Source organism: Bacillus sp. EA-CB0995, from assembly GCF_055814245.1.
Map to the genome: position 1 here is coordinate 4,120,172 of NZ_CP169269.1, position 57,671 is coordinate 4,177,842.

41 protein-coding genes and 10 pseudogenes (2 of these 51 running past the window's edge) are annotated in these 57,671 nt (G+C 36.1%); 15 read left to right on the forward strand and 36 right to left on the reverse strand.

Annotated features, from left to right (window positions below; all coding sequences use genetic code 11):
* The 5 genes and pseudogenes from ACEWFJ_RS21210 to ACEWFJ_RS21230 form a co-directional block, all read left to right on the forward strand.
* Nucleotides 1-206, forward strand: the 3' end of a protein-coding gene (locus tag ACEWFJ_RS21210) for an amino acid permease (protein WP_473689822.1). 1,219 nt of this gene lie to the left of the window's left edge; only the last 206 of its 1,425 coding nucleotides appear in the window; its start codon lies beyond the left edge, outside the window; its stop codon occupies nucleotides 204-206.
* A gap of 387 nt (nucleotides 207-593) precedes the next feature.
* Nucleotides 594-1,451, forward strand: a complete 858-nt coding sequence (locus tag ACEWFJ_RS21215; RefSeq protein WP_473689823.1) for an endonuclease/exonuclease/phosphatase family protein — start codon at nucleotides 594-596, stop codon at nucleotides 1,449-1,451.
* Between the two features lie 510 nt (nucleotides 1,452-1,961).
* Nucleotides 1,962-3,486: pseudogene (locus ACEWFJ_RS21220) on the forward strand (cardiolipin synthase).
* Nucleotides 3,487-3,595: 109 nt separating this feature from the next.
* On the forward strand, nucleotides 3,596-4,489 hold the full coding sequence (locus ACEWFJ_RS21225) for an ATP-binding protein (RefSeq protein ID WP_429720935.1): 894 nt from the start codon (nucleotides 3,596-3,598) through the stop codon (nucleotides 4,487-4,489).
* A gap of 3 nt (nucleotides 4,490-4,492) precedes the next feature.
* Nucleotides 4,493-6,378, forward strand: a pseudogene (locus ACEWFJ_RS21230) (vWA domain-containing protein).
* Nucleotides 6,379-7,305: 927 nt separating this feature from the next.
* Here ACEWFJ_RS21230 and ACEWFJ_RS21235 read toward each other — a convergent pair.
* Nucleotides 7,306-8,267, reverse strand: a pseudogene (locus tag ACEWFJ_RS21235) (L-threonine 3-dehydrogenase).
* Nucleotides 8,268-8,310: 43 nt separating this feature from the next.
* Complete coding sequence (locus ACEWFJ_RS21240) at nucleotides 8,311-9,501, reverse strand: glycine C-acetyltransferase (protein ID WP_473689824.1); 1,191 nt, start codon at nucleotides 9,499-9,501, stop codon at nucleotides 8,311-8,313.
* A 215-nt stretch (nucleotides 9,502-9,716) separates the two neighbouring features.
* Here ACEWFJ_RS21240 and ACEWFJ_RS21245 point away from each other — a divergent pair, with 215 nt between their 5' ends.
* Nucleotides 9,717-10,448, forward strand: coding sequence for a class I SAM-dependent DNA methyltransferase (locus ACEWFJ_RS21245; RefSeq protein ID WP_473689825.1), 732 nt, complete (start codon nucleotides 9,717-9,719; stop codon nucleotides 10,446-10,448).
* 195 nt (nucleotides 10,449-10,643) lie between these two features.
* Here ACEWFJ_RS21245 and ACEWFJ_RS21250 read toward each other — a convergent pair whose 3' ends face one another.
* The 3 genes and pseudogenes from ACEWFJ_RS21250 to ACEWFJ_RS21260 form a co-directional block, all read right to left on the reverse strand.
* Entirely contained in the window at nucleotides 10,644-11,456 is an 813-nt protein-coding gene (locus ACEWFJ_RS21250; RefSeq protein WP_440604341.1) for an ABC transporter ATP-binding protein, read from the reverse strand.
* Between the two features lie 64 nt (nucleotides 11,457-11,520).
* Entirely contained in the window at nucleotides 11,521-12,579 is a 1,059-nt protein-coding gene (locus ACEWFJ_RS21255) for a FecCD family ABC transporter permease (RefSeq protein ID WP_429717361.1), read from the reverse strand.
* Nucleotides 12,576-13,510 (reverse strand): annotated as a pseudogene (locus ACEWFJ_RS21260) (FecCD family ABC transporter permease). The gene ACEWFJ_RS21255 and the pseudogene ACEWFJ_RS21260 overlap by 4 nt, the downstream one beginning before the upstream one ends.
* 242 nt (nucleotides 13,511-13,752) lie before the next feature.
* On the opposite strand from ACEWFJ_RS21260, the gene ACEWFJ_RS21265 reads away from it, so the two are divergent.
* Entirely contained in the window at nucleotides 13,753-14,718 is a 966-nt protein-coding gene (locus ACEWFJ_RS21265) for an ABC transporter substrate-binding protein (RefSeq protein WP_473689826.1), read from the forward strand.
* A gap of 360 nt (nucleotides 14,719-15,078) precedes the next feature.
* Nucleotides 15,079-16,469 (forward strand): annotated as a pseudogene (locus tag ACEWFJ_RS21270) (peptide MFS transporter).
* A gap of 32 nt (nucleotides 16,470-16,501) precedes the next feature.
* On the opposite strand, the gene ACEWFJ_RS21275 reads toward ACEWFJ_RS21270, so the two are convergent.
* The 4 genes and pseudogenes from ACEWFJ_RS21275 to ACEWFJ_RS21290 form a co-directional block, all read right to left on the reverse strand.
* The gene (locus ACEWFJ_RS21275; protein WP_473689827.1) at nucleotides 16,502-16,681 is read right to left on the reverse strand and encodes an acid-soluble spore protein H; all 180 of its coding nucleotides are present in this window, start codon (nucleotides 16,679-16,681) and stop codon (nucleotides 16,502-16,504) included.
* A gap of 268 nt (nucleotides 16,682-16,949) precedes the next feature.
* Nucleotides 16,950-18,074 carry an RNA-guided endonuclease InsQ/TnpB family protein gene (locus ACEWFJ_RS21280; RefSeq protein WP_473689828.1) on the reverse strand — a complete coding sequence of 375 codons (1,125 nt, stop codon included), beginning with the start codon at nucleotides 18,072-18,074 and terminating at the stop codon, nucleotides 16,950-16,952.
* Nucleotides 18,046-18,219, reverse strand: a pseudogene (locus ACEWFJ_RS21285) (transposase); the annotation flags it as partial. The gene ACEWFJ_RS21280 and the pseudogene ACEWFJ_RS21285, both read right to left, overlap by 29 nt.
* A gap of 166 nt (nucleotides 18,220-18,385) precedes the next feature.
* Complete coding sequence (locus ACEWFJ_RS21290; protein WP_098309033.1) at nucleotides 18,386-18,673, reverse strand: ArsR/SmtB family transcription factor; 288 nt, start codon at nucleotides 18,671-18,673, stop codon at nucleotides 18,386-18,388.
* A gap of 759 nt (nucleotides 18,674-19,432) precedes the next feature.
* Here ACEWFJ_RS21290 and ACEWFJ_RS21295 point away from each other — a divergent pair.
* Nucleotides 19,433-21,061, forward strand: a complete 1,629-nt coding sequence (locus ACEWFJ_RS21295) for an L-lactate permease (RefSeq protein ID WP_473689829.1) — start codon at nucleotides 19,433-19,435, stop codon at nucleotides 21,059-21,061.
* A gap of 114 nt (nucleotides 21,062-21,175) precedes the next feature.
* Here the strand turns inward: ACEWFJ_RS21295 and ACEWFJ_RS21300 are convergent, their stop codons facing one another.
* From ACEWFJ_RS21300 to gloA2, 3 genes are all read right to left on the reverse strand, one after another.
* Nucleotides 21,176-21,301, reverse strand: coding sequence for a hypothetical protein (locus ACEWFJ_RS21300; RefSeq protein ID WP_301287641.1), 126 nt, complete (start codon nucleotides 21,299-21,301; stop codon nucleotides 21,176-21,178).
* Nucleotides 21,302-21,500: 199 nt separating this feature from the next.
* Complete coding sequence (locus tag ACEWFJ_RS21305; RefSeq protein ID WP_473689830.1) at nucleotides 21,501-22,820, reverse strand: hemolysin family protein; 1,320 nt, start codon at nucleotides 22,818-22,820, stop codon at nucleotides 21,501-21,503.
* A gap of 113 nt (nucleotides 22,821-22,933) precedes the next feature.
* On the reverse strand, nucleotides 22,934-23,320 hold the full coding sequence (gene gloA2 / locus ACEWFJ_RS21310) for an SMU1112c/YaeR family gloxylase I-like metalloprotein (RefSeq protein ID WP_098309030.1): 387 nt from the start codon (nucleotides 23,318-23,320) through the stop codon (nucleotides 22,934-22,936).
* Nucleotides 23,321-23,484: 164 nt separating this feature from the next.
* On the opposite strand from gloA2, the pseudogene ACEWFJ_RS21315 reads away from it, so the two are divergent.
* From ACEWFJ_RS21315 to ACEWFJ_RS21325, 3 genes and pseudogenes are all read left to right on the forward strand, one after another.
* Nucleotides 23,485-24,662: pseudogene (locus tag ACEWFJ_RS21315) on the forward strand (NupC/NupG family nucleoside CNT transporter).
* Between the two features lie 282 nt (nucleotides 24,663-24,944).
* Nucleotides 24,945-25,957: pseudogene (locus ACEWFJ_RS21320) on the forward strand (LCP family protein).
* A 287-nt stretch (nucleotides 25,958-26,244) separates the two neighbouring features.
* On the forward strand, nucleotides 26,245-27,498 hold the full coding sequence (locus ACEWFJ_RS21325; RefSeq protein ID WP_473689831.1) for a VanW family protein: 1,254 nt from the start codon (nucleotides 26,245-26,247) through the stop codon (nucleotides 27,496-27,498).
* A gap of 4 nt (nucleotides 27,499-27,502) precedes the next feature.
* Here the strand turns inward: ACEWFJ_RS21325 and ACEWFJ_RS21330 are convergent, their stop codons facing one another.
* Both ACEWFJ_RS21330 and ACEWFJ_RS21335 read right to left on the reverse strand, forming a co-directional pair.
* Nucleotides 27,503-27,775 carry a hypothetical protein gene (locus tag ACEWFJ_RS21330; protein ID WP_473689832.1) on the reverse strand — a complete coding sequence of 91 codons (273 nt, stop codon included), beginning with the start codon at nucleotides 27,773-27,775 and terminating at the stop codon, nucleotides 27,503-27,505.
* A 20-nt stretch (nucleotides 27,776-27,795) separates the two neighbouring features.
* Nucleotides 27,796-28,308, reverse strand: a complete 513-nt coding sequence (locus tag ACEWFJ_RS21335; RefSeq protein WP_098309025.1) for an RNase A-like domain-containing lipoprotein — start codon at nucleotides 28,306-28,308, stop codon at nucleotides 27,796-27,798.
* Between the two features lie 208 nt (nucleotides 28,309-28,516).
* Here ACEWFJ_RS21335 and ACEWFJ_RS21340 point away from each other — a divergent pair, with 208 nt between their 5' ends.
* A complete protein-coding gene (locus ACEWFJ_RS21340; protein ID WP_440604345.1) occupies nucleotides 28,517-29,065 on the forward strand; it encodes a TVP38/TMEM64 family protein in 549 nt (182 codons plus the stop codon).
* Nucleotides 29,066-29,113: 48 nt separating this feature from the next.
* On the opposite strand, the gene ACEWFJ_RS21345 is transcribed toward ACEWFJ_RS21340, so the two are convergent.
* The 3 genes and pseudogenes from ACEWFJ_RS21345 to ACEWFJ_RS21355 form a co-directional block, all read right to left on the reverse strand.
* Nucleotides 29,114-30,799, reverse strand: coding sequence for a M4 family metallopeptidase (locus tag ACEWFJ_RS21345; RefSeq protein WP_473689833.1), 1,686 nt, complete (start codon nucleotides 30,797-30,799; stop codon nucleotides 29,114-29,116).
* 313 nt (nucleotides 30,800-31,112) lie between these two features.
* Nucleotides 31,113-31,241 (reverse strand): NprX family peptide pheromone, encoded by a 129-nt coding sequence (locus ACEWFJ_RS21350; RefSeq protein WP_473689834.1) that lies wholly within the window; start codon nucleotides 31,239-31,241, stop codon nucleotides 31,113-31,115.
* Between the two features lie 2 nt (nucleotides 31,242-31,243).
* Nucleotides 31,244-32,514, reverse strand: a pseudogene (locus ACEWFJ_RS21355) (helix-turn-helix domain-containing protein).
* 190 nt (nucleotides 32,515-32,704) lie between these two features.
* Here ACEWFJ_RS21355 and ACEWFJ_RS21360 point away from each other — a divergent pair.
* Nucleotides 32,705-34,168, forward strand: coding sequence for a nicotinate phosphoribosyltransferase (locus ACEWFJ_RS21360; RefSeq protein ID WP_253628577.1), 1,464 nt, complete (start codon nucleotides 32,705-32,707; stop codon nucleotides 34,166-34,168).
* A 52-nt stretch (nucleotides 34,169-34,220) separates the two neighbouring features.
* Here ACEWFJ_RS21360 and ACEWFJ_RS21365 read toward each other — a convergent pair whose 3' ends face one another.
* Entirely contained in the window at nucleotides 34,221-36,581 is a 2,361-nt protein-coding gene (locus ACEWFJ_RS21365; RefSeq protein WP_473689836.1) for a heavy metal translocating P-type ATPase, read from the reverse strand.
* Between the two features lie 20 nt (nucleotides 36,582-36,601).
* A complete protein-coding gene (locus ACEWFJ_RS21370; protein ID WP_473689837.1) occupies nucleotides 36,602-36,982 on the reverse strand; it encodes an ArsR/SmtB family transcription factor in 381 nt (126 codons plus the stop codon).
* Nucleotides 36,983-37,129: 147 nt separating this feature from the next.
* On the opposite strand from ACEWFJ_RS21370, the gene ACEWFJ_RS21375 reads away from it, so the two are divergent.
* Complete coding sequence (locus tag ACEWFJ_RS21375) at nucleotides 37,130-37,750, forward strand: class I SAM-dependent methyltransferase (RefSeq protein WP_473689838.1); 621 nt, start codon at nucleotides 37,130-37,132, stop codon at nucleotides 37,748-37,750.
* 22 nt (nucleotides 37,751-37,772) lie between these two features.
* Here the strand turns inward: ACEWFJ_RS21375 and ACEWFJ_RS21380 are convergent, their stop codons facing one another.
* The 17 genes and pseudogenes from ACEWFJ_RS21380 to fdhF form a co-directional block, all read right to left on the reverse strand.
* A complete protein-coding gene (locus ACEWFJ_RS21380) occupies nucleotides 37,773-38,333 on the reverse strand; it encodes a class I SAM-dependent methyltransferase (RefSeq protein ID WP_473689839.1) in 561 nt (186 codons plus the stop codon).
* 113 nt (nucleotides 38,334-38,446) lie between these two features.
* Entirely contained in the window at nucleotides 38,447-39,862 is a 1,416-nt protein-coding gene (locus ACEWFJ_RS21385) for an amino acid permease (RefSeq protein WP_473689840.1), read from the reverse strand.
* A gap of 88 nt (nucleotides 39,863-39,950) precedes the next feature.
* Nucleotides 39,951-41,084 (reverse strand): alanine dehydrogenase, encoded by a 1,134-nt coding sequence (gene ald / locus ACEWFJ_RS21390; protein WP_473689841.1) that lies wholly within the window; start codon nucleotides 41,082-41,084, stop codon nucleotides 39,951-39,953.
* Between the two features lie 749 nt (nucleotides 41,085-41,833).
* The gene (locus ACEWFJ_RS21395; protein WP_429710363.1) at nucleotides 41,834-42,934 is read right to left on the reverse strand and encodes an ABC transporter ATP-binding protein; all 1,101 of its coding nucleotides are present in this window, start codon (nucleotides 42,932-42,934) and stop codon (nucleotides 41,834-41,836) included.
* A gap of 68 nt (nucleotides 42,935-43,002) precedes the next feature.
* The gene (locus ACEWFJ_RS21400; protein ID WP_473689842.1) at nucleotides 43,003-43,710 is read right to left on the reverse strand and encodes an HAD family hydrolase; all 708 of its coding nucleotides are present in this window, start codon (nucleotides 43,708-43,710) and stop codon (nucleotides 43,003-43,005) included.
* Nucleotides 43,703-45,121, reverse strand: a complete 1,419-nt coding sequence (locus ACEWFJ_RS21405; protein ID WP_473692637.1) for a CehA/McbA family metallohydrolase — start codon at nucleotides 45,119-45,121, stop codon at nucleotides 43,703-43,705. Before ACEWFJ_RS21405 ends, ACEWFJ_RS21400 begins: the two co-directional genes overlap by 8 nt.
* 115 nt (nucleotides 45,122-45,236) lie before the next feature.
* A complete protein-coding gene (locus tag ACEWFJ_RS21410) occupies nucleotides 45,237-46,598 on the reverse strand; it encodes an ABC transporter substrate-binding protein (RefSeq protein WP_473689843.1) in 1,362 nt (453 codons plus the stop codon).
* A 25-nt stretch (nucleotides 46,599-46,623) separates the two neighbouring features.
* A complete protein-coding gene (locus tag ACEWFJ_RS21415) occupies nucleotides 46,624-47,451 on the reverse strand; it encodes a carbohydrate ABC transporter permease (protein ID WP_429720861.1) in 828 nt (275 codons plus the stop codon).
* 1 nt (nucleotide 47,452) lies between these two features.
* Nucleotides 47,453-48,319, reverse strand: coding sequence for a carbohydrate ABC transporter permease (locus tag ACEWFJ_RS21420; protein ID WP_473689844.1), 867 nt, complete (start codon nucleotides 48,317-48,319; stop codon nucleotides 47,453-47,455).
* A 171-nt stretch (nucleotides 48,320-48,490) separates the two neighbouring features.
* Nucleotides 48,491-49,278, reverse strand: a pseudogene (locus ACEWFJ_RS21425) (DeoR/GlpR family DNA-binding transcription regulator).
* 424 nt (nucleotides 49,279-49,702) lie between these two features.
* Nucleotides 49,703-50,293, reverse strand: coding sequence for a nucleotidyltransferase family protein (locus tag ACEWFJ_RS21430; protein WP_473689845.1), 591 nt, complete (start codon nucleotides 50,291-50,293; stop codon nucleotides 49,703-49,705).
* Between the two features lies 1 nt (nucleotide 50,294).
* Entirely contained in the window at nucleotides 50,295-51,251 is a 957-nt protein-coding gene (locus ACEWFJ_RS21435) for an XdhC family protein (RefSeq protein WP_473689846.1), read from the reverse strand.
* The gene (locus tag ACEWFJ_RS21440; protein ID WP_473689847.1) at nucleotides 51,251-51,718 is read right to left on the reverse strand and encodes a (2Fe-2S)-binding protein; all 468 of its coding nucleotides are present in this window, start codon (nucleotides 51,716-51,718) and stop codon (nucleotides 51,251-51,253) included. The genes ACEWFJ_RS21435 and ACEWFJ_RS21440 overlap by 1 nt, the downstream gene beginning before the upstream one ends.
* Nucleotides 51,715-52,557 (reverse strand): FAD binding domain-containing protein, encoded by an 843-nt coding sequence (locus ACEWFJ_RS21445; protein WP_473689848.1) that lies wholly within the window; start codon nucleotides 52,555-52,557, stop codon nucleotides 51,715-51,717. Before ACEWFJ_RS21445 ends, ACEWFJ_RS21440 begins: the two co-directional genes overlap by 4 nt.
* The gene (locus ACEWFJ_RS21450; RefSeq protein ID WP_473689849.1) at nucleotides 52,554-54,893 is read right to left on the reverse strand and encodes a xanthine dehydrogenase family protein molybdopterin-binding subunit; all 2,340 of its coding nucleotides are present in this window, start codon (nucleotides 54,891-54,893) and stop codon (nucleotides 52,554-52,556) included. The genes ACEWFJ_RS21445 and ACEWFJ_RS21450 overlap by 4 nt, the downstream gene beginning before the upstream one ends.
* Before the next feature lie 119 nt (nucleotides 54,894-55,012).
* A complete protein-coding gene (locus tag ACEWFJ_RS21455; protein ID WP_253628559.1) occupies nucleotides 55,013-55,498 on the reverse strand; it encodes a helical membrane plugin domain-containing protein in 486 nt (161 codons plus the stop codon).
* Nucleotides 55,499-55,509: 11 nt separating this feature from the next.
* A protein-coding gene (fdhF, locus tag ACEWFJ_RS21460) for a formate dehydrogenase subunit alpha (protein WP_473689850.1) crosses the window boundary here: on the reverse strand, nucleotides 55,510-57,671 show its 3' portion. Its footprint extends 781 nt past the window's final position; the window shows 2,162 of its 2,943 coding nt (coding positions 782-2,943); the start codon falls outside the window, past its right edge — the gene reads right to left on this strand; it ends in the stop codon at nucleotides 55,510-55,512.

The following is a 57,671-nucleotide window of genomic DNA, read 5'->3' on the forward strand; positions in this document are numbered from 1 at the left end:
TCATGCAAGGCTCTCGCAAAGTTGACGGAGTAATTACAGTACTTGCTCTTATATATTCAATTTGGGTTATCAAAACAGGGACAGCTGATATAAAAACTTTCTTACTAGGAATAGGATTATTCGTAATCGGATTAGTTCTTTATCCATTTATCATGAAAAATACTACTGAAAAGAATACAGAAACACTTGATACAAAAATTAGTTAAACTCGAAAACACTAGCTCCCTAAAGAGCTAGTGTTTTTGAGTTTAACTTCATCTAAATACTCCTCTAACGTAAGTCCACTCTCATAGATTACTTTCGCAACCTCAAAACCAACGCAACAAAAATGCCCTGGCGCATATATGTATTTAATCTTCCTATCAAAAAATAGTTTTACATAATCGGAGCATTTTTTTATGTTTCTATGCTCCATAACCAACAGCAAAAGGGACCTTCAAACTTCCATCAGTGGGGGTTTTCTTCATCCCCCACCGAATAATGAAATGTAAATGTTTTATTAAGTTATAAAAAAACTATAGACGGAATATTGTATTTTCTCTTAAAATTCACAGTGAAATGGTAGATAATATCTAACTTCAGGGGGAAAAATGATGTTGAAAAAAGTCTGTATGATGATTACTGCATTTTTGTTAGTTTTTTCATGCTTCCAGTCGCTCTCATTCGCAGACAGCGATGAACAAAAGGAAAAAGGCGTACACTTACGTGTCATGAGTTACAACATCCATTATGGTAACAACTTCTACAATCAATATGACATTGAATCTATTACCAATGTTATAAAGGATTCAGGAGCAGATATTATTGGTCTACAGGAAGTGGATGTACATTGGGGAGATCGCAGCAATTTTGACAATGAAATAGCAAAGATTGCGCAATCACTTAATATGTACTATTTCTTTGCCCCTATTTATAATCTTTCACCATTACAAGCAGGACAGCCTAACCGTCAGTTTGGTGTGGCGATTTTAAGTAAATATCCCATTCTTAAAGCTGAAAATCGTGAAATAACTAGACTTTCTACACAAGTGCCAAACCCAAAACCCGAATTGTCTCCTGGATTTGCCGAAACGCTGATTAATGTAAAAGGAATAAAATTGAATGTATACGCTACTCACTTGGATTACCGGACAGATCCAAATGTACGGAGCATGCAAGTTCACGATATGTTAAATATTATGTCCGAAAGCCATAGGGAAAAAATCTTATTTGGTGATATGAATGCAGTACCGACAGCCCCAGAGTTACAACCTTTGCTTAAATCATATCAGGATTCTTGGAACGAAGAGCGTGATGGCACTAGCTATACCTTCCCGGCAAAACAGCCTGACAGAAAAATCGACTATATATTAACAACTTCTGGCGTTAAAATTCAATCTTCCCGTACACTCGACACTTTAGCGTCAGATCATAGACCGATTATATCGGATATCTTCATTAAGAAAGACTGATTTTTATCAATTTAAGCTGCAGATCCTGATGTGAAAAATAAAGTGAAACTTCCATCAGTGGGGGTTTTCTTCATCTCCCACTGATGGTTAGTTGAACCAATCGGGCTTTAACGGTCTCATGTGTTTTTATGAGACCGTCTCTTTTTATTGGACGATGAATGTATGCTTATCAAGCTAAAGATAGCTGAGGAGTTGTTTATTGAAATTTGGCTTATTAATGCCTCCACTTGAATTCTGCAGGTTTTTCCATATTGATACACGTCCTTTTATAAACTGAAAGTATCAGTATGTCCAAGTTTACTAGATTTCTTGCACCGAAACCTCCACCAATAGGACGACTTACATCATTCATCAAATTCCCTCCTTTTTAAAATAAAAAGTTCCGATAATTAAAATATACACAGGACAAACTTAAGAGGCGTGAGCTATAATATTTCATGTTGGTTTAGTAAATATAAAATATCTTATAATAAGGATATAATTAATCGGAAAAAGGTGACATTCATACCAATGAAAAATCGTGTTCTGCAATTATTATTCGTTAGTGCAATTACAGTCTTTGTACTAAAGGTACTAAACAATTCTCCCATAACATTGAATACCTTTGTTGGATCGCTATTTCTTATTACAGCTATTGGCATTGCTTTCATCATCTTTATTGAAAATCGCTCCCCCAAAGTACGTTAGCTTGGTTTTGGGTATTAGCAGTTCTTCCTGTTATTGGCGTATTCTTTTATGTACTATTTGGCCGCAGCAGATGGCGCCGAAATAAACATTTACATCGTGCTGAAGAGCAAAGAAAGTTGTTCCGTGAAATTTTAGAAGGAAGACAATTGAAACAAGAAATACCACCATCTCTAGATGAACGCTCTGCCCATTTGGCCACTGTCGTTCACAAGTTTGGCGGAGGGCCCATTGCTAATGAAACTGCAACAAAATTATTAACAAACGGAGAGGAAACATTTACAGAAATTTTTTCCTCTATTCAAGAGGCAAAACATCACATTCATATTCAATATTACATTTATCGACCTGATGAAATTGGGACAAAGCTCCGTGATGCTTTAATTGAAAAAGCAAAAGCTGGTGTAACTGTCCGTTTTTTATTTGATGGACTTGGAAGTTATACGTTGCGAAGCACCTTTTTGCAACCGATGAAGGACGCAGGAATTGAAGTAGTAGAATTTGATCCTGCTCTTTCCCCATGGCTAATAGAAACCGTTAACTATCGTAATCATCGTAAAATCATTATTATTGACGGAAAAATTGGATTTACAGGCGGATTAAATGTTGGAGATGAATATCTTGGCCGTTCTAAGAAGTTTCCAATTTGGCGAGATAGCCATTTAAAACTTGAAGGGAAAGCACTATATAAACTACAAGCTATCTTTCTAGAAGATTGGTTATACGCATGTAGTGGATTAAATAACTACTCTTGGGAACCTTTCATGAATAAAGAGTATTTTCCGATGTGGACTGTTGATACAGACGGTGCTGTCCAAATTGTCGCAAGTGGCCCGAGTGCAAGTGACAAAACGATTCGAAATGCCTTATTAGCGGCCATGACATCAGCAAAACGTTCCATTTGGATTGCGACGCCATACTTCATTCCAGATCCAGAAACATTAACATTACTACGTTTAAGTGCAATTGCTGGAATTGATGTACGTATTTTATATCCTGGCATAAGCGATAGCATCATAAGCGATCAAGCTTCTCAGTCTTACTTTGCGCCATTATTAGAAGCAGGTGTTTCTATTTATCGTTATAAAGATGGATTTATGCATGCAAAAATTGTATTAATTGATGATGAAATTGCAACAATTGGAACAGCGAATATGGACATTCGTAGCTTTGAACTGAATTATGAATTAATCGCTATCTTATATGACTCTCCGACTGTCCTTGATATTAAACATGATTTCGAACAAGATTTTAAGGATTCTACAGAACTTCGCTGGGAAGCCTTTAAAAGAGAAGCATTCGAAAAAGAACGCTTGAATCACTCATGCGTCTTATTTCACCACTTTTATAAGGGAACATCTTCCAAATTGGAAGATGTTTTTTCTTTGCTTCACCTATAAAAACGCGTTATCATAAGAAGGATTGTTTACTTTATGAAAATAATGTTAGGTGGGAAATAAATGTTAGAGCAATTTCATATACATGAAGGATTAAAGCAACAACTTGTAAATATTCACGAAACAAATAAACATGCAGCTGGCAATGCTGCTACTTTAATTGGAACAAAAATGTATAAAGCATCTGATAACAGTATTATTGAAGATGCAATTACTGCATTACTTCTTGGAAAAAACGTTCTATTAAAAGGGCCTACTGGAAGCGGGAAAACCGTTCTTGCTGAAACGCTGTCTTATTTATTCCAAAAGCCAATGCATAGCATTAACTGTTCTGTTGATTTAGATGTAGAAGGTATTTTAGGATACAACACATTAACAACAACAGACGGTGCATCTGAAGTTACTTTCGTTGATGGTCCATTAATGAAAGCAATGAAAAGTGGTCACTTCCTTTATATCGACGAAATTAACATGGCAAAACCAGAAACACTTCCTCTTCTTCACGGTGCACTAGACTATCGTAAAATGATTACAAATCCTTTCACACAAGAAGTTGTGTACGGTAGTGATGAATATCGTGTAATTGCCGCGATTAACGAAGGCTATGTTGGAACGAGCGAACTAAATGAAGCATTAAAAAATCGCTTTGTTATTATCGAAGTTCCTTATATTCAAGGTGAAACATTAAAAGAACTCTTATTAGCGGAATCGAAATTAAAGGAAACAGCAACAATCGAAAAGTTTGTAGCATTCGCAAGTGACCTGATGCCCCTTGCTCGCGATGGTCGTGTAAGTGAAGAAGCAGCAAGTATTCGCGGTATTATTGATGCATGTGATTTAAGTGTGTACATTCCAGTGATGCGTGCAATTGAACGAAGCATTATCGCAAAATTAAGCGATGAAACGGAACAAATGACGGTGCGTGAATTAGCAGAAAGTTATTTCTTTGAGGGATAATTCATGAGACAAATTTTTAGCGACAAAAAAATCGATGCGTCTCTGTTCCTGCAAATGGAAAATTTAATGTATGCCCTTCTAAAAGAAGAAAATATGCATATTTAGAATATGGATATAAAGCATATTATGATGAAATCGAAAATAAAATTGTCATCAGTCATTTTTGGGATGATCGAAGCGAAACCGATAAAGTCGTTGGTTTAAAAAGTGAAGTATATTTAAAAGCTCTCGGCTACAAACATCATTCCGATATGCAGCTTATTCGTAACTATGCAAAAGAATTGCAGCAATCACCACTTAAAAATTTTTTAACGCAATTATTTGTTCTATTAGAAGATTTACGAGTTGAAGAAATTGTTAAACGAGAGCGTCCTGGTACAAAACCAATTTTCGCACGCCGAAAAGAAATGTATCGGAGCTATTTCAGCTCACAATACGAAATTAACCGTATTCGTAACTATCATGCTGATATGCTCATTTGTTTATGTTACTTAACATTAACAAGCGATAAATACGAAATGTTTAACAACGACTACTTTGAGCACATTGAAGCAATCTTACACGAAACATTCCAAACACGTACTACAGAAGATACGATGTATGTTGTAGAAAAAATTCGCTATCGGTTAGAAGAACTATTAGAAAATGATATGATTAATAACTACTTTGGACTTGCACCGCTCAATACTTCTGTCGTTTTTGACAAGATAGAGGAACGAGTAGATGAACTAGCAAATGATGATGTTCAAATTGTTGACGATGACGATAATAAAAGTAAAATAAACGAAAGCTTTTCAACATGGCATCGTGAAAATAAAAACAATGAAAACGAAAACTTCTTACGCTTTGAATTAGAGAGCGGTACAAAAACAAATATGATGGGTGATACCGCCCGAGAATCTGATAATAGCGATCAAGCGCTTGCTTCTGTGCAAGGTACTTCACAAAAAAGTACACAGTCGAATTTCGACGGAGCGGATACTGAAGATACGAGAGCATCTCATGCTTCTAGCCAAAGTGAAGGTGTATACGGTAAGTATAACGCCGGCGCATCACATACTTTTAAAGAAGCTCGCAAACCAAACCATGATGAAAAGAAAGACTATCAAGCTATAAAATCTGTCGTAAATAAAGATGTAAAAGAACTAAAGAAAATCATTGAAAAAACGATTGAAAATAAAACAAACGCAAATGCTGATAAATACTACGGAAGACTTCGTAAAAAGTTCTTACGTATTTATACAGAAAAACAACCACGTATGTTTTATAAAAAAGGACAAGAATCACAAGAACTTGATGTTGTGTTTCACCTGTTAGTCGACTGCTCTGGGTCGATGTATAACAAAATGGAAGAAACGAAAAAAAGCGTTGTTCTTTTCCATGAGGCTTTAAAATCGTTAAAAATTCCACACGCCATTAGCGGATTTTGGGAAGATGCTTCTAGCGCTACACCCGAAAACAAACCAAACGTCATTCATGAAGTCGTAACATATCAAAACTCAACGCTTCCAAGCATTGGTCCGGAAGTCATGCAACTTCGTGAAGAAGAAGATAACCGTGATGGATACATTATTCGTATCGTGTCGGAAAAACTTGCAAAACGTCCGGAAAAACATAAATTCCTACTCGTCTTTACAGATGGCGAACCGTCTGCATTAGACTATCAACAAGATGGTATTTTAGATACACACGAAGCTGTAAAACTTGCTCGTAAAAGCGGCATAGAAGTCATCGGAATCTTTATCGAAGAAGGCGAAGCAAAAGAAGCGACCTATCAGTTAATGAAAAATATTTATAACCACCACTTCTTAGTGGCGAACCATGCTGAAGATTTACGCTTGAAGATTAAGCCGTTATTAAAGAAATTATTACTGAAGACGATTGAATAGAAACAGGAGCTGGGTGCAGCTCCTGTTTTTTAGTCGTTTTTTGTCGTCTGATCTTTATTCCGTGCCGAACCGCCGATATATTTTAATTTGCGTCGATATATTTGAAAAAGCGCCGATAAAGTGAAACTTCCATCAGTGGAGAGTCTTTTCATCTCCCACTGATGGTTAGTTGAACCAATCGGGCTTTTACGGGCAGTTATCCCCCACCTCTTCTTTGACTTCTCAGGATCTTAAGGTTGGAGTTTTACTCCCCGTTAGTGCGGGATAAAGTGAAACTTCCGTCAGTGGGAGGTTCATCCCCACTGATGGTTAGTTGAACCAATCGGGCTTTTACGGGCAGTTATCCCCCACCTACCTTCTTTGCCTCTCTCTGAATCTTGAGGTGGGGGTCTTACCGCCCGCAAATAGCGGGATAAAAGGAAATAATCTTTTTGGGTATATTAAGGAAGAAGTCTACTATCAACTATATTTGAAAGGGTGTTTCATTTGTCCCCAAAAAAGATGAGCAATATACAGATGTTACAGCTGCTGAAGCAAGACATCAATATGTTATTCCCGAAGAGTTTCCTGAAGGTCCTTACGGTTCTTCGACTAACAGAAAGTTAGGAAAATCGACACCTTGGGATGAGGATCAAAAAACACATAAAGCATTTAGCTACGAATATGAAAAACAATACGAAGAAACGGAATACCAATACCCAGAAGCGGAAAATATAGACACGCATGAAGTGAAGTCTAGATAAAGTGAAATTCCCATCAGAGCGGGGATTTTCTTCCCCCACAAATAGCGGGATAACGCCTTTAATCGCTACTAGGCGACTTGTTTCTTACCTAGACTGAACCTTCACCAGCAAATATCGCTCAGCTTAAATGCGCATACTGACAAAAAAAGCCGATTCAATCAATTATTGAATCGGCTTTTCTCAATTAGCCAAGTACTAACTCAGCTTCTAATTTTTTTAATTTCGCAAGCATATCAGCTGTCATTTTGTCTAAATCATAGTCTGCTTTAAAGCCCCACTCTTCTTTCGCTGCTGTTGCATCAATTGAGTTTGGCCAGCTATCTGCAATCTTTTGACGAGCTGGATCAACTGCGTAATCCATCGTGAATGTTGGGATGTGCTTACGAATAGATGCTGCAATTTGTTCTGGCTCGAAGCTCATTGCTGTAATGTTAAATGCATTGCGATGTTTTAGCTTACTTGAATCTGCTTCCATTAAAGAAATAATCGCTTGCAGTGCATCTGGCATATACATCATATCCATGTATGTTCCTTCTGCAATGTAAGAAGTGTACGTACCCTTTTTAATTGCTTCATAATAAATTTCAACTGCATAGTCAGTTGTTCCTCCTCCAGGAGGAGCAACGTAAGAAATTAAACCAGGGAAGCGTACGCCGCGCGTATCTACACCAAACTTTTGATAGTAATAATCACATAAAAGTTCTCCAGCCACTTTGTTTACTCCATACATCGTAGTTGGACGCTGGATAGTGTCTTGTGGTGTATTATCTTTCGGTGTTGTCGGACCAAATGCGCCGATTGAGCTTGGTGTGAAGAACTTACAGTTTAATTCACGAGCTGCTTCTAACGCATTTACAAGACCGCCCATATTTAAATTCCAAGCAAATAATGGATTTTTTCTGCTGTTGCTGAAAGCAGTGCTGCTAAATGAATGATTGTATCAACTTCATTACGCTTTGCAATCTCATGTAATTTTTGGCCATCTGTTACATCTAGTATTTCAAATGGACCAGACTTTACAACTTCACTATCTGTTTCACGAATATCTGTTGCGATAACGTTTGATGCACCATATACATCACGAAGTTTCGTTACAAGTTCAGAACCAATTTGGCCTAAAGAACCGGTTACTAGAATTTTTTCCATTTTCCCCACTCCTCATTTGCAAGCTTTCATAGATGCGAATGTGTTAAATAATTCCCATTTCTTTCCCAACTTTTTCATACGTACGAATTGCTTCATCAAGCATTTCTTTCGTATGTGCTGCTGTTGGCATATTACGAACACGGCCTGTTCCTTTTGCTACAGTTGGGAACACAATTGATTTTGCATATACGCCCTCTTCATTTAGACGTTTACTAAATTGTTGTGTTAATACTTCATCACCAATAATACAAGGTGTGATTGGTGTTTCACTTTCCCCAATGTTAAAGCCAAGCTCTTTTAAGCCTTGTTTTAAATAACGACCATTTTCCCATAAACGGTCATGAAGCTCTGTGCTTTCCATTAAAATTTCAATTGATCTCATACATGCTGCTGCATCAGCTGGTGTTAACGCTGTCGAGAATAAGAACGGACGTGAACGAACTTTTAACCAATCGATTAAGTTTTTCTTACCAGCAACATATCCACCAATTACACCAATTGCTTTAGATAATGTACCGATTTGGAAATCTACTCTATCAGATAGTCCAAAATGTTTAACCGTACCAGCACCTTTTCCAAGTACGCCAGAACCGTGTGCATCGTCAACATAAGTCATTAAATCTAGTTCTTCTGCAATTTCAACGATTTCTGGTAGTTTTGCTACATCGCCATCCATTGAGAATACACCGTCTGTAATAACCATTAATTTATTGTATAAGCCAGATTCTTTTGCTTCGATTGCTTTTTTACGTAAATCTTCCATATCGGAATGTTTATATACAATAATTTTTGCTCTTGATAAACGGCTACCATCAATAATAGATGCATGATTTAATTCATCAGAAAGAATTGCGTCATTTTTATCCATAACAGCTGAAATCGCTGCCATATTACAGTTGAAACCAGATTGATATGCGATTGCTGCTTCTGTATGTTTAAACTTTGCAATTGTTTCTTCTAATTTCACATGTAAATCAAGCGTACCGTTAATTGTACGAACAGCACCTGCACCAACGCCATATTTATGAATTGCGCCAATTGCTGCTTCTTTTAAACGCTCATCCGTTGCTAAACCAAGGTAGTTGTTTGAAGATAAATTAATATATTCTTTTCCGCCAATTGTAATAACTGGTCCATTAGAACTTTCAAGCGGATCAATAACGTTATAAAGCCCCTTTGATTTCAAATCATCTAGGTTTTCTACTAAAAATTTGTCAAGTGTTTTGCTAGACATCGCGAAACCTCCCTATCATTCATATAAAGAAAGCATTATCATAATATAGACAATACTCCCTTTAATAGCTTAACACGTTTCGAAAAATTATTATAGGAAAATAGCTAAAAGTAAACGCTTACAACTAACGATTATATCTTATATAATTACAGAAATCTATTATTATTATTTGGATTTTTTTATAATAGAAAAAATGTTTTCAAGGAGATGGTTGAATGTCATATACAGAATCTGACGTTTACAATGAGAATTTATTTTTTGACCAATATATGAAACGTAGACATCGAACCGATAACCCAAACGACACAATTGAAAAACCTGCTCTCTTACAGTTACTTGGTCATATAAAAGATAAAAGTATACTTGATCTTGGCTGCGGTGATGCACAATTTGGACTAGAGTTACTACAAAAAGGCTGCCAATCTTATACCGGAATCGAAGGCTCTCATCGTATGTACGAAGAAGCTCAAAAACAATTAAAGAATACAAATGGAATTGTCCATCTTCTAAACCTCAAAGACTATACATACCCCAATTCTACTTTTGATATCGTTACATCTAGACTTGTCTTTCACTATATTGAACATATTGATGATACTTTCAGACAGATTTTTCAAACGTTAAAAACTGGAGGCACTTTCGCCTTTAGTGTTCAACACCCGGTTATTACTTCCGCATTTGAAAGCTTACAACTAAGTGGAAAACGAACTAGCTGGCTTGTTGATGATTATTTTAAAACTGGCAAACGCGTCGAGCCATGGATTAATGAGGAAGTTGTTAAATATCATCGTACAATTGAGCAATACTTCTTCTCCTTACAAAAAGCTGGTTTTACAATTAATAGTTTACGCGAAGCAGCACCAGAACCTCAGTATTTTCAAAGTGGAGAAGAATATGAACGTAGACTGCGTATCCCTTTGTTTCTATTATTTTCATGTACAAAGTAAAAAGGCGATGATGATTCATCGCCCTTTCCTATCCCGCATTAACGGGCAGTAAGCCCCCCACCTCAAGATTGAAAGAAAATCGAAGAAGATAGGCGGGGGGATAACTGCCCATAAAAGCTCGATTGGTTCAACTAACCCTCGGTGGGTGATGAAGCCCTCCCACTGAGGGAAGTTTCACTTTATGTTTTTTCTCTTTTAATTAACCGCTTGCGGGAGTATGCGTCTTCCCTTTCCTTGCGGTATACAAAGCGGTGTACCAAATAACGGATCTCTTATAATTTCACAATTCATACGAAAAACATCACGTACAAGCTTATCATTAATAATATCTTCTGGTTTGCCTTGTGCATAAATTTGTTTATCACGAATTGCTACAATATGATCTGCATAACGACAAGCTAAATTTAAATCATGCAGCACCATTACGATTGTCCGTTGCTCATTCTCATTTAACTCAAATAATAAATCAAGCACTTCAATTTGATGTGTCATATCTAAATATGTTGTTGGCTCATCTAATAAAATGATATCTGTATCCTGTGCAAGCGTCATTGCAATCCATGCACGCTGACGTTGTCCACCAGAAAGGGCGTAAACATCTCGTTCTGCAAATTCGGTCATTCCCGTTGCAGCTAGTGCTTTCCACACCATTTCTTCATCCTGCTCCGACCATTGCTTTAGCCATGTTTGGTATGGATAACGCCCTTGTTTAACAAGCTGAAGAACAGTTACTCCTTCTGGTGCTTGTGGACCTTGTGGTAAAATCGCAAGCTGGCGGGCAATTTGCTTCGTTTGCATATTTTGAATAACTTGATCCCCTAATAAAATATCCCCGGATGTAGGTTTTAATAAACGGGCAAGTGAACGTAATAAAGTAGATTTCCCACAGCCATTTGAACCTATAAAAATCGAAATTTTTCCTTTTGGAATTTCTAAATCTAATTCATCAATAATAATTGTTTCACCATAAGACAATGTTAACGATTTAGTCTCTAATGCTTTTTGCATGTTTCTCTTCCTTTACTCCGTTTTTTAATAGATAGTAAATCATCTATGTATTTTTTCTTTACCTTTATGAATTTCGACTTTTATAAAGTAAATAAATAAAATACGGAGCACCGATTGCTGATGTAAATACACCTGCTGGAACTTCAAGCGGAGCAAAGACTGTGCGTCCAATTAAATCTGCAGCAAGTACTAAAATTGCCCCGACAACAGCTGCTACTGGAAGTAATGCACCGTATAAAGAACCAACTAATCTTCTTGAAATATGCGGCGCCATTAAACCAACAAACCCAATTCCACCCGCAAAAGCAACTGCTCCTCCAATTAACGCCGTACTAAGGAGTAGCAGGAAAAAACGTGATTTGGTTAAGGGGATGCCAAGTCCGGTAGCAATATCATCACCAAGTTCTTGTGCATTTAAATGTCTGGCAGCTACAAATGCTACCGCTGTTAAAATAAGAACCCAAGGTGCTAATATCGCCACATTTTCCCATGAGGATCCGTAAACAGTACCAGTAATCCAAATATTTGCTTGACTCGTTTGATATATAGGGGCTAACAGCATAAATAAAGTTGTCGCTGCTTTCGTTAACGCCCAAAATCCAACGCCAATTAAAACAAGGCTAATCGCTGATAATCCATTATTTCTCCATGCAAATAAATATACAAAAAACGCAACAACGGTCGCTCCAATAAAGGCCGCCAGCGGCATATACTGAATACTTACTGTTAATGCATTATTTTTATCACTAAATAAAGCAAGGAATAGTACAACTGCTACACTTGCACCACCTGTAATTCCAATAATATCAGGAGAAGCAAGGGGATTTCGAACAAGGCCCTGTAAAATACAGCCCGCTACAGCAAGAGCTATCCCTACGAGAATTGCAATTAAAATACGTGGCATCCGAAATTGGTTTACAACCATATTTGACATCGCATCGCCATTTCCGGTAATTGCTTGCCATACATCATATGGAGCTACTTTCATCTCTCCCATACCAGCGCTTGCAAAGAATAACCCAATTAAAACAACTAGTAAACCCAATAGGACGAGACAAGCTCGTTTATACATTAAAAACGAGAGGCCGTCTTTTCCTACACGAAACGGAATATACTTCTTCATTTGCTAAGCCCTCTCTTACGTGCAATATAAATAAAGAATGGTGCCCCAATAAATGCTGTCATGACTCCAACTGGAACTTCTTGTGGCATAATAATATATCTTGCAGCAATATCTGCAAGTAACAATAATATTGCGCCTAATAGCCCACTATAGGGCACGATCCAACGATGGTCTACACCAACAAGTGCTCTTGCGAAATGAGGTATAATAATCCCAACAAATCCAATTGGACCTGCAACTGCAACAGAGCCACCTGATAGTAGTACAATAATGAAGAATACTAACGATTTCATCAGTACGGTTCGTTGTCCCAATCCTTTCGCTACATCTTCTCCCATCATGAGTGTATTCACTTTCCCAGCCATTATAAGAGCAGCAATCCATCCAACTAATAAATATGGAAATACAGATTGCAATACTTCTAACTTTCTACCTTGTACAGAACCAGCAAGCCAAAATAAAACTTCTTCTAGTGCACTTTCATTTAACACAAGTAATCCTTGTGTTAAAGAAGAAAATAAAGCACTGATTGCTACCCCGGCTAATGTTAACTTAAGCGGAGTTGCTCCTTCTTTTCCTAAAGAACTAGAAGCAAATACGAATACCGCGGCAACTGCCGCTCCTAAAAAGGCAATCCACGTAAACGCTGATAAAGATGTCACGGAAAAAACAACAGTCGCAACCACAATAAAAAAGAAGCACCTGAGTTTAATCCGATAAAGTCTGGAGCAGCAAGCGGATTTTTGGTTAAAGTTTGCATAAGGCAACCAGCGATAGCTAAACTAGCACCAACACTAGCTGCGATAAGCGCACGAGGAAGACGTACGTTTTGAATAATAATATGTTCATTTGAACCATTAAAATGGAAAAAAGCATCCAGTGCTAGTTTCGAACTTGTATTTGTATATCCAAAAATAATACTCCCCCAAATACAAGTAATAACTGCAACGATTCCAACAAATAGCCCAATCCATTTTGCTTGATTTGTTTTTAATAACATGCAGCGTTTCTCCTTTAATGCATACTAATACATTTTTAGTGTATTGTAGCTGAATTCGCCTTGTCAATGATAATAATAATTATTTTCAATTAGTATTGACAATCTATTCATAACACCTTAATATCAACCTTGTAATTGAAAAGGATTCTCAATAAATACAAGGGGGATACATAATGAATTTCATCAAGCAAAAATCATTTGTATTATTTGCACTTATACTATCGTTCTCACTTCTTTTAGGGGCATGTGGTAAAACCACTGACAAAGCTGAGCCTAAAAAAGAAGATAAACAAGATACGATTACAATTGAACACGCAATGGGAAAAACTGAAGTTCCTGCAAATCCGAAACGTGTTGTTGTTTTAACAAATGAGGGAGCAGAAGCTTTACTTTCTCTTGGTGTAACACCAGTGGGAGCTGCACAACCACCAACTGGTGACCCATGGTATCCGCATACGAAAGATAAATTGAAAAATACAAAGCCTGTCGGTGACGAACTCCAAGTCAATCTCGAAGCAATCGCTGCTTTAAAACCCGACTTAATTATCGGTAACAAAATGCGTCAGGAGAAAGTGTACGAGCAGCTAAATAGCATTGCTCCTACTGTTTTCTCAGAAACACTGCGCGGTGAGTGGAAAGAAAACTTTAAATTTTATGCAAAAGCAGTGAATAAAGAAAAAGAAGGTCAAAAAGTCCTAGCTGATTATGACAAGCGCATAAAAGACCTACAAGGAAAAATTGGTGATCAAGTAAATCAAGAAATTTCTATGGTACGCTTTATGCCTGGTGATGTTCGTATTTATCATCAAGATACATTCTCTGGGGTTATCTTAAAAGAACTTGGTTTCAAACGTCCTGGTGATCAAAATAAAAATGATTTTGCAGAACGTAACGTATCAAAAGAGCGAATCCCTGCAATGGATGGCGATATACTATTCTACTTCACATACAATAAAGGAAATGAAAACAAAGGTTCTGAATTAGAAAAAGAATATACGAGCGATCCTCTATTCCAAAACTTAAATGCAGTGAAAAACGGTAAAGCATATAAAGTTGACGATGTGATTTGGAATACAGCTGGTGGTGTAATAGCTGCTAATTTAATGTTAGATGACATTGAAAAGCGCTTTGTAAAATAAAATATCTCGTAAAAAAATAACTCCTATACACAGGAGTTATTTTTAATTTTGTATTCTTATTCAAAATATGTTATATTTCAAAAGTATACCAAAAAAATATTCTGTATATCAGAAAAGTTATTTTAATTTGAATTTTCTGATTAGTGTTTCTTTTTCGTTCTTTCAGATGAAAAAGAATGCACTTGAAAACGCTTATTTTAAGGTTTTCAGGGGAAAATACAAAAAACAAAGACGTTTTTATAGAATTGGCGAAATTTTTTTATTATATTTCCATATAATTCTATTGACTTCTAAATATTTTGTAAATTAAAATGATTACATAAATATCCGTTATACAGGACAGGATTAGGAGGAAGAAATATGGATGCAGCTTTAAAGTTAAACAAAGCTGAAGAACAACAATCACCAAAGAAACATCCTCCGGGATTATATTTGTTGTTCTTTACAGAAATGTGGGAAAGATTTAGCTACTACGGAATGCGTAGTCTTTTAGTTCTTTATTTAACAACTGCAGTTGTTAGCGGGGGCTAGGATTTGACAAAGCAGCCGCTGTACAACTTTATGGTACATTTACAATGCTCGTATATTTCACACCAATTATTGGCGGTTGGCTAACTGACCACTTCATAACAAAACGCCATGCGATTACTATTGGCGGTATTATTATGGCAGCTGGTAACTTTACTCTTTTCTCAATGAATACAAAAACTGGACTCTTCTTAGGATTAGGATTATTAATTATCGGTAATGGATTCTTCAAACCAAACATTTCAACTCTTGTAGGTTCACTTTACGGTGAAAATGATAAACGCCGTGACTCTGCTTTCACAATCTTCTACATGGGTATTAACTTAGGCGCTTTAATTGCACCGTTACTTTGTGGTTTCTTAGCAGAAGATTTCTTTGCATCAACTGTTAACGGCGTTATGGTAAAAGGATACAAATACGGCTTCTTAGCTGCTTGTATTGGTATGATTGTTGGTCAAATTCTCTTTAACTTACTAGCTAAACGTTATCTTGGTGATATCGGAACAACAGTTGTTGGTAAAAAATCAGCAGATAGCGCTGCAAAAGTTATCGAGAAAAAACCTTTAACAAAACAAGAGAAAAACCGTACTTGGGCAATTATCATTTTAACTTGCTTCGTTGTCTTCTTCTGGGCGGGCTTCGAACAAGCAGGTAGTTCTTTAACTCTTTATACAGATAAATTCGTTGATCGTACTATTTTCGGATGGGAAGTTCCAACTTCTTGGTTCCAATCTGTTAACCCATTGTTTATCGTTTTATTAGCACCAGTTGTTTCTGCATTATGGGTAAAACTTTCTAAAACAAAAAATGGCGATTTAAAAATCCCAACAAAAATGGCATTTGGTATGATTCTGTTAGGAATCGGTTACCTTGTATTAACATTAGCAGTTCTAAAAACAGGTAGCGATGAAGCTCATATTGCTGTACAAGCAAACTTACTATTTATTGTTATCACATATGTATTCCATACAATTGGTGAGCTATTCTTATCACCTATCGGTTTATCTATGGTAAGTGCAATCGCTCCTGTAAAGTTAGCTTCTTTATTAATGGGTGTATGGATGGCTGGTACTGGTTGTGCAAACTGGCTAGCTGGTAAATTAGCAGCTTATACACAATCTTTAGGTTATTTAGAAGTATTCTCAAGCATCGGTATTATCGTAATTGTATTAGGTTTAGTACTTCTTATGTTCTCTAAAAAAATTGCACGTATGATGGAATAAATGTAAAAAGCGGAGAAATTTCTCCGCTTTTTTTAATGCTCTTCTAATGCAGTAATATCTACTTGTACTGTTTCATTTGGTGTTTTTATATCGTGTACATTAGCAAGTCCACTTGCCTCATCACAGCTTTCAATCCAGATAGGCACACCGTGATATGTAACGTCAATTCTACTTGATGATGATAAAATTTGTTTTGCTCGCTTTATATCCACTATTGGTCCCTCCTTATTCTTTATTACATTCTTTTTTATATTGCCATGTCTGGATGAATTTTATCCCATTTATCCTCCTTCACTTCTATGACCTAAAGTCACAGTCTCACTGTGAATAACCCCCTTATCCACCTTCCGGTCTGATTGAAGAAGGGGCTTCCTGTTTCATAGACTGTTGCATAGTGGGGTGTCCCACTGCGTCTTACACAGTCTCCACAGGCGTAGATTATACTGTTCGGACATAACCTTGCCCTACAGTTTGTAGACTTTAGTTTGTGGCAATCAATTCTTCTAATCCCTTTTGTAAGATGTTCCGGCTCGCGTTATAGTCTCTATCCAATACCGTTCCACACTTTGTACAAATGTGAGTACGAATAGAAAGAGACTTCTTCACACGATTTCCACAAAAAGAACAGTCTTGTGAAGTATACTTTGGTTCTACTTTGATGAGTACACCGCCATGATTTTCACATTTGTAAGTAAGCATGTTTCGAAACATTCCCCACCCTGCATCAGAAATAGATTTCGATAATTTTCTGTTTCTAACCATGTTACGAATGTTCAGATTTTCTACAACGATAACGGAATAATCTTTTGCTAGATTGTAACTGAGTTTATGAAGAAAATCTCTGCGCTGGTTCGCTACTTTTTCATGTAGCTTGCGAACACGCTCGACTTGTTTTATGAAGTTAGCAGAACCTTTTTTCTTCTTAGAAAGTTTTCGCTGTGCTCTCTTTAGTTGTTTTTCTTTTTCACGGAGAAATCTAGGGTTTTCAAACTCTGAACCATTAGAAAGAACGGCATACTTATGTAATCCCACGTCAATTCCTATCGCACGATTGGTATCGATACCAGATGGTGCCACTTGTCTTTCGACACAGAAAATAGCGTACCATCTTTTCCCTTGACGTTTGAGAATCAGTTGATTAATTGTTCCTTCGAGTGGTCTGTGGAGTAGGATATCTATTTCTCCCAATTTTTTATTGTATAACTTACCGTTATCAGAAAAAGACATGGCATAGCGATGCTTTCCGTTCGGTTTGAATCCAAATTGCGGAAATGTCATACTCGTGTAGTCTTTATACTTTTTCTGTTTTGGATACTTTGCATCTTTACGAAAGAAATTATCAAACGCTTTTTTCAGACGTGCAAAAACTTCTTGTAGCGGCTGAGAAGGCATTTCTTTTAGAAAAGGATACGTATCCTTTTCCAATGTAAGTTGTCTTTGCATATCATAACGATTGTAATTTTCTTTATTTTGCTTATATTTCCGTTCTTTGTCTAACAAGGCAGAATTGTAGGTTTGACGACAATATTGTAACCAACGGTCTAGCACTTCTTTTTGCGCTTCTGTTGGAAAGATTTCATATTTTTGATTCAACAACATTGTCATCACCTCCCATTAGTTTTGTCCTTGTGTTTCTGTATTGCTTTAGAATTTCTAATGGTGCACCGCCTACAGTCAGCAAACAATAACTTTGAGATCAAAAGTATTCTTTCTATAATTTCTGTCTTATTTGAGGAAATTCCTTTTTCATTCCTTTGGCTTACGCCAACCAAAATTCATCCCCTCCCTACTCATTGGGCTTCACCCTTCTCATTCCTTGAGGAAGGGGAATTCTTTTGGAAGTATGTTAAATTTTTGTTCAATTCACAAAAAAAGGTATGTACAAATACATACCTTTTTTCCATAATATCCAAATTTTAAGAAAATAATGTTTTTACAACTTCACTTACTTTATCGCTGTACACTTGATAATATACTTCCAAACCACGTCTTTCAAAACGTACGACTTTATTTTGCTTTAACTTCGTTAAATGTTGTGATACTGTAGATTGCGGAATTTCTAATACTTTCTGTAGCTGTGTTACGTTACAAGTTCCACGCTGCATAAGCTCCATTACAAGACGCAGACGAAGCGGATGAGCTAGCGCTCGCAACATTTGTACATCCTCTTCTGAAATACGACACTCAAATTGATTTTGATACATAATTTCCCCTCATTTTTTCTTTTTATTTTTCTATTTGTACATGTTTATTTTTATATTTCTTCCTATTATTACATTTTATACTGAATAATTTACAACAATAAAAATTACCTTCCCCCTTTATATTAAAGAGAAAACTCTCTTTTGATGTTTGAATATTATACTATATGGCTCAGAAAAAAAGCAAAGTATCTCTAATGACATTCATTGCCTTCCAAAGTAATTTTCTCAATATTTTTGTTATATTTTTTACAGGTCATATCCTCTATCCATTTTCTTTGTTCCTACGGCAGAGGTCTTACTGTCCGTTTGTTCAGGATAAAACATATAAAGTGAAACTTTAATCAGTGGGGGTTTTCTTCATCCCCCACTGATTATTAGTTGAACCAATCGGGCTTTTACGGGTAGTTTATCTCCCGCCTAACTTCTTTACTTTCACCGAATTTTGAGGTAGGAATATTACTGCCCGCAAATAGCGGGATAAAATCAATAATAATAAAAATTATGAAAGAATAGATAAACAATTTATAACGTATCCTATCTATGTACACTCTTTCCTGTACACAGATTCTTTTAGTTCTTTCCAATTTATTCATAAAATGTAGCAGAATTTTTACAGTTGAGTGTTCTATGGAATAATTATACTTTTCCACGTTGACAATAGTGCCGAGGGAGACTATACTAACAATGTAAGTTGATTGTGAATGGTTTCACAAATAATGTGAATAACTTCACAAATTATATATAGGAGATGTCGCAATTATGAGTACATGGACACAGGTTTACGACCCATTACACAACATTTGGCTATCAGCACTTGTAGCCGCTCTACCAATTTTATTTTTTATACTATGTTTAACAGTGTTTAAAATTAAAGGATACTTATCTGGACTCTATAGCGTTATTTTAGCTATTATTCTTTCTATATTTGTCTATAAGATGCCAGCAACTATGGTTGTATCATCCGCTGCCTTTGGTGTAGCAGCCGGGTTTTATCCAATTTGTACAATTGTTATCGCAGCAATTTTCCTTTACAAACTAACTGTAAAAACTGAGCAATTTAACGTCATTCGTGATAGCATTTCTAGCATTACAAGCGATCCTCGTCTTCAAGTGTTATTAATCGCTTATTCTTTCGGTGCTTTCTTAGAAGGTGCAGCAGGTTTCGGTGTACCAGTCGCTATTACAGCAGCATTACTTGTAGGTATGGGCTTTAACCCATTAAAAGCAGCTGGTATTTGTTTAGTTGCCAATATTGCTGGTGGTGCGATGGGAGCAATGGGTATTCCAGTTACAGTACCTGCTCAATTAACACAACTAGATCCATTAATTGTTGGTCGTCAAGCTGTAACATTATTACCTTTCATTAGCTTTGTATTACCATTCTTACTTGTTGCAATCGTTGATGGTTTTAAAGGAATTAAAGAAACTTGGCAGGGTATTCTTGTAAGCGGCGGTTCTTTCGCTCTTACTCAATTCGTTGTAACATATTTCCTTGGTGCAGAACTTACTGATATTTTCGCAGCTGTTGTCAGCATGATTGCATTAGCATTATTCTTACGTGTATGGCAGCCGAAATCTTCAGAAAAAAGTAAAACAAAACAAAAACAGACAGAAAAACATAGTTATACTATGAAACAAATTTTATATGCTTGGTCACCATTTGTATTCTTAACTGTATTTGTAACAATTTTCAACTTAAAACCAGTAAAAGCCTTATTCGCTCCAGATGGTGCATTAAGTAACTTAATATGGAATATTCAAGTACCTGGCCTGCACAATCACGTGATTAAAACAGCGCCAATCGTTAAAGCAAATACACCGTTTCCAGCAATCTTTAAGTTAGATGTATTCTCATCAACAACTACTGCAATTGTACTTGCAATTATCGTATCTTTACTTGTATTCCGTGTAAGCGGTAAGTTAATAAAAGAATTAACTGTTGAAACATTAAAAGAGTTAAAAGCACCAATTTATACAATCTGTAGTGTAATTGCATTAGCATATGTAACAAACTATTCTGGTATGTCTTCAACTCTTGGATTAGCCTTTTCATCTACTGGAAAAATCTTTCCAATATTCTCTCCAATCTTAGGTTGGATTGGCGTATTCATAACAGGTTCTGTAGTATCTAGCGGCTCTCTATTTGCACCTCTTCAAGCTGTTACAGCCGCTCAATTAGATATCAACCCTTCTACTCTTGTTGCCTTAAACGTAGTAGGCGGTACAATGGCAAAAATGGTATCACCACAATCAGTTGCTGTAGCTTGCGCGGCAGTTGGAATAGTTGGTAAAGAATCAGAGCTATTTAAAATGACAATGAAATACAGCTTAATCTTCTTATTAATTATTAGCTTACTTCAACTGAACGCTGTGTTCCATATTTTCTAATACAAAAGGCTGATGACTCGTTCATCAGCCTTTTGCTTTATTTATTCACTTAAATACAATACTTCATGCCCCCTAATGGATCCTCAACTCTAAGCTATTACAAGCATCTAGCATCTAAACATGGACAATTGGTTCTAACGTTACTCCAAATGCAAAATGATTTTTCTTAACCTCTTCTCCTGCTAAAATTCCCCATGATCCTAATATTTTCTTATTTTTTCCAATACAAAAAACGCACATCGTCTTTCTTCATTTACTATAATGCCCTATTAATAAGAAAAAACAGCTATTTATCCTGCATTAACGGGCAGTAAGACCCCCACCTCAAGATGTAGAGAGAATCGAAGACGATAGGTGGGGATAATTGCCCGTAAAAGCTCGATTGGGTGGGCTTTCCATCAGTGAGGGATGACCCCTCCACACTGATGGAAGTTTCACTTTATAAAGCTGCTGCTTTTCCTTCCGTTTCCAATTTTTTTATCTCTATTCGCTTAATTTGATGAATATCTTTTTCAAGGATAGTAAATGTCCACTCACCAACAACAATAGCATCTCCTTCTGCAATAGGCTGTCCTTGCATCATCAACCAACCACCAATTGTATCAACATCATGTTCATCCAAATGCAAACCAAACAAATCATTAATTTCACTTACTAACACTTTCCCATCCACAACTTTACAATTGTCACTAACATGTTGAATAGGTGGATGTTCATCCTCATCATATTCATCTCGAATTTCTCCCACAATCTCTTCTAAAATATCCTCAAGTGTAACAAGCCCTGCGGTTCCACCGTATTCGTCATATAAAATAGCGAGTGGGATACGTTTTTTTTGCATATTCAACAATAAATCATGTATTGGAATGTTTTCCATTACTTCAATAACTGGTCTTGTATATGTCGTGATTGATTTTGCTTCTCGTTTTTCTCCATCTATATAACGGATGAAGAAATCTTTCACATTCACCATTCCCATAACTTCATCTTTGTCTTCACCAAATACTGGGTATCTTGTATATTTTTCTTGTCGAATAATTTCAATATGTGTTTCAAATAAATCTTCGGCATATAATCCAACAATTTCCGTCCGTGGTACCATAATCTCTTTCGCAAGACGATTGTCAAATTCAAAAATATTGTTTACGTATTTAAATTCCGCTTGATTAATTTCCCCGCTTTCATAACTCTCTGATAAGATGAGACGGAGCTCTTCTTCTGAGTGTGCAACTTCATGTTCAGAAGCAGGTTTTAGTCCAAATAAACTTGTCACAAAACGAGCGGCATGATTTAATGTCCAAATAAATGGATACATAATGCGATAAAAATAAATTAATGGCTTTGAAAACATCAGACTAATGTGTTCTGCCTTTTGAATTGCAAATGTTTTTGGTGCTAATTCACCAATTACAACATGTAAAAAAGTAATAACAGCAAATGCAATAACAAAAGATACAGTACTAGCAATTGAAGGAGAGATTTGAAATTTAATCAATATAGGCTCTAATACATGTTTTACAGTTGGTTCACCTAACCATCCAAGTCCAAGTGCCGTAATTGTAATTCCAAACTGACAGGCTGACAAATATTCATCTAAATTAGAAATAACTTTTTTTGCCGCTATTGCTCCTCGCCTTTTTTCTCCTACGAGTTGATCAATACGACTACTGCGTACTTTGACAATCGCAAATTCAATTGCAACAAAAAAACCCGTTAACGCAATTAAAACTGCAACCAGTATTAAATTCCCTATTTCCAAGTATCTCCCTTAGCTGCAGACAACTAAGGTTACACCTCCTGCAAAGATAAGTTTAACTTTCTTTATTTTCTCTCTTTCCCTCATAAGAAAAACTGTATAAATTTCACCAATTTTTATTTCTCATATAATTCAAGTGGTAAACCATCTGGATCTTGGAAAAATACAAAACGTTTTCCAGTAATTTCATCGATTCGAATTGCTTCAGTTTGTATACCATGCTGCTGTAAATATGAAACAGCTTCTTCTATACATTCAACAGCAAACGCTAAATGTCTCAATCCCGCTGCCTCCGGAAAACTTTTTCGCCTTGGAGGATTAGGAAATGAAAATAATTCAATTTGATATGTATCTCCAACACATAAATCAAGCTTATATGACTCTCTTTCTTCTCGATATACTTCACGTAGAACTTGAAAACCGAGTACTTCTGTATAGAATTTTTTTGATACTCCATAATTTGAACAAATAATTGCGATGTGGTGAACATGAGTAATATTCATCGTATCTTTTCCTTTCTTGTATATTCTTCTATGAAATGAAAAACCTATATATAAAGTGAAACTTCCATCAGTATGTTTTTTCATCCCACTGATGGAAAGCTCTCACCAATCAGGTTTTTACGGACAGTAAGGCAAGAGAAAACTATTCATACAGGAGGGTTACTATGAAATTTTTTACATTTGTGCTCGGACTCATTGTTGTTTTTTTCTTGCTTTTATAGCAAGTAACAATAGAAAACATATTAAGTTCAAGCCGATTCTTATCATGCTTATTATACAATTAATCTTAACGTTCCTATTATTAAATACACAAATGGGACTTATCTTTGTAACAGCAATTTCAAATTTATTTAATGAGTTATTAAAATATGCTGCGGCAGGTGTAAACTTTGTATTTGGTGGCTTATTAAACAAAGGCGAAATGTCTTTCTTTTTAAACGTTTTACTTCCAATTGTATTTATCTCTGTCTTAATTGGAATCTTACAACACTTCAAAATTTTACCATTCGTTATTCGATGGATTGGTTTTTTCCTTAGTAAAATAAATGGCCTCGGTAAATTAGAGTCCTATAACGCAGTTGCCTCTGCTATTGTCGGACAATCAGAAGTGTTTATTACTGTAAAAAAACAGCTCGGACAAATTCCAAAACATCGTCTATATACACTATGTGCTTCAGCAATGTCTACAGTATCCATGTCCATTGTCGGTGCCTATATGACGATGATTGAACCAAAGTATGTTGTAACTGCTCTCGTCTTAAACTTATTTAGTGGATTTATTATCGTATTAATCATTAATCCATACGATGTGAAAGACGAAGAAGATATTTTAGAAGTCAAGGAAGAAAAACAAACTTTCTTCGAAATGCTAGGAGAGTACATTTTAGATGGATTTCGTGTCGCAGTTGTTGTTGGAGCAATGTTGATCGGTTTCGTTGCTCTTATAAGCGCTATTAATGGTTTATTTGCAATCATTTTTGGTATTACATTTCAACAATTACTTGGGTATGCATTTTCTCCAATTGCTTTTATTATTGGCGTACCTGCTGCAGAAATTGTACAAGCAGGCAGTATTATGGCGACAAAGCTTATTACAAATGAATTTGTGGCCATGATGGATTTAAATAAACTTGCGAATACACTCTCTCCTCGTACGATAGGTATTATTTCTGTCTTTCTAGTATCTTTTGCAAATTTCTCTTCTATTGGAATTCTTTCAGGAGCAGTAAGAAGCTTACATGAAGAACAAGGAAATGTTGTTGCCAGATTTGGCTTAAAGCTCCTATACGGAGCAACCTTAGTAAGTATTCTATCTGCAATTATTGTCAGTATTATGATTTAAAATAGATAAGATTTTAATCTTTTTTCCTTTATTTTTTGTATACAATAATTCTTAAACAGATGCCTTAATTATGTGTAAGGCATCTGTTTTTTGTCTAGGAACTTTTCATACAGTGTGACATCAAAATGAAATATATAAAATTATATATTTCATATATTTCATTTTGATGTCAATTAAAAATTTATAGTGAAAACCCCTTATATTTATGTACAATAGAAAGTGTGCCTTTTTTAAAAATTATAAGAAAATATTTTAATTGATTGTTTAAAAGGAGAAAGATTAATGAAGCCTGATTTAGAAACGACAGATAGAGCGGCAAAAAAGCGTTCTAAGAAAAAGCGTATACTATGGTTTGTTCTCATTCCTTTATTCCTTGTGATTATTGGAGGAGGCAGCTATTTCTTCCACATATATAACAAAGCACAAGCTGTTGCAAACGGTGCATTCTCAGAATTAGGACGAGGAGATAAATCGGCAAAGCGCGAAAAAGCAGTGAAGCCGATGACAGATAATGTTTCCATCTTAATCATGGGTGTAGATGAAAGTAAGACCCGAGAAAAAGAGTACGGAACTGCAACTCGTACAGATGCATTATTACTTGCAACAATTAATAAAAACGATAAATCTGTAAAACTATTAAGCATTCCTCGCGATTCTCGAGTATATATTCCATCACGAAAAAAGAAGATAAAATTAACCATGCACATGCATTCGGTGGTGTTGATAGTACAATTGATACAGTAGAACGTTTTTTAGATGTTCCTGTTGATTATTACGTAAAATTTAACTTTGAATCATTTATAGAAATTGTTGATTCTCTTGGCGGCATTGATGTAGATGTACCAGTTACATTTACTGAACAAGATAGTAAAGACAATCCTGATGCTATTCACCTTGAAAAAGGTCGTCAGCACTTAAATGGCGAACAAGCACTTGCGCTAGCGAGAACACGCCATATTGATACTGACTATATGCGCGGCCAACGTCAACAACTTGTTTTAGAAGCAATCGCTGAAAAAGCATTATCTATGAATTCAATTGACAAACTTGGTGGCTTACTGGATGCGGTAGACCACGATATCAAAACAAACTTAACTTTCGATGATATGATGGCAATTACCAAAAATATGATGAGTTCTGATCTGAAAATGGATAAATTGCAAATAAAAGGAAAAGACGAATATATCGATGGCATATATTATTACGTCCCTGAAGAAGAAAGTGTTCAATCTATTTCTGAAGAACTACAAAACCACCTTGGTGTTACTGGTAAGTCAGATCATAAGAAACTATAAGAAAAACCAGCTGTTGTATACAACAGCTGGTTTTTTTCTTATATCCGCTTATCTTTAAACATACATTTCATACTGCAATACAAGAAAGAATTTCTTTGATTCTCCACATGAAAATTCTAATTAAAGGAAATTATATTACAAAAATGTAACGTTTTTTTACAAAAATATTACACAGACAATAAAATTAATAGTATACTAGTGTGTAATTAATACTCTTTTTATCATTTTATACGTTAGAAATAATACATATCATACATAGCCTAAAAATTTTATTTTGGGGGAAATAAATGAAACTACGTAATTGGATTATTGGCTCTGCGATTGCCGGTGGAATCATTCTTTGTGCTGGCGGTGTTAGCGCTTATCAATATGTATCCAAATTGAATAATCAGTTAGATACATACATTTTACCCCACACAACATTTGAAGGTATTTCCTTAGATGGCAAAACGAAAGCAGACGTTCAACAAATTGTTCAACAAAAAGTTGATGAATTAAATAAAAAATCCGTGAACTACACCTTCCAAGACAACACACAGACATATACTTGGCAAGAACTAGGCGTTGAATATAAGGGTACAAATGTTGCGGATGAAATTTTCAAAGAACAACAGAGCAATATTTCTAATCGTTATAAAATGCGTAAACAAGCTGAAAAAGGTGAACTAAAGCGTGACTATAAGCTAGATCCTTCTATAAACACAGCAAAATACGATGCATTTATAAAAGAGAAATACAATGACCTCCTAGTAGAGCCTGTTAATGCAGAGTTATCTGTTTCTGGAACAACGGTTAATATTAGCGAAAGTAAAGATGGCGAGAAAGTTGATAAAGAAAAATTAAAATCCTTAACAACAGAAGCAATTACTACAAATAAACAGGACATCCAAATTCCAATTACAGCAGTGAAACCGGAACACTCAACAGAAGATGTGAAAAACATGGGGATTCAAGGAGTAATTGCTGAATATTCTACTCCGTTGGCTGGCCGAAATGCGAATCAAACATTTAACGTACAACGTGCTACCAACACATTAACAGGAGTACTTGTTGCACCCGGTGAAACATTTAGCTTTAACAACCGCGTTGGCATTACAGATGCAGCCCATGGCTATAAATCAGCGGCTGTATATGTAAATGGAAAAGTAGAACAAAGTGCCGGCGGTGGTGTTTGCCAAGTAAGCAGCACATTATATGGTGCTGTATTGCGTGCTGACTTAGGAGTTGTAGCCCGGAGTAATCACTCTTTACCAGTCCATTACTTACCACTTGGTCAAGATGCAGCTGTCGCTGACTATGGTCCTGATTTGAAATTTACAAATAATACTGGTAAGTATATTTACATTCAATCATTCACGGATGGCAGTAGTGTAACTGCTCGTATTTTCGGTACAGATACAGGAAAAAATGTAGAAGTTTCTTCGAAAGTTATAAGTGAAACAGATAAAAACATTGTGGCTGTAACATATAAAAAAGTAACACAAAACGGGCAAGTACTCTCCAACGGTCAAATTTCAAAAAGCATATACAAAAAGGCGTGATGATTCACGCCTTTTTGTTTTGTAATATAGAAACAAAATTATTAATATGTGCTTTTGTTTCTTCTATTGTCCATATACGATTCCCATACCGCTCAGCTTCTTGACACACTTTCTTCCAATCTTCTATTTTTTGCATTTGAACAAATTCTTGTAATAATTTCTCTCTCGTTTCTTGTTCTTCCTGTTCTTTAAATTGTTGCATAAGATCAGTCATTTCTTCTTCATATATACTTAGTGTACAATATGCCTTAAGGAAATATTGAAATGTCGAATACATAAATCTCTCTCCTTTCTTATTTATTCAGAAGGATAAGAAGTAATAATTTTAAAGCCTAGCTCACTCCCCTTATCTTTCTGCAACACAGTCACTGTATTACGAAGTCCATCTTTTACACGCATATCTTTTTTTAATACTGTTTTTCCAACTGGAAACGCATGCTTTGTATTCAATACAAGACGGTTTTCCTTCGATTCTTTCAGCCATGTATTAATTTCTTTTTCATGCTGCTTTAAACTATCTTTTACCGCCTTTGTTGCCGTTTCTTTATCGTAATATGTACTTGCAGCCGATACTTTATCTGTACGCAATCGTTCTTTTAATTGCTCTTCTGTTTTGCCAACGTGACGCTCTAACGTATGGCCATTTTTCGGCGGTCCTTCCATTTCATCTAAAATGTTGTCACTAACATTTACAACTGCTGCACTATTTTCTTTCGATGTGGTTTGTTTTTGTTGCTGTCCTGAACATCCACTTAATACAAGTATCATCATAAGCATTACGCTTATAACAACATTCCGTAATCGTTTCATCGTATCACCTCTTCCATGATTATTGTATTATCTTTAGAAAAAGTCAATTTTAGCTCTTAGAGAAACTATCACGTACAACAGATACCCCTTTCTCCCCTAACAATACCAATATAGAGCATATAAATAAGATTTTTTATTTAACTATTCTATTGTCTCCATATGAAAAATATGGTGTAATGCTTAAAAAGGTAAAGGAAATTTAATTCATATGGAAGAAACGATTCATTCTTTTCTCACAGCGCATCAAACAGTTGCAATCCCACTTAGCATTTTACTCAATATTCTTATTAGCTTAGCAGCCTTTATTCCTAGTATTTTTTTAACTGCTATTAATATCACACTATTTGGAGTAACAGAAGGAACACTCATATCCATTACCGGGGAAGCATTGGGAGCTATCATCTCTTTTTATTTATATCGTCTTGGTTTTCAAAAAACTGCTCAAAAAAATATAGATAAATACCCAAAAGTACAAAGACTTCTTTATGTACAAGGAAAAGAAGCTTTCTTTCTCGTTTTATCATTTCGCCTCGTTCCCTTTATCCCTTCTGGCATTGTTACATTGTTTGCATCTCTTGGAACGATGTCCATTCTAACTTTTAGCGTCGCTAGTACACTTGGTAAAATACCAGCATTACTTATTGAAGTGTATTCCACCTATCACGTTATGAACGGAACGAATGAAGCAAAGTGGATTATTGCCATTGCTGGTTGTATCGGCTTGTTTTATGTGTGGAAAACATGGAAGAAACAATGAAAAAAGGAGCATTTTGCTCCTTTTTTCATTATATAAAGGGAGTGGAACTTAGTTCACACCAACTGCATCATATGATTGCTTCACAGCCGTCACTTCTGCAGAGCTTGCGCCGTATAAGTCAGCTGCTGCTTGTACTAAGGCAGCACGAGCTTGACTGAAAGTTGCAGATTGAGTTAAGTATACTGTATTTGCACGATAGTAGATTGCACCTACTTTATCTTTACCAATGCCATTTACCGTTACACCATAATGCGTACCGCCATTTGCTAATAAGTAAGCAGCTTTATTGACAATACTACTATTTGTATGAACGCCGCCATTATCACTCGTTCCTGTATAACGTTTAGAATAATGATCTGGGTCACCATACTTTGTTGGATCGCTCATAGAACGAAGCGCATCCCCAGCTTTACCAGGTGTATAAATATCTTCACCAATTTCCCAATCTGGATTACGGTTATCATAGTATTCTACTAACGTTCCAAAAATATCAGAAATTGCCTCATTTAATGCACCAGATTCATTTTGATAAATAAGATTAGAACTTCTTTCTGTCACAGCATGTGTTAGTTCATGTCCAATTACATCTAAACCACCAGATAACGGAGCAAATGTAGTTCCATCTCCATCCCCATACACCATTTGTGATCCATTCCAGAAGGCATTGTTATAGCTTCTGCTATAGTGAACCGTAGATTTTAACGCTGCACCGGCATTGTCATAAGAATTGCGGTTAAACGTATTTTTATAGTAATCATACGTTACACCTGCATAATAATGAGCATCCACTGCTGCTGCATCATTACTAGCATTAAAGATATTATCTGCATCCGCCCATAACGTTCCTGGAAGAGTAGTACGGTTATTCCCATTGTATGTGTAAATTGCTGCACCGCGTGTATTATCTTGTAAATAATAGCTAGATCCAGATAATGTTGTATTAATAGACTTTGTGTCACCTAGTACACCTTTACCTGTCCCTACTTTATTTGTTCCTGTTACAGGCTTAGTAGTAGATCCAACTGCAGGTTTAATTGGTGACTTATTGTCATTTGTTACATTATCAATTGTATTATATTTGTTTAAAACTTTACCGCTATCAGCTTCAATGAAATAATAATAGTTTCCTGGCTCTGGATCTAAGAAGTTTAATTTCACAACATATGCATATGTTGTTTCTTGACCATTTTGATATACATATAAATCCGCAGATGGCTCTACTTCATACTTTGGAGTGAACCCTAAGTCTTGTTGTGCAATTGCAATTGCTTTTTCTCCTTCAATTTTATTTTTGTTTTTCAATTTCTCTTTCTTGTCTAACTCAGGCGCAACTGTTCCTGATACAACTTTTAATGCACCATCTTTCCCAACATGAGCCACTTGGGTAGATCCCCATACTGGTACACCTTCATATACTTGTTGTAAACGGACAACTGTTGCATCGCCAACAGAGTCTTTTGTAACTTGTTGTACTTTAAAAGATTCTTCTGCACTTTTTGCGCCTAGTTTATAATCCTTTTTAGAAGCATTTAAATAATCAAATACAACAGTTTCTGCCTTCTTTCCTGATGCACCAGTTAGATTGCCCGATACAAACTCAGGAGATTGTACTGTCTCATTGTATTTCTTTGTGGAAAGTACATTCTTTGATTCTGCAAACGCAGAGCTTGTTCCCCCAAATGTTGTTACTGCCATTCCAGCTGCTAACACAAACGCTAAACTCTTTTTCTTCATATTCTCTTCCCCCTAGCAAAAGTTTTTTTAAAAGAGTAGCTTTATAGTAGCATTAAGTTTCCACTATTAAAATACTGAAAATTGAAATAATTTCTTTCTCAAGTTTTGTAGAATTTTGACGAGCAATTTTTGAAAAAATCTCTCAAGGGAGGATAGATGATTATATGCAAGATTACAATTATCATCGCTATCAGTGAACACTAAAAAAGATGGCCTCGGTACAATACCGAAACCACCTTTTAAGTTCTTGAGTTTGTAAAGATCTTTTTATTAAACTGTACAATTTAAATAGATAGGAATTTTTTTAATTGAATTATATATTTACAACTTCAGTTTCATTAGCTGCTTGTCCAAAAATATCTGGTTTTTGAGTATATTGTGTATCAGCTAATACAACTACTGACACTACTGTTAAAATGATACCTATTACTACTTTTTTCATCCTTATCCCTCCCGTGTCATTTCGAGCGCTTCAATTGCTAATTTATAATAATCATTACTTTCTTTAAACTGAAAAGAATTAGAGAAGTATTCAGCAAGCTCAATATATACTTTCTTTAATTCTTTTATACTTCCTGCACTTTTAAAAAAGGTATCGCTTCTGTTTCTAAGAATACTTTATATACACTTGGTTCTGTAAAATACTTATAACGAAGCATAAGGAGTAAGTACAACTTCGTATTACACCTTTCATCTTTCTTAGCAGAAATTATTGCCTTATCAATCCACTCTTTTGTTTCTTCTAATTGTTCAAGGTGAATACATTGAATAGCCATCTCATATAACGTATCGACGTAGTTCACATCTTCTTCTTTTTGATATTGTAAACTTTCTATATAATATTTTTTAGCTTCTTCATACTTTTTCTTTCTATAATATATATTGCCAATGTTACCTAATACGATTGACATCAATACATCTTTTCCTGAAAAAGAATCCGCTTCACGCAGTATACTTTCATAAATTTTTAATGCTTCATCATACTGTCCTTTTTCAACGTAGCTTAACGCAACGACAATTTGACAATTAATCACATTTCGGAACTTATATTCATTTCGAAATCCTTCCATAGCAATATTAGCAAAATGAAGTGCCATGTGTGGAATTTCTAAATGACTATATGCAAGTGCTAAATTATAATAAATTCCGGTTTCATAATAATTTTGTTCTTTTGCCATTAGTTCTGTCTGAACTAAAAACTGTAATCCCTCTTGCCACTTATGTTGTAGGCAATAGCATAAAGCTTGACTATACTTATATAACAGTTGCTGAAATGGGGAGTATTTTTTATAAACTTTCTTAAGTCTCTCCAACTCTTCTTTAAGGGCTGGTATATTTCTCTTCATAATTAAATACCGTGTATATAACAATTTATAGTAATTTACAATTTCAAAATCGACAATTTGCTTCATTTCGCTTTCTAGTTCTCTATATAAATTTTCAACTCTATGCTTATCTAAGTGAACTAGAGCCCTTAACCACTCCTCCAACTTCTCTTTCACTTCCGCTTCAATATCTCTTAAATCTGAAACCGCAATCTCTAATCTTGCGCATAACAACTGCAATATTTCCTCAGAAGCTTCAATTCGCCCATTTTCAATTTTACTTAAATATGAGACGGAACAAATGCCTTGACAAAGCTCTTCTTGTGTCATTTTTTGTTGGAGTCGCTTGTAAAAAATTTGCTTACCCATTTTTTCTAAATTTTGCCGCATACGTCCCTCCTCCATTCTACTTTATACCCTATTACCTTAATAATACATAAAATTAAACGAAAGATAAATTGATAAATAAAAATATTCTGAATGATTTTTTTATTTATTTTCACTTTATAACATTTATGGTATTTAGCAAAAAAATAAAAAAAGAGGTATACTATAACCAATATATGGAGGTGTTTACGTTATGACGCATTATAAAGACGATAGTTACGCCTTACACACAGACTTATATCAAATTAATATGGCTTATACATATTGGAAAGATAATATTCATAACCGCCGTGCAGTATTTGATTTATACTTTCGCAAGCTACCTTTTGAAAACGGTTATGCTATTTTTGCAGGGCTTGAAAAGATTATAGAGTATGTGGAGAGCTTTGGGTTTACAGATAGTGATATTGCCTATCTAAAGGAACTTCAATTTGAGGAAGATTTTTTACACTACTTACAAAATATGAAGTTTAGCGGATCCATTCGTAGTATGCAGGAAGGCGAAGTTGTCTTTCATAATGAACCGCTTTTACGCATAGAAGCACCACTTGGAGAAGCACAAATTATTGAAACGGCCCTCTTAAATATTGTGAACTACCAAACATTAATCGCAACAAAAGCTGCACGGATGAAGCATGCAGCTGGTGATGATGAACTCCTTGAATTCGGAACCCGCCGCGCTCATGAGTTTGATGCGGCACTTTGGGGAACACGCGCAGCATTCATCGGTGGTTTTTCCTCAACAAGTAATGTTCGGGCAGGAAAACGTTTTGGTATCCCTGTTGCCGGCACACATGCTCATTCTTTTGTACAAGCGTATCGTGATGAATATGTAGCATTCAAGAAATATGCAGAAACACATAAAAAATGCGTTTTTCTTGTTGATACGTATGACACATTAAAATCTGGTGTACCAAATGCCATCCGCGTAGCAAAGGAATTCGGGGACCGCATTGATTTTTATGGCATCCGTCTTGATAGCGGAGATATGGCCTACTTATCAAAAGAAGCACGCAAAATGCTAGATAATGCTGGTTTTACGAATACAAAAATTATCGCTTCAAGCGACTTAGATGAATACACCATCTTACATTTAAAATCACAAGGGGCAAAAATTGACGTATGGGGTGTTGGAACAAAATTAATTACATCATTTGAACAACCAGCATTAGGCGCCGTTTATAAACTAGTTTGTATTGAAGACGAAAATGGCGTACTAAACGACACGATTAAAATTTCTTCCAACCCTGAAAAAATTACAACACCAGGATTAAAGCGTCTCTATCGTATTATCAATCGTACCAATCATCATGCAGAAGGTGATTATATTGCATTAGAGACAGAAGAACCACAGCAAGAAGAGCGCTTAAAAATGTTCCACCCTGTTCATACGTATATTAGTAAGTTTGTCACGAACTTTGAAGCAAAAGAACTGCATCATGATATTTTCGTAAACGGACAGCGCACATACGAATTGCCAGACATACTTGATATTCAACGCCACACACAACACAGTCTAGCATCCTTGTGGGAAGAATATAAACGGACACTGAATCCGGAAGAATATCCAGTCGATTTAAGTCAAGCGTGCTGGGACCATAAAATGAACTATATCCAAACAGTGCGAGAACAAATTGCAAATTCTACAAAAAAATAAGGAGAGAAGCATCTCGCTTCTCTCCTTTTGCTTTTATAAATTGAAACTTCTATTAGGCTTTTACTCGTAACACACGCATCGCATTTAACACAGCTAGCAAAGTGACACCAACATCTGAGAAGACTGCTTCCCACATTGTCGCAATGCCAAATGCCCCTAATAAAAGAACAACACCTTTTATCCCTAAAGCAAAAATGATATTTTGCCATACGATACTGCGCGTACGTTTTGAAATTTGAATAGCCGTTGCAATCTTCGAAGGTTCATCTGTCATAATTACAATGTCAGCTGCTTCAATTGCTGCATCTGATCCTAAACCGCCCATTGCAATACCGACATCTGCTCTTGCTAATACTGGTGTATCGTTAATGCCATCCCCAACGAATGCTATTTTTTCTTTCGGATGTTTTGTCGCATCAATTTTTTCAATTTCTTCTACTTTTTGCTGTGGCAACAGTTCTGCATGAACTTCGTCAATTCCAAGTTGTTTTCCAACTGCTTCTCCGACTGATTTTGCATCGCCAGTTAACATAACGGTTCTTTTCACACCAAGTTGTTTTAATAATTGAATGGCTTGCTTAGCATCCTCTTTAATTTCATCAGAAATTACAATATATCCAGCATACATACCATCTACAGCTACGTGGACGAGTGTTCCAACTGTTTGCGGTTGCTGGAATGGAATATTTTCTTTACTCATTAACTTTGCATTTCCAGCAAAAATTTCTTTTCCGCTAACTTTCACAACTGTGCCATGACCAGAAATTTCATTATACTCCTCAATCATATGCTCATTCACTGCTTTTCCATATGCAGCTCGAATTGACTGTGCAATTGGATGATTCGAATATACTTCTGCAAATGCTGCATACTCTAACAATTCTTCTTTCGTCACAAATTCGCTCGGCTGCATATCAGTTACTTTAAATACACCTTTTGTTAACGTACCTGTTTTATCAAATACGATATGTTTTACATCATTTAATGCTTCTAAATAGTTACTGCCCTTTATTAAAATTCCGTTCTTAGATGCTGCGCCAATACCACCGAAGAAACCAAGTGGAATAGAAACAACCAATGCACAAGGACAAGAAATAACAAGAAAGACTAACGCTCTATAAATCCAATCTGAGAACGTTGCCCCCTCTATAATAAGTGGTGGAACAAAAGCTAGTACTGCAGCTGTAATTACGACAGCTGGTGTATAGTAACGAGCAAACTTCGTAATAAAGTTTTCTGTTGGCGCCTTACGACTACTTGCATTTTGCACCAAATCAAGAATTTTTGAAACAGTAGATTCACCGTATTCTTTCGTCACTTCAATTGTTAATACACCATTTTGGTTAACGAAACCACTTAATACGTCACTGCCAACTTCTACTTCACGCGGTACAGATTCTCCTGTTAACGCCGATGTATCTACCATTGATGTTCCTTCTATTACTTTACCGTCTAATGGTACTTTCTCACCTGGCTTGACGATAATGAAATCACCAATCTGCACATCTTCTGGCGATACTTGTTTCATTTCATTTCCTAGCTTTAAGTTTGCATAATCAGGTCTAATATCCATTAACGAGCTAATAGATTTACGTGAACGATTCACTGCCATACTTTGGAACAGTTCGCCTACTTGATAAAAGAGCATAACCGCGACCGCTTCTGAATAGTTTTGAGTCCCCAAAGCACCAAGTGTTGCAATTGCCATTAAGAAATTTTCATCAAACACTTGCCCGCGTACAATATTCTTTGCAGCACGTAAAACTATATCGCCGCCTATAATAATATAAGCAATCATGAAAAGTGGAATTGTGATGATTTGCGGTAATGAAGCTAGTGCAGCAATAGCAGTTAAAATCGCCCCAATCGATAACCGCCAAATCATTTTTTTCGTATTCGCTTCTCCGTGATCATGACTATGATTATGTTCTGTTTTCTCTTTCTCACGCACTACGTTTACTTCTGGTTCTAATTTCTGTACGACTTCTTTTATGTTCGCAACAGTTGTCTCTAATTCTTGTTTGTTTGCTACTTCTACTCTTAATTTTTTAGAAACAAAATCAACAGATGCAGATGTAACTGCAGGCATTTCGTTTATTTTTGTTTCTATCTTCATCGCACAATTCGCACAATCCAAGCCTTCTAACACAAATGTTTCTTTTGTTGCTTTCGTTTTTTGTTCTTCTTTCACATGAATATGCGGTTCTAATTTATTTACAAGTTGCTTTGCTTCCATTACAACATGTTCTTCTTTTTGTTTCGCTGTTTCTACCGTCATTGTTTTCGTTACAAAGTTAACAGAACAAGAAGATACCCCTTCTAAATCTCCAACACCTTTTTCAATTTTCATCGCGCAGTTCGCACAATCCAAGCCTTCTAACACAAGTTTTCGTTTTACCAATGCTTCCCCCATATGTCTCCCTCCTTGTGTCTCTATTGCTCTTCTTCGTTTACATGCTCAAATGCCTGTTCGAAAATGCGAATGACATGATCATCAGCAAGTGAATAGTACACTACTTTTCCTTCTTTACGATTTTTCACAAGCTTTGCTTGCTTTAATACACGTAATTGATGAGAAATAGACGATTGCGTCATTCCGAGTAAATATGCTAAATCACATACGCACAGTTCTGCTTCAAATAAAGCATGTAAAATACGTGTGCGTGTACGATCTCCTAATACTTTAAATAACTCTGCTACTTGACTTAAGCTATCATCTTGGGGAATTGTTTGTTGTACTTGTTCTACAATTTCTTGATGAATGACATTTTGTAAACACGTTTCTTCGGTTGTTTCTACTTTTTGTTCAGTCACAATAGTTCACCTCTTTATTTGAACATATGAACAATCATTCATATATGTTATGCTTTTATTATATGAATGATCGCTCATATGTGTCAATAATTTCCGTTTTTATTTTTTGAACATTGTGTGTAAAAGTAAAAAACCGGAGGGAATGTCATGAAAAATAAGCAAAATCAAAAAATTTATAAAACATTATCTAGCTTTTATGATTTGTTCATGCAAAACCGTTTCTTTATCAAAGCAAGAAAACGAGCACTTTCGCTTATACCTTTTACAGAAAATCAGAAAATATTATTAGTTGGAGTTGGTACAGGACAAGATATTCCTCTTCTTCCGAAAGATACCCTCATCACTGGAATTGACCTCTCAGAACATATGCTAAAGCAAGCCAAAAGAAAGTATCCTTATTCTCATGTTACATATCAACAAATGAATGCCGAAGAGCTTACATTTCCAAACAATTCATTTGATGTTATTATTTTAAATCTCATTTTAAGCGTTGTAGAACATCCTAATGCCGCGCTTTCAGAAGCGCTGCGCGTAATGAAGGAAAAAGGGACTATTGTAATCTTGGATAAGTTTCTTCCTGAAGAAAAACAACTACATACATCAAGGAAATTAATGAACTTTATTACCGAGCGACTCGGAACAAACATTAATCGTAAGTTGAGTAATATTATAGGAACGTTGTCACTCACCATCCAATACGAAGAGTCATCTATTTTTCATGGTAATTACCGCATTGTGCTTTTAAAATATAAAAAAAGAACTGAATGAGCTTTGCTCACCAGTTCTTTTTTTATTTAGGCTTAATTGCATCTACAATCAATGAGACAAAACCAAGTTTCCCATCTTGGTTGCGATGATCGAAGCGTTTCGACCGATAAATAAAGCCTTCTTTTTCATTCCAGTCGTTATAATGAAATTCCCCGTTTTCATCACAATACTCTAGTAATTTCACCTCAAAACCAGCTTCTTCAAACATCGAAGTCATCGTTTTATAGTTATGAACAATTTTATGGCTTGCAGCTGGATGATCTAGTGGTCCAGGTCCTCCGACTTGTACCCCAGCTTGATAATCTTCATCTGGAAAAAACGCATCTGGTACTGCACAGCGAATATAGCCCCCTGGTTGTAAAAATTCATAACAAACTTTTGCAGCTTCTACTCCCTCTTCATATGTTAAATGCTCCCACACATGCTCTGCCAAGATTGCTGCTATAGCGTTTGGAGCAAACTTTTTCGTCCAATCTGCCCTTTTTAATAAATTTAGTTCATCTTCTTGTGTATGCAGCCAGCCTGGGTTATTGTTATATCCTTCTGCTCCAACTACAACTTTTAATTCTTCTTTTACAGCCATTATTTCTCCCCCTTTTATATCTTTCAACATACAAATTTCTACAATATTTTCCAATTCCCTTTTTACACATAAAAAAGCCTTGTACGCTCCCCAACGCACAAGGCTTTCTCCCTTTAATTTGCTTGTTTTAAATGCTCTTGCGAACTTTCATCTTCTTTTAAATGGCTATGTTTCTTAGAATACACGAAGTATACAATAACCCCTAACGCAAGCCACGCACCGAAGTATAACCATGTTGTCAGCGGTAAGTTAACCATTAAGAATAAACAACATGCAATCGAAATGATTGGTAGCGCTGGTACAAGCGGCACCATAAAGCCACGTTGTAACTTTGGATGTGTTTTACGAAGGATCAGTACAGAAACAGCTACCATTGCAAATGTTAGTAATGCTCCAATATTCGCTAAGTTTGACAATTCTTTTAAATCGACAAATCCGGCAATTAAAGCACTTACGATACCTGTTAACCATGTTGAAAATACCGGCGCTTCTGTTTTCTTGTTAATTTTTGCAAATGATTTCGGAAGTAAACCGTCACGGCTCATCGCAAAGAATACACGTGTTGTTGCAAAAATGTAAGCAAAAATTACGGCCATGATACCAATTACTGCACCAATTGAAATAACACCTGCTACTTTATCCTGTCCAACAACTTCTAATACATAAGACATCGCTTCTGGTACATTTAATTCTTTGTATGACACCATTCCTGTCATAACAAGACAAACTGCAACATAAATAACTGTACAAACAGCAAGTGATGCAATAATACCAATCGGTAAATCACGCTGTGGATTTTTTACTTCTTCAGCTGAAGTTGCTAACGCATCAAATCCTAAGAAAGCAAAGAATACTGCGGCTGCTCCGGCAAAAACCCCACTTACGCCATACGGTGCAAATGGTATCCAGTTTGTTGGTTTTACATAGAACACACCAACTACAATAAACAATACAACAATACTAATTTTAATTAATACCATTGCATTATTTACACGTTTACTTTCTTTCGTACCACGAGATAGTAACCATGTTAATACTAACGTAATTATAACCGCTGGAAGGTTTACAATTCCACCGTGAGCTGGAATCGTTAATAATTGTTTCGGAATTTCTAATCCCAATCCACTCACTAAATTATTAAAGTAACCAGTCCAACCACCAGCTACCGCTGCTGTTGTTAGAACATATACTGACAATAATGTCCATCCCATTAAATGAGCAACAAATTCTCCAATTGTTGCATATGAATACGTATATACACTTCCTGATACAGGTAGTGCTGTAGCAACCTCTGCATAACATAATGCCGCAAAGCCGCAAACAATTGCTGCAATCATAAATGAGAAAATAACAGCTGGACCAGCATCTCTTGCTGCTACTATTCCAGTTAATACAAGAACGCCTGTACCGATAATCGCTCCAATTCCTAACATTGTTAAATCAAATGCCCCTAATGATTTTGTCAAAGTCTTACTTTGACTTTGATCTAACAATTTTGTCACAGATTTCTTTTTGAATAAGTTGGCCACGATTCTTGCCCCTTCTAGATAAGAAGAGCTAAGAGGCACTTCTCTTAGCTCTTATCCTGATGTATGAAAATATTGTTCGATATTTAAATTAGCAAGATACTGCTTCTGTTTCTAACAATTCTTTTGCTGCTTTATATTCTACACCGTGAGCTTCTGCAACCGCTTCGAATGTTACATAGCCATCTAACGCGTTAAGACCTTTTAATAATGCAGTATTTTCTAGACAAGCTTTTTTGTAGCCTTTGTTTGCGATTTGTACTGCATATGGTACTGTAACATTTGTTAATGCAAGTGTAGATGTACGTGGAACCGCACCAGGCATGTTTGCAACTGCATAGTGAACTACGCCGTGTTTTTCATAAGTTGGGTTGTCATGTGTTGTAATGCGGTCAGTTGTTTCAAAAATACCACCTTGATCGATTGCGATATCAACAACAACAGAACCTGGCTCCATAGACTTGATCATTTCTTCTGTTACAAGTTTTGGTGCTTTTGCTCCTGGAATTAATACTGCACCGATTACAAGATCAGACTCTTTTACAGCTTGTGCAATATTGTAAGGATTAGACATTAAAGTTGCCACTTGGTTGCCGAAAATATCATCTAATTGACGAAGACGCTCTGCACTTAAGTCGATAACTGTTACTTCAGCACCTAGACCAACTGCAATTTTAGCTGCATTTGTACCAGCTTGTCCACCACCGATAATTGTTACTTTACCGCGTTTTACCCCTGGAACACCTGCAAGTAAAATACCTTTTCCGCCTTTATTTTTCTCAAGGAATTGTGCACCAAGTTGTGCAGCCATACGACCTGCTACTTCACTCATAGGTGCTAGTAATGGTAAAGAACGGTTTTCTAATTGAACTGTTTCGTAAGCGATTGCTACTACTTTATTTTCAATTAATGCTTTTGTTAATTCTGGTTCTGGAGCTAAGTGTAAGTAAGTGAATAACACTAAACCTTCACGGAAATATTTGTATTCGCTCGCAACTGGTTCTTTAACTTTCATTACCATTTCCATAGCCCAAGCTTCTTCAGCTGTTTCTACGATTTTTGCTCCTGCTTCTACATATTGCTCATCAGTGAAACCTGATCCTAATCCTGCACCCTTTTCAATGAATACTTCGTGATTGTTACGAATTAAATGTACAACACCAGCTGGTGTCATAGCTACACGGTTTTCGTTGTTTTTAATTTCTGCTGGTACCCCAATACGCATAATAAAATGCCCCCTTATAATTAACAGAAAAAAGGAATTCTTTTTCTTTTTTGTAATAATTAATAACTTATGAATTTATTCTAGCATAACTTTTCAAGTATGAAAACGCTAACATATTCAAAATATAAAAGTTTTTATATTTTGAATATTGTAAATATAATAAACTATATTTTATTTAAGAAGTATGTATACTGTCGCTCTCTTTTCTGTAATTCCACTTTTATTATTCCCAGAAAATATTTTGAAGCATATAGGTGTTGTGCAAATATTGAAAGGATAAGTTGGATTATATAGGTAAAAATTTATCAATGATTCCTGTAAATTTTTGTTTAACATCTTTACAAAACCTTTGATAATATACACATTGCTTTATTACTATAATTTTTGAAGTTAAATCAAATACTATGTTCATTAAATTTAATTGAACGAAACCACTTATAAAACAGAGCATTATCCTTGTATTTTTTTACATCAATCCGTGTTTTTAAACGAACACCAAATATAGCTAAGTTAAATCATACATAAATTTCTACACAATTTCGAATAATTTTTTCTTACAACAATTCATCTGCAACCAAATCTGGGTAACTGACTTGAGGATAGATAACAAACAATGAATACTCCCCCACTGATGGAAGTTTCACTTTATTAAAAATGAAAGAAATTACTCAACAACAAAGGCCTATCCCTGCTTGGGATAGGCCTGATAGAATTTATTACTCTGATACTGTCGAAGTGTTGATGACTTGTTATAAAACAATTCGTTTTTCAGTTTCAGAATCAAAATAATGAACTTTGTCCATATTCAAAGCTAGATCCATCTCAGATTGACTATGCACATCAACTGAGGAGTTAACACGCGCGACAAAGGATTGACCATTGATATTAGAATAAAGATATGTTTCTGATCCCATTAATTCTGATACATCAATCGTTACCGTTATCTTTGTATTATGAGGTAAATCTACAAGTGTTTTTCCGTAATAAAAATCTTCTGGACGTATACCTATGATAATTTCTTTATTCACATACCCTTTGTTTCGTAAACTTTTCATCTTCTCTTCTGGAACTTCAATTTTCCATTTATCAATCATAACAGCATTTTCTGTTAATGTTCCTTTGAAAAAGTTCATTCCAGGAGAGCCGATAAAGCCTCCGACAAATACATTCTCTGGTTTTTCATAAACTTCTTTAGGGGTACCGACTTGTTGGATGATACCGTCCTTTAGCACAACTAAGCGTGTCGCCATTGTCATCGCTTCTATTTGATCATGTGTAACATACACAGTTGTTGTTTGCAGCTGTTGGTGTAACTTTGTAATCTCAGCACGCATTTGAACGCGCAGCTTCGCATCTAAGTTTGATAATGGCTCGTCCATTAAGAAAACTTTTGCATTTCGAACAATCGCTCGACCTAATGCAACACGCTGACGTTGTCCACCTGAAAGTGCCTTTGGCTTTCGGTCTAAATATTGCTCAAGTCCAAGGATTTGTGCTGCATGTTTCACACGTTGGTCAATTTCCTCTTTACTATATTTTCGCAGCTTTAAGCCGAACGCCATGTTATCATAAACTGTCATATGTGGATAAAGAGCGTAGTTTTGAAAAACCATTGCGATATCTCGATCTTTCGGTGTAACATCATTTACACGCTCTCCATCAATATAAAAGTCTCCATCTGAAATCTCCTCAAGTCCTGCAATCATACGTAATGTCGTCGATTTCCCGCATCCTGAAGGTCCAACCAAAACGATAAATTCCCCATCATTCACTTCTAGATTAAAATCTTTTACGATTGTCATATCATTATCATATTTCTTATAAATATTTTTGAATGATAGCTGAGCCATAATTGCCTCCTATAATTTTAGCTATTTTTAATAGATACTGTTATTGACAATATTGACCACACATTGTTTTATAAAATTTTAGAAATGTCCTTCATACTGTCTAAAATATAATCCGCTTCGCCTTCCAAATCTTCCTTACTGCTCGCACCCGATAAGACACCCACTACTTTAATATTGCTATTTCTTGCAAATTTAATGTCTGTTAGTGTGTCGCCTACCATTAAAATATCTTCTTCATTCAATGAAAATTTCTCTTTGAACATATAATAGAAATCACTGTCAGGCTTTGGTTTATTAACACCATCATCTGCACCTAAAAAGTCTACATAATCATATAATCCTGTCATTTTAAGTGAATGAATAGCTGCATCAACGTCGTCTGCTGTAACAACGCCTATTACATATTCATGATCTTTTAAATATTTTAATGTTTCTTTTGCACCTTTCACTTCTGTAAATACGAGATCATCTGCTGTAGAGTGTTTTTTGAATAATACACATGCCTCATGAATAAAGCTCTCTTTATCCACATTTTGATTTTCTAATAACGAAAACCATGCAGCCGCAATAAAGTAATTTGTTTGACAAGCTAGTAAACTCGTACTCTCAAAATCGTCATCACTCATACCAATAATCTTTAGGTATTCATTTCGTTTACTTTTTTCATTTGGATACATTTGAAATATATCATCTAGCACACGATGAACAACTTTGTACCATACAGAATCTAGCTGTATAAGTGTTCCATCTTTATCAAAAATAATTCCTTTATTCACCCTCTGGTCCTCCTAAAACTTCATACCATGTTTTAATATCCTGACGCTTAACGTTATTATGAATAGGATTTATAAACGCTACTAATTCATCATCTTCCCAACCTTCAACTCTAGCATATGCTCCTTCATTTAAAGAAAAGTCAAAGGTTACTTGGCTACCAAATTCTTTTTCAATTATTTGGCCATTCACAATCAATCTCCACTCGCACGGTTTATCTGTCTGAATGTTGTAGCGAATATTTCCTTGAGCCTCATCGCCGACATAAATGGTTTTACCTTCATTTTGAATATCTATCTCTAATTTTCTAAATCGAGAAAAATAAATTCTGCCTCTTTGAATAGCATCCTTTAAGTTTTTAATAGATAAGCCATTACATAATACATACGTTCCTGGGTCACCATAAATTGATGGGTCTTTAGATCCTGGGAATGTTTTAGATGGATGTAAATGAGAATCACTTCCGCCTATCCCCCAGATTTTAAGACCATTTAACCACATTTGATCGAAGAATTTTAAAGCTTCTAAAGTAGATGGCTTACTTTTGCTATAAGTTGGATCACACATGATTTCCATTGTATGAATATTTTCTAGATCAATATCAATTTGGTTCGTCCAAGGTTTCATAAATGCGTGATTCACACTAATTAAATAGTCTTTTTCTTTTATGAAAGAAAATAATTCATCCATGCTTTTAGCGTTAAGCGATTCATCTAAATACTCTGTGAAGTTAACGTATTCTTTCATCCCGAACACATTGTAATGACCGTAAGGAGTTGTAAGTTCCATCGATGGTATTATCAATGTGCTTCCTTTTTGATAAGATGGCATAACAATATTGTGTTCCGTCGCATATAAAAAATCTAACTCTTGTTTTTCACATACGCTCATTGCCAGCTCGTCATCCATCTCGCCATCTGTTAAATCTGTGTGGACATGAAAATCTCCTTTGTACCAACGATGCTCTTCATTTATTACCTTTTCAAAATTGTATTCATCAATAAAGACATTTTCCTTGCAAAAATGCTCTCGATTATATTCTCGTTCTACCTCGTCATTCACTAATATATTTACCTTATAGTCCATGTTTCTTCCGGTAAACTTTAGTGCTTTATCTGCACAATGAGGGGTATATACTACTTCTAATTCCCAATTACCAGACGGTATTTCCCCTCCAACGCAACCAGCGGAACAAAACTTTGGATCTTTTGCAACAACTAGTTTTTCGTCAACAATTGGCGTTTGATACTGTATACGTACATACCCATTAGGGTCTCTCAAGATTAGTAAAAGCGGAATTTTTCGGCCGATCCCTTGATCGATAGTTAATGTAAAGTTGACAATGTCAGTTGAATCCATTTGGAAACAATGTTTATTTTTTACGAATGGAGAAAGAGTCATGGCACCTTTCATTTCAATCATGATTTCCACACCTTTTTTCTATTTTTACTTACCAAAATATAGAGGAGAGGTACCTCTTTGGTTCAAAAGCACCTCTCGTTCCTTTACAAAGTAATACGTGAAAACTTTATTTCTTCTTTTTCACGACTTTATCTAATTCTTCCTGCGCAACTTTAGCCGCTTCATCTAATGCTTGTTTTGCAGGGATTCCTTCAATTTCTACTTTATCCTTAGCTACATTTAATGCGTCATTGATTTTACCACCTGTTGGATCCACAAATGGCGCAACTCCATATTTATTAGCTTGCTCTACTGGAACTAATGCTTGTGGTTGTTTTTTAACAAACTCAGCATAAGGAGCATAATCTGTTACATGGTTACGAACAGGGATATAGCCTGTTGCCATTGACCATTCAGCTGTTTTCTCAGTGCTTGTAGCAAATTTCATAAAGTCATATGCACCTTTTGCTACTTCTGGATCAACATTTCTCGTTAATGTGAATAAATAACTTTCTAATTTTGGCGCTGGTTTATGATCACCCCAACCTGGTTGTGGTACTGCTCCAAATGTGTCAAGGCGTTCTTGCTCAGTCATTCCTTTACCTAACGATTTAAAAACAAATCCTTGGTCACCAGATGAGCCTGTATATCCTAACGTTTTACCTTCAACTAAATCAATGATTGTTTTATCCCAATACTCCCATCCAGTTCCACCTGAATGAATATTCATAATTTTATCGTCATGAAGCCATGTACGGAATTTTTCCCATACTGTAACCCAAGTGTCATCGTTGATTAACACTTTTGTACCATCTTCACTTAATACATTTCCGCCAGCACTGCGAACTGCGTCAATTAAGTTTGACGTACCCCACATTGGCATCCAACCTGCGTATGTGACATTTCCACTTGCGTCACGTTTTGCTACTTTTTTCGCTACTTTTTCTACACCTTCCCACGTCTTTAAATCGTCAGGTGTAAAGCCATTTTCCGCTAACACTTTTTTATTGTAATAAAAGATTTGAGTTGTACCGTAAAAAGGAATTCCATACAATTTCCCATCAATTGTTGCTTGATTCATAAAACCTTTTCCGTAATCGTCTTTATTAAATTGCTTATCATCTTTAACATATTGATCTAGAGGTACAATTAACTTTTTCTTCGCATATTCTTGAATGACGTCTGAACCTAACAATGCAATTGCCTCTTGGTTATTCGCTGCAAATCCACTTTGAAGCTTTTGATAAGACTCATCGTAGTTACCTGCTTTTGTTGTTTTCACTACATACTTGTCTTGACTTTTATTGTATTCCTCGACAATCTTATCTACTTGATCTGCAAGTGAACCACCTACGCCATTAATAAACGGAACAACAATCTTATCCCCTTCTTTAGTTACTTTGACAGTATTTCCTTTTCCACCTGAACAGCCTGCAAGTGCACCAACAAATAATGACAAAATCGTTAAAAGCATTAATAATTTTCTCATCCCGAATGTCTCCTTTAATGTTTAGTTAGCCTTTTATTCCTGAATCAGTAACGCCTGAGAGGAACCATTTTTGTAAAACTAAAAATACGATTAAGAGCGGCACTGTAGCGATTGTACTTGCAACCATAATGTGCGACCAATCTCGGCCTAAGGAACTATTAATGAAATAATCAGCAATTCCGTTAGTAATTAATTTTTTGTTGCCATCATTCAATATAAGAGCTGGCCAAATATAATTATTGTAATTCCCAATAAATGTAACCAAACCTAGTGTTACAAATGATGATTTCGTCATTGGAAAAATAATCTTCCAAAGAATACGCCAATCACTTGCTCCATCAATTTTGGCTGCTTCTACTGTTTCATAACCAACCTTGTGGAATGACTGTTTTAAATAGAAAATACCGAATACACTAACAGCCATAGTGATAATGTATCCAAAGTGCGAATTAAGTAAGCCCGTTTTTCCTAACATCACATATACCGGAACATACGATACAGCTCCAGGAATCATGTACGTTGCCATGACAACACTAAATGTCAAGTTCTTCCCTTTGAACTTATAAAATGCCAACATATAAGCAAAGAGTGCAGACGAAACAAGTACATATATAGTAATGAGGAAAGAGGTATAAAAACTATTAAATATATACGTGTTAAATGGAAGAATGTCTAATACTTGACGATAATTTTCCCAGTGGAATTCCTTAGGCCAAAAACCTCCTTGTAATACTTCACTGGATGTTTTAAACGAACCAAGTACCATCCATATGAATGGAAAGACAAACAAGATACTTGATACAGCCAAAAAGATATGCTTTAGAATTAATGGCGTCTTTTTCTTATCATTCATCTTAATAGTTCACCCACTTGTCACCTATTATCTTGTTTATAACGGATAGTAGGATTGTAATGATTAATATAATAAATGCGATTGCCGTTGCGGACCCCATATCGAACTGTTCAAACGCTTGTTGGAAGAATAAATAAAGTAACGTTCGTGTCGAACCACTCGGTCCACCTTGTGTTAAAATTTTAATTTGATCATAAGCCTGTACCGAAGTAATTATATTGACAACAACTAAGAAGAAAGTTGTTGGTGAAACCATCGGTAGTGTTACATTTCGAAATTTCTGCCATGAATTTGCTCCATCAATACTAGCAGCTTCATACAAGCTATCTGGTACTTTCTCTAGTGCACCGATATAGAAAAGCATCGTCCATCCAACTAGTTTCCATACCGTTACAATAATGACCGCTAGCATCGCTGTATCACTGCTCTTCAGCCAGTCCAAACCCGGTATCCCGAAAAATTCTAGCGCCTTATTGATAGCTCCATATTGAGGTTCATATAGAAGTGACCATACAATGGATACAGCTACCGTTGGTGTTACCCAAGGCGAAAAAATCATTAATTGATAAATTGCAGAGCCTCTGAACTTCTTTCGGAAGAACAATGCGAAACCTAAACCTAATACAATCGTTGGAACGACTGTCCCAATTCCAAAATAAAGAGTATTTAACAATGCCTGTATAAAAGAATCCTGTGTAAACAAATTAATATAGTTATCTAAACCAACAAAATTAAAGTCACTGGTCATGAAATCCCAGTCTGTAAAACTAATACCTAAACTAAATAAATTCGGAATGATCCAAAATAATATTAGAGGTATTCCAACCGGTAATAAAAAGAACACAGCTTTTGATAATTTTATTTGCATTCTTGCACCTCCTAATTCATATTGTACGAGCACATTATTAATACAATGTTGTTATTATGTTAACGAATTGTAAAATCAACATAATAACAAAACAAAACAATGCATTTACAAAAAAACATAACAAAAAAGACTATTTCTCATTAAGAAATAGTCTACTTTAAGATGTTGTTTCTATACCGTTATTACTTCAATCCCTTTACTTAATAGAGCGTTTTGCCATCTTTCATCGAGTTTAGCATTTGTATACAGCGCATCGATATCCTCAAAATTTCCGCTTTTATAAAACTTTGTTAAATTAAACTTTGACTCATCTATCATCATCACAACTTGTTTTGCATTTTTCTTTAATTGCTGAAAAATCTGCGCATCCTCAATATACGAACACGTCAGTTCCTGCTCTAAAGAAATTCCATCACATGAAGCAAATAATTTATTAACAGTAAATTGGTTAAGATAGTTTAACGTCATTTCTCCAGACAATGCTAATGAATTTGAGTTTAATATTCCACCAAAGACTATTAATTTACAATCAAATGAATCATACTGTTCTTTAAGCTCAATAATCTTATTGACAGCTGGTATCGAGTTTGTTAGGATTGTCAAATTCTTTTTATCATGTATAAAATCCAAAATTTGCATCGTAGTCGTTCCAATTTCAATTGCAATAATATCGTTGTCTTCTACCACTTTACTTGCTTCCATAGCAATTTTTCGTTTTTCTTCAATATTCTCAGATCGACGTTTGTCAAAATAAAATTCAATGGTATGATCTTTTTCTTAACTGCACCACCATGTATTTTCGTCAGTTTACCTTCCTTATGCATCATATCTAAATCTCTTCGAATTGTTTCTGTGGTAACATTTAACACTTTGGCTAAATCATTTACCATCACTCGATTGTATTTTTCTAACTCATCAAGTATGTATTTTCTTCGCTCAAATTGTGTATAAGATTTCATCCAATTCACACCTCTTTGTATTACAAAAATATACATATTTCTAAAAATGCTTATAAAGACTAGAATGATACCTTTAGAATGACACTATCTATAAGTACAGTAGCGTTGTATGAATATACTCTCTATTTATCCCGCATTAACAGTAGACTCACACGGACAAGGATAACACAAATGCTACAATAAATGAACTACTAGAAGTATGAGATGAAAAACCTTTTTCTAGATTCTTCTCGATTATGAATGTCAATAGAAATGTTTAAGAAGCTAACAGCATATTAGTTTCTTCAATATATATATAACTATTTTCGAAATATATTTATCACTTTATCCCGCTATTCGCGGGCAGTGAGACCCCCACCTTAAAATTGAGAGAAAGGCGAAGAAGATCGGTGGGGGATGAAAGAAACCTCCACTGATGGAGGTTTCATTTTATTATTTTCGTATAATCACTCCAACTATTCACATCATAAAAAAAGGCCGCTTCTTCATATGATATCGTTATGCCCTTTACAAATGACTCTTGAAAAATAGTACGAGCTCCTTGGTCACCTTTTAATGTTTGCAAGAAAGGAAATGTTTTCTTTGCAAACAAAACAGGCGGTCTTGCAATTCCACGATACTTTGCTGCTACATAATAGACCGTTTCATTTTGTTTATAACAATCTATTAATTCATTAATTAGCTCTGTTTTAATAAAGGGTTGATCAGCAAGTAAGACAACAATCCCATCTGCTTTCATATGCATTGCTTTCTTAACACCGCAGCGAAGTGAATGTGATTGTCCTTGACTAGAATGAGAACAAGAAAGAATGTGCACGTTCTCATATCGTAATGATTGTGAAACCCAATTCGCGTCATTTGTGACAATAATAATATCGGAGAGATTTGAAGAAAGAGCGGTTTTGAGGGCTGCATTACCTAGTGGTTCATTATGTAAAGGAAGAGAAAGTTTTTGTATTCCCGGCCCCATTCGTCTACTATTTCCAGCCGCCAAGTATACACCAATGATTTTCATATCACTTCCCCCGCAACTGCCCGATGATTTCAGCCATGATACTAATGGAAATTTCACTTGGACCTTGTGCACCAATTGAAATTCCAACAGGAAAATGGAGTTGATGAGGGATTGGTTTACCTTCTAATAAGCGCTCTGTACGATGACGTGGTCCTAAAACACCTATATAATGAACATTTTTTTCTAATAAGAGAGATAGTAATTGGCGATCTTTTTCAAAGTGATGCGTCATAATTACAAGAAAATCACTTGGATGTAATGAAAGTTTTTGTATCATTTCTACTGGAAAGCCAACCACACATGCATCAGCATTTGGAAAGTGATCGGTATTACATAAGGCCTCCCGCCAATCGCAAACTGTTACAAAGAAGCTCGTTTCCTTCGCAAAACGAACAAGTGGCTTTGCATCTTCTCCTGCGCCAAAAATAAAAAGGCGGGGCTTTGGTATAAAATGTTGGCTATAATATTCATCTTGTAAACCATTTTTCAAGTAAGTCGCCTGCGGAATAGATCCTTCCCAATTACCACGCGTATTACCATTATTATATATAAGTGCAGTTTGCTCTAAGGAAAGGTTTTTCACCATCCAAGCGGTGGAACCATTTGCAAGGTGAATATATAAATCTTGTAAAATCGCTTTATAGGTATCATCTATATGCTCCACTAATACATGAATGACACCATTACATCCTACTCCCCAAGACAAATCATCTTCTGCTTTCGTATTAAATGTATGAATCGCCCAAGTGTTATGCTCCATAACATCTGCAGCATAGTAGAAAAGCTCTTCTTCTATGCAACCTGCACTTAGCATTCCTACTTTTGTACCATCTTCTCGGAAAAGCATCATCGTTCCTTCTTTTCTATATGCCGATCCTTCAACATGAATAATCGTCGCTAATGCACAGCGTTTCTCACAACATAACAACGCTTCTAATACATCATATGTGGAAGCCATTATGAATCCCCTCGCTGCTTTTGTAAGACAGACTTTACAGCTTCTTCAATTTCTTGATAACTCGTGCATCGGCAAATATTAGAACTTAACCATTCTTCAATGGTTCGATTATCTGCATCAGGCCTTTGTGTAACAAGTCCATGGCAATTCATAATAAATCCTGGTGTACAGTACCCGCATTGGAAAGCCCATTTCTCTTCAAAGGCTTGTTGGATAGGTGCTCCTTGTAATCCTTCAATCGTTGTAATTTGCTTTCCAACAGCTTCAACGGCTAACATAATACAAGACTTAATGGGTGTCCCATCAACAAGAACTGTGCAAGCTCCACAATCACCATTTTCACAGCCAGGCTTCGCTCCTGTTAAATCAAGTTCATGACGTAATACATATAGTAACGTATCAGCCATTCTGGCAACTGCTTCTCGCCTTTCTCCATTTACATGCAAAATAAGCTGGACATTCCTCATGATTCTTCCACCCCTTCAAGCTTAATCAGCATATCATGAAGTACATACTGAAATACAAATGTACGATAAGCACGTGAGCCTCTTATATCATCTAACACAGGAGCAGGAATATAAGTTAAAGCGCGTTCAATCCTTTTCTCTAATGAAATATGCTTATTATTTAAAGCAGCTTCCATGATAAGTGAACGAAACGGAAAAGCACATAAGCCGCTGCATGCCATCCGAATTTCGTCGCCATATTTTATCGCTGCAACCGTCACAAGTGGATAATCAATTTTTTCTAGTTGACGTTTTTTCACACTATAATACGGCGCTGTCACATACCGCCGATCTGTAATGATTTGTACAAGAAACTCGCCCTTTTGTAATTGTAATTTTTCCACAAAAGCCTGATGAGCAGGTACATACCGAACCCCCTCTATCCCTGCAATGACAAATGTACTATCAGCTAGTAAAAAAGGCAGAACCGCCTCCTTATATCTAATCCTTCCCGCGACATTTCCACCAATCGTAATTTTATTTCTTGCTGTACGATCCGCAGCTCGGCCAGCAGTTTCACCAAGGAGTGGAAATACTTTTGCTTCTTGAACATTTGTTATCGTCAATGTTGCACCAAGTAAAAGTTTGTCATCTTTCCATTCGCAAACATTACATTCCGGAATATCTTTTATATCAATAACAGCCTTTGTTCGAATCCGCTGCGAACGTCCCAGCGTAATAATTTCTGTGCCGCCTCCATAGTAGAGCGGCTTCTTTCTCTCTTTATCTAGCTGATGAAATAACTGAATTGCTTCTTGAATAGAATTCGGACGATAATACTCAAAATCAAATGGTATCATTCAATCCCATCCTTTTTTTGCGTCTCTTTCCAAAGTAATTCTGGAGTAAGCGGTAAGTTTCGCAATGAAATACCAGCCGCAATTGATAGACTATTCGCTAAAGCTGCCGGCATGCCAATAAGTCCATGTTCCCCAAGTCCTCTAGAACCAAATGCAGCTTGCTCATGCGGTACTTCTACAAAGTCCACTATATACCTTGGCTGTTGGCCGTAATGGATTACTTTATAAGAACGAAACTGGTGATTCAAATTTCTTTCTTTTGCATCATAGTGAAATGTTTCTCGCGTTGCAAAACTTAGCCCCATACTCATGGCTCCCATAATTTGTGTCTCTGCTCCCTTTTTATTTAAAATTGTTCCCGCATCTGCAACTGTTACAGCATTCAATAATCGGTATGTATAGTCTTTAGGATTAAACTCCACTTCTACTGCTTGCGCTCCTACTCCCCATTCAGGTCCTTGTCTGCCTTTCCCTGTCTCATAATCAATTTCTGTAAGTCCCTCAGATACGTAACTACCTCTCCCTACCACTTCAGTTCCTTTTACATTTCCATTTGCATCTACATATCCAAACACAATTTTCGAAAAAGGTACATACATAGTCGGATTCATTTTGACATAGACTTGTTTTCCTGCAATCTCTAATTCTTCCGCGGGGTATCCAAGTAAATTTGAAGCCGTTTGTCGCAACTGTCTCATTGCATCTTCTGCAGCCATTACAACCGAATTTCCAACAAGGAGTGTCGTTCGACTCGCTGCTGTTTTCCAATGTTTTGGAGAAACTTGTGTATTTACCTCCATCATTACATGTACATCATCAGTATTCATGTTCATTTTCTCTGCAACCATTTGTGTTAGCACCGTTTTTGTTCCCTGCCCAATTTCAACAGCACCGCAATTGATATTTACACTGCCATCACCGTTAAAAGTTAACACAGCACCTGCTCCGGCATTACTTGGTGTAGTGGAATTTTTCCAGAAGCAGCTAATCCCTTTTGCACGTACCATGCCATTAGATAGAACAACTTTATTTCCCTCTTCCCAATTTATAAGCGATTTTAATTTTTGTAGGCACGCCGTCACGTCTCCCGTGTTACTTCGCGTTACAGGTACTTGTGTCGGTGTTGTATCTCCTGGTCTAATCGCATTTTTCAGGCGAAACTTAAGCGGACACATTCCTAATTTCCGAGCAAGTATATCGATCATTCTTTCCATTACAAATGTATATTCCGAATGTCCAAAACCTCTAAACGACGTTGCATATGTATGATTTGTATACATAGCAAGCGAATCACACCAAACATTCTCGATAGCATATGGACCTGTGCAGTCCAATCCAGCCGCCTGGCTCATTTTTACTGCCCGACCAGCATAAGCACCGCCGTCAAATAAATACAAAATTTCGGCTGCTTGCAGCTTTCCATCTTTTGTGCATCCAAGCTTTACTTTTGCTTGTAAACCGATATGAACAGGAGACGTTATAAAATCTTCTTCCCTACTATTTCGAAGAGTAACTCGTCTTCCTCCTACTGCTTTTGAAGCAAGATATGCTAAATATTCAAGCTGTACCGCTGTTTTTCCGCCATATGCGCCTCCAACTAACGGTACATATACAATGACTTTCCCTTCATCAATCTGAAACGATTTACTTAACTGCCTCTTGATTTCAAAAGGAGCCTGCGAAGTAGAATGAACAATAACATCTCCATTAGGCTTAATTTCTACCCTAGCACACCGTGTTTCCATTGCCGCATGATCGGATTGCCGAAAAGAAAATGTTTCTTCAACAATAGCGTCACTGTTAGCAAATCCTTTTTGAATATCCCCTTTACGAATTTTCGTCCGATTTGCGATATTTGTATGCGGCTTTGGGTATACTTTGTCTTCTAATTCATATTGTCCCACGTGTTCATGTACTAATATGTTTGATTCGTTATAGGCTTGCAAAGGCGAATGAATAACCGGAAGTTCTTCATATATCACACGGATTCGTGTTGCTGCCTCTCTTGCAATCGCTTCATTATCCGCTACAACGAGCGCAACAGGTTCACCAAAATATCGTACTTTCTCAAAGGCTAACGGAGGACGATCAACGATGCTTGACCCAACAAGAATAGGATAATCAGCTCCTGTTATCACAGCATGTACGCCTTGTACTTTCTTCGCTTCACGAATATCTATACTCTTAATATAAGCATGTGCATATGTACTAGTAAGAAGTTTCGCATATAGCGTACCAACCTCTATTTCATCATTAATATACTTCGCTCTTCCCGTTACCTTATCAGCACTTTCTTTTCGCTTAACACTTTTCCCAATGATACGATACCGTTCCATTTCCGGCCTCCTTTGTTCTACTCTTCTACCATCCTATTTATACCGACAACAATTTAGTACAGATCTCTCTATACAAAAAAATAGGCTACTAGTATTTAGCTAGCAGCCTATTTTTCTTATTATTTCTTCTTTTCTAGTCCTTGACCAAATGCTTTCAAAAAGTTAAATCCAAATGTAATTGCTCGATTTATATCTGGATCTCGTAATACTTTAAAGAAATCCATCACACTTGTTTTCTGGCCTTTTTTTAATTCATCTGTTGCATATTGTAAACCTGTAACTAAACTAGATGTTACTTGCTTGGTCACTTCTGGGTCTACTGAAGATAACGCTTCTCCTGCACCCATTATATTATTTAATGCATTCTTCACTGGTTCACGGTTTAGTTGTTCAATTGCAATTTTCGAAACATCTTCTTTCGCTTCCAGCAAGCTCACTGCAGCATCTAACAATCCCGCTTTTTGAAGCTGCGCTAACAATTGAATTGTTTCTTCAATTGCCTCTTGATTCTCTTCTACTTGTTGTAATAACTCTTTAGATAGTTGTTGCTTTGTTTGTTCCTCTGTTAAAACCGTTTTTTGAATCATCGTAATTTCTTTTGCCACAGTGCTCCCCCCTAGTTTTCATCCACAAGTGATACATATTGTTTTCGTTGCCATTTCTTTTCTACTTCTACACCATTTTGCGGATGACGTTTTTTATTTCGCGGGTTGGAAGCAGGCAGCGGACGATTTCCTTTTTCGCGCAGTACACGCATTTTTACACGTGTTTGTTTATACGCCGGTGTACATGTATAAAGATCTGTCGCCGTTCCTGTTAAAATATTAATTGCTTCTTCATTTACTGTTGCATGCATCGGTAAATATAATTCGTTTCCAGTTACACGATCTGTGATAAGTGCTGGAACTTTTATTTTTCCAAACGGTGATGCAAGTTCTACGAGACTTCCATCTTTCACATTTCGCTCCATCGCTAGCTCTGGAGAAATCTCAACAAATACCTCTGACATTTTCGATAAAATACCTGCCGATTTTTTTGTCATATTCCCCTCATGGAAATGTTCGAGCATTCGACCATTATTTAATAATAAATCATATTCTTCCGGTGCCTCGACTGGCGGTACCCATTCATTAAGTGATAGACGTGCCTTTTTATCTGGAAAATTAAATCCATCTACATATAATAATGGTGTATCACTGCCGTCATGACTGCCCCAGCACAAGCTATTCCATCCTTCTAAACGGTCATATGTTGCCTGTGAATATAACGGAGCAAGCGATGCAATTTCATCCATAATTTCGCTTGGATGTTCATAATTCCAATTTGCACCTAGCGTACGAGCTACCTTTTGAAGAATCCACCAATCTGGTTTCGAATCACCAAGCGGCGGCATTACTTCGTATAAACGTTGAATGCGGCGTTCTGTATTCGTAAATGTTCCTTCTTTTTCTAAACTTGGTGCTGCCGGTAAAATAACATCTGCAAAACGAGCTGTTTTTGTTAAGAACATATCTTGTACAATAAGAAAATCAAGATTCTCTAAAATGTGCTGCACATGATTGGCGTTAGAATCAACTAATGCCATTTCTTCTCCCATGACATACATACCACGTAATTTCCCTGCTTCTGCAGCAATCAGCATCGCAATATTATTTAACCCTGGCTCTTTCGGAATAGAAACGCCGTATGCTCTTTCAAATTTCGCGCGCAGTGCATCATCGGATATCGCTTGATAACCAGGCAACCAGTTTGGTAATGTTGCCATATCACAAGCACCTTGTACGTTATTATGTCCACGCAGTGCGTATGCTCCTGCACCAGGACGACGGTAGTTACCTGTTACAAGCAGCAAGTTTGAGATAGCAGCAGATGTTGTACTTCCACCTGTATTCTGCGTTACACCCATCCCCCAAAGTACACATGTGCCATCTGCATCACGAATCATCTTTGCCATTTCTTTCAATGTATCTTTGGAAATGCCTGTTATACTTTCTGTATAATCAAGCGTATACTTCTCTAACATTGTTTTATATTCATCAAAATTCTTTACGTTTTCAGCCAGAAATGCTTTATCATGCCAATCTTGATCGATAATATATTTTGTTACACCTGCAAGCCAAACATAGTCTGTACCTTGACGCGGGTGAACAAATAAATCGGCACGCTCTGCCATTTCATGTTTACGTAAATCAGCCACGATTAATTTTTGATCATGTAGTTTATGTGCACGTTTCACACGCGTTGCAAGAACTGGATGACCTTCTGTTGGGTTTGCCCCAACAATAATAACAAGTCCAGCCTCTGCGATATCTTTAATTGTCCCTGCGTCACCGCCCATGCCTACAGTTTTAAATAAACCATCTGTTGCTGGTGATTGACAGTAACGAGAACAGTTATCCACGTTATTTGTTCCGTATACTTGGCGCGCAAGCTTTTGCATTAAATAGTTCTCTTCATTTGTTACTTTAGAAGAAGAAATAAACCCAAAAGCATCACTGCCGTATTGATTTTTAATATGACTCATATTTGCTGCAACAACTTCCATCACTTCTTCCCAAGTTGCTTCAACAAACATGTCCCCTTGACGGATAAGCGGCTTTGTAATACGCTCTTCACTATTTACAAAATCCCAGCCAAACTTTCCTTTTACACATGTTGAAATCCCGTTTACTGGTGCATCTGATACAGGCTGTACTTTTAAAATTTGACGATCTTTCGTCCATACTTCAAATGAACATCCTACACCGCAAAACGTACAAACGGTTTTCGTTTTATTTA

What these genes read in the sequence shown, in the direction of transcription:
- ACEWFJ_RS21215 (WP_473689823.1), top strand. Translation starts at nt 594, where the DNA reads ATGTTGAAAAAAGTCTGTATGATGATTACTGCATTTTTGTTAGTTTTT.
- ACEWFJ_RS21225 (WP_429720935.1), top strand. Translation starts at nt 3,596, where the DNA reads ATGTTAGAGCAATTTCATATACATGAAGGATTAAAGCAACAACTTGTA.
- ACEWFJ_RS21240 (WP_473689824.1), bottom strand. Translation starts at nt 9,501, where the DNA reads ATGTCTAGCAAAACACTTGACAAATTTTTAGTAGAAAACCTAGATGAT.
- ACEWFJ_RS21245 (WP_473689825.1), top strand. Translation starts at nt 9,717, where the DNA reads ATGTCATATACAGAATCTGACGTTTACAATGAGAATTTATTTTTTGAC.
- ACEWFJ_RS21250 (WP_440604341.1), bottom strand. Translation starts at nt 11,456, where the DNA reads ATGCAAAAAGCATTAGAGACTAAATCGTTAACATTGTCTTATGGTGAA.
- ACEWFJ_RS21255 (WP_429717361.1), bottom strand. Translation starts at nt 12,579, where the DNA reads ATGAAGAAGTATATTCCGTTTCGTGTAGGAAAAGACGGCCTCTCGTTT.
- ACEWFJ_RS21265 (WP_473689826.1), top strand. Translation starts at nt 13,753, where the DNA reads ATGAATTTCATCAAGCAAAAATCATTTGTATTATTTGCACTTATACTA.
- ACEWFJ_RS21280 (WP_473689828.1), bottom strand. Translation starts at nt 18,074, where the DNA reads ATGACAATGTTGTTGAATCAAAAATATGAAATCTTTCCAACAGAAGCG.
- ACEWFJ_RS21290 (WP_098309033.1), bottom strand. Translation starts at nt 18,673, where the DNA reads ATGTATCAAAATCAATTTGAGTGTCGTATTTCAGAAGAGGATGTACAA.
- ACEWFJ_RS21295 (WP_473689829.1), top strand. Translation starts at nt 19,433, where the DNA reads ATGAGTACATGGACACAGGTTTACGACCCATTACACAACATTTGGCTA.
- ACEWFJ_RS21300 (WP_301287641.1), bottom strand. Translation starts at nt 21,301, where the DNA reads ATGTGCGTTTTTTGTATTGGAAAAAATAAGAAAATATTAGGATCATGG.
- gloA2 (WP_098309030.1), bottom strand. Translation starts at nt 23,320, where the DNA reads ATGAATATTACTCATGTTCACCACATCGCAATTATTTGTTCAAATTAT.
- ACEWFJ_RS21325 (WP_473689831.1), top strand. Translation starts at nt 26,245, where the DNA reads ATGAAACTACGTAATTGGATTATTGGCTCTGCGATTGCCGGTGGAATC.
- ACEWFJ_RS21330 (WP_473689832.1), bottom strand. Translation starts at nt 27,775, where the DNA reads ATGTATTCGACATTTCAATATTTCCTTAAGGCATATTGTACACTAAGT.
- ACEWFJ_RS21335 (WP_098309025.1), bottom strand. Translation starts at nt 28,308, where the DNA reads ATGAAACGATTACGGAATGTTGTTATAAGCGTAATGCTTATGATGATA.
- ACEWFJ_RS21340 (WP_440604345.1), top strand. Translation starts at nt 28,517, where the DNA reads ATGGAAGAAACGATTCATTCTTTTCTCACAGCGCATCAAACAGTTGCA.
- ACEWFJ_RS21345 (WP_473689833.1), bottom strand. Translation starts at nt 30,799, where the DNA reads ATGAAGAAAAAGAGTTTAGCGTTTGTGTTAGCAGCTGGAATGGCAGTA.
- ACEWFJ_RS21350 (WP_473689834.1), bottom strand. Translation starts at nt 31,241, where the DNA reads ATGAAAAAAGTAGTAATAGGTATCATTTTAACAGTAGTGTCAGTAGTT.
- ACEWFJ_RS21360 (WP_253628577.1), top strand. Translation starts at nt 32,705, where the DNA reads ATGACGCATTATAAAGACGATAGTTACGCCTTACACACAGACTTATAT.
- ACEWFJ_RS21365 (WP_473689836.1), bottom strand. Translation starts at nt 36,581, where the DNA reads ATGGGGGAAGCATTGGTAAAACGAAAACTTGTGTTAGAAGGCTTGGAT.
- ACEWFJ_RS21375 (WP_473689838.1), top strand. Translation starts at nt 37,130, where the DNA reads ATGAAAAATAAGCAAAATCAAAAAATTTATAAAACATTATCTAGCTTT.
- ACEWFJ_RS21380 (WP_473689839.1), bottom strand. Translation starts at nt 38,333, where the DNA reads ATGGCTGTAAAAGAAGAATTAAAAGTTGTAGTTGGAGCAGAAGGATAT.
- ald (WP_473689841.1), bottom strand. Translation starts at nt 41,084, where the DNA reads ATGCGTATTGGGGTACCAGCAGAAATTAAAAACAACGAAAACCGTGTA.
- ACEWFJ_RS21395 (WP_429710363.1), bottom strand. Translation starts at nt 42,934, where the DNA reads ATGGCTCAGCTATCATTCAAAAATATTTATAAGAAATATGATAATGAT.
- ACEWFJ_RS21405 (WP_473692637.1), bottom strand. Translation starts at nt 45,121, where the DNA reads ATGAAAGGTGCCATGACTCTTTCTCCATTCGTAAAAAATAAACATTGT.
- ACEWFJ_RS21410 (WP_473689843.1), bottom strand. Translation starts at nt 46,598, where the DNA reads ATGAGAAAATTATTAATGCTTTTAACGATTTTGTCATTATTTGTTGGT.
- ACEWFJ_RS21415 (WP_429720861.1), bottom strand. Translation starts at nt 47,451, where the DNA reads ATGAATGATAAGAAAAAGACGCCATTAATTCTAAAGCATATCTTTTTG.
- ACEWFJ_RS21420 (WP_473689844.1), bottom strand. Translation starts at nt 48,319, where the DNA reads ATGCAAATAAAATTATCAAAAGCTGTGTTCTTTTTATTACCGGTTGGA.
- ACEWFJ_RS21430 (WP_473689845.1), bottom strand. Translation starts at nt 50,293, where the DNA reads ATGAAAATCATTGGTGTATACTTGGCGGCTGGAAATAGTAGACGAATG.
- ACEWFJ_RS21435 (WP_473689846.1), bottom strand. Translation starts at nt 51,251, where the DNA reads ATGGCTTCCACATATGATGTATTAGAAGCGTTGTTATGTTGTGAGAAA.
- ACEWFJ_RS21440 (WP_473689847.1), bottom strand. Translation starts at nt 51,718, where the DNA reads ATGAGGAATGTCCAGCTTATTTTGCATGTAAATGGAGAAAGGCGAGAA.
- ACEWFJ_RS21445 (WP_473689848.1), bottom strand. Translation starts at nt 52,557, where the DNA reads ATGATACCATTTGATTTTGAGTATTATCGTCCGAATTCTATTCAAGAA.
- ACEWFJ_RS21450 (WP_473689849.1), bottom strand. Translation starts at nt 54,893, where the DNA reads ATGGAACGGTATCGTATCATTGGGAAAAGTGTTAAGCGAAAAGAAAGT.